At 61.3% G+C, this 56,178-nt stretch carries 52 protein-coding genes and 2 pseudogenes; 22 read left to right on the top strand and 32 right to left on the bottom strand.

The annotated features are described in order from the left end of the window. Positions 1-69: 69 nt before the first annotated feature. Positions 70-474 carry a low affinity iron permease family protein gene (locus ASC85_RS13655; protein ID WP_057449713.1) on the top strand — a complete coding sequence of 135 codons (405 nt, stop codon included), beginning with the start codon at positions 70-72 and terminating at the stop codon, positions 472-474. A gap of 89 nt (positions 475-563) precedes the next feature. Here the strand turns inward: ASC85_RS13655 and ASC85_RS13650 are convergent, their stop codons facing one another. After that, positions 564-1,067, bottom strand: coding sequence for a DUF4142 domain-containing protein (locus ASC85_RS13650; RefSeq protein WP_057449712.1), 504 nt, complete (start codon positions 1,065-1,067; stop codon positions 564-566). 325 nt (positions 1,068-1,392) lie between these two features. Next, positions 1,393-2,742, bottom strand: a complete 1,350-nt coding sequence (locus ASC85_RS13645) for a sensor domain-containing protein (RefSeq protein ID WP_057449711.1) — start codon at positions 2,740-2,742, stop codon at positions 1,393-1,395. Between the two features lie 250 nt (positions 2,743-2,992). Here ASC85_RS13645 and ASC85_RS13640 point away from each other — a divergent pair, with 250 nt between their 5' ends. Together ASC85_RS13640 and ASC85_RS13635 are read left to right on the top strand one after the other, a co-directional pair. Next, on the top strand, positions 2,993-3,232 hold the full coding sequence (locus tag ASC85_RS13640) for a CopG family ribbon-helix-helix protein (RefSeq protein ID WP_057449710.1): 240 nt from the start codon (positions 2,993-2,995) through the stop codon (positions 3,230-3,232). After that, positions 3,222-3,506, top strand: coding sequence for a type II toxin-antitoxin system RelE/ParE family toxin (locus tag ASC85_RS13635; RefSeq protein ID WP_057449709.1), 285 nt, complete (start codon positions 3,222-3,224; stop codon positions 3,504-3,506). The genes ASC85_RS13640 and ASC85_RS13635 overlap by 11 nt, the downstream gene beginning before the upstream one ends. A gap of 30 nt (positions 3,507-3,536) precedes the next feature. Here ASC85_RS13635 and fos read toward each other — a convergent pair whose 3' ends face one another. After that, on the bottom strand, positions 3,537-3,950 hold the full coding sequence (gene fos, locus ASC85_RS13630) for a fosfomycin resistance glutathione transferase (RefSeq protein ID WP_057449708.1): 414 nt from the start codon (positions 3,948-3,950) through the stop codon (positions 3,537-3,539). Between the two features lie 257 nt (positions 3,951-4,207). Here fos and ASC85_RS13625 point away from each other — a divergent pair, with 257 nt between their 5' ends. Both ASC85_RS13625 and ASC85_RS13620 read left to right on the top strand, forming a co-directional pair. Continuing rightward, a complete protein-coding gene (locus tag ASC85_RS13625) occupies positions 4,208-5,443 on the top strand; it encodes an aminotransferase class I/II-fold pyridoxal phosphate-dependent enzyme (protein WP_057449707.1) in 1,236 nt (411 codons plus the stop codon). Between the two features lie 13 nt (positions 5,444-5,456). Then, on the top strand, positions 5,457-6,620 hold the full coding sequence (locus tag ASC85_RS13620; RefSeq protein ID WP_057449706.1) for an MFS transporter: 1,164 nt from the start codon (positions 5,457-5,459) through the stop codon (positions 6,618-6,620). Here ASC85_RS13620 and yiaY read toward each other — a convergent pair. Further along, complete coding sequence (gene yiaY, locus ASC85_RS13615; protein ID WP_014336993.1) at positions 6,617-7,765, bottom strand: L-threonine dehydrogenase; 1,149 nt, start codon at positions 7,763-7,765, stop codon at positions 6,617-6,619. The genes ASC85_RS13620 and yiaY overlap by 4 nt on opposite strands. A gap of 140 nt (positions 7,766-7,905) precedes the next feature. Between yiaY and ASC85_RS13610 the strand changes: the two genes are divergently transcribed. Continuing rightward, positions 7,906-8,925, top strand: coding sequence for a DUF4917 family protein (locus ASC85_RS13610; RefSeq protein ID WP_057449705.1), 1,020 nt, complete (start codon positions 7,906-7,908; stop codon positions 8,923-8,925). Between the two features lie 151 nt (positions 8,926-9,076). Here ASC85_RS13610 and ASC85_RS13605 read toward each other — a convergent pair whose 3' ends face one another. The 6 genes from ASC85_RS13605 to ASC85_RS13580 all read right to left on the bottom strand — a co-directional run bounded on the left by ASC85_RS13605 (position 9,077) and on the right by ASC85_RS13580 (position 13,839). Beyond that, positions 9,077-9,421 (bottom strand): YegP family protein, encoded by a 345-nt coding sequence (locus ASC85_RS13605; RefSeq protein ID WP_057449704.1) that lies wholly within the window; start codon positions 9,419-9,421, stop codon positions 9,077-9,079. Between the two features lie 81 nt (positions 9,422-9,502). Then, the gene (locus ASC85_RS13600) at positions 9,503-10,084 is read right to left on the bottom strand and encodes a DJ-1/PfpI family protein (RefSeq protein ID WP_018607000.1); all 582 of its coding nucleotides are present in this window, start codon (positions 10,082-10,084) and stop codon (positions 9,503-9,505) included. A 235-nt stretch (positions 10,085-10,319) separates the two neighbouring features. Beyond that, positions 10,320-11,537 (bottom strand): class I SAM-dependent methyltransferase, encoded by a 1,218-nt coding sequence (locus ASC85_RS13595; RefSeq protein WP_057449703.1) that lies wholly within the window; start codon positions 11,535-11,537, stop codon positions 10,320-10,322. A 227-nt stretch (positions 11,538-11,764) separates the two neighbouring features. Next, positions 11,765-12,382: a TPM domain-containing protein gene (locus ASC85_RS13590; RefSeq protein WP_057449702.1), complete on the bottom strand. Its 618-nt coding sequence runs from the start codon at positions 12,380-12,382 to the stop codon at positions 11,765-11,767. 27 nt (positions 12,383-12,409) lie between these two features. Further along, positions 12,410-13,231, bottom strand: coding sequence for a TPM domain-containing protein (locus tag ASC85_RS13585; RefSeq protein WP_236712352.1), 822 nt, complete (start codon positions 13,229-13,231; stop codon positions 12,410-12,412). Continuing rightward, positions 13,231-13,839: a LemA family protein gene (locus tag ASC85_RS13580; RefSeq protein WP_003198691.1), complete on the bottom strand. Its 609-nt coding sequence runs from the start codon at positions 13,837-13,839 to the stop codon at positions 13,231-13,233. Before ASC85_RS13580 ends, ASC85_RS13585 begins: the two co-directional genes overlap by 1 nt. Before the next feature lie 251 nt (positions 13,840-14,090). On the opposite strand from ASC85_RS13580, the gene bglX reads away from it, so the two are divergent. Then, positions 14,091-16,382, top strand: a complete 2,292-nt coding sequence (bglX, locus tag ASC85_RS13575; RefSeq protein WP_057449701.1) for a beta-glucosidase BglX — start codon at positions 14,091-14,093, stop codon at positions 16,380-16,382. Positions 16,383-16,511: 129 nt separating this feature from the next. Here bglX and ASC85_RS13570 read toward each other — a convergent pair whose 3' ends face one another. The 5 genes from ASC85_RS13570 to ASC85_RS13550 form a co-directional block, all read right to left on the bottom strand. After that, positions 16,512-17,669, bottom strand: coding sequence for a phospholipase D-like domain-containing protein (locus ASC85_RS13570; protein ID WP_057449700.1), 1,158 nt, complete (start codon positions 17,667-17,669; stop codon positions 16,512-16,514). A gap of 1 nt (position 17,670) precedes the next feature. Further along, positions 17,671-18,261, bottom strand: coding sequence for a YceI family protein (locus tag ASC85_RS13565; protein WP_057449699.1), 591 nt, complete (start codon positions 18,259-18,261; stop codon positions 17,671-17,673). A gap of 222 nt (positions 18,262-18,483) precedes the next feature. Next, the gene (locus tag ASC85_RS13560) at positions 18,484-18,795 is read right to left on the bottom strand and encodes a hypothetical protein (protein WP_057449698.1); all 312 of its coding nucleotides are present in this window, start codon (positions 18,793-18,795) and stop codon (positions 18,484-18,486) included. Then, the gene (locus ASC85_RS13555; protein ID WP_057449697.1) at positions 18,792-19,886 is read right to left on the bottom strand and encodes a serine hydrolase domain-containing protein; all 1,095 of its coding nucleotides are present in this window, start codon (positions 19,884-19,886) and stop codon (positions 18,792-18,794) included. The genes ASC85_RS13560 and ASC85_RS13555 overlap by 4 nt, the downstream gene beginning before the upstream one ends. 542 nt (positions 19,887-20,428) lie before the next feature. After that, positions 20,429-21,313: a hypothetical protein gene (locus tag ASC85_RS13550; RefSeq protein WP_057449696.1), complete on the bottom strand. Its 885-nt coding sequence runs from the start codon at positions 21,311-21,313 to the stop codon at positions 20,429-20,431. Positions 21,314-21,457: 144 nt separating this feature from the next. Here ASC85_RS13550 and olsB point away from each other — a divergent pair, with 144 nt between their 5' ends. Further along, complete coding sequence (gene olsB / locus ASC85_RS13545) at positions 21,458-22,213, top strand: L-ornithine N(alpha)-acyltransferase (protein ID WP_003198679.1); 756 nt, start codon at positions 21,458-21,460, stop codon at positions 22,211-22,213. Continuing rightward, positions 22,213-23,007 carry a lysophospholipid acyltransferase family protein gene (locus ASC85_RS13540; protein ID WP_057449695.1) on the top strand — a complete coding sequence of 265 codons (795 nt, stop codon included), beginning with the start codon at positions 22,213-22,215 and terminating at the stop codon, positions 23,005-23,007. The genes olsB and ASC85_RS13540 overlap by 1 nt, the downstream gene beginning before the upstream one ends. A gap of 156 nt (positions 23,008-23,163) precedes the next feature. On the opposite strand, the gene ASC85_RS13535 is transcribed toward ASC85_RS13540, so the two are convergent. After that, positions 23,164-23,748: an acyl carrier protein phosphodiesterase gene (locus tag ASC85_RS13535; RefSeq protein ID WP_057449694.1), complete on the bottom strand. Its 585-nt coding sequence runs from the start codon at positions 23,746-23,748 to the stop codon at positions 23,164-23,166. Between the two features lie 157 nt (positions 23,749-23,905). Between ASC85_RS13535 and ASC85_RS13530 the strand changes: the two genes are divergently transcribed. The 4 genes from ASC85_RS13530 (at position 23,906) to ASC85_RS13515 (ending at position 27,284) form a co-directional block, all read left to right on the top strand. Then, the gene (locus ASC85_RS13530) at positions 23,906-24,208 is read left to right on the top strand and encodes an ArsR/SmtB family transcription factor (protein WP_057449693.1); all 303 of its coding nucleotides are present in this window, start codon (positions 23,906-23,908) and stop codon (positions 24,206-24,208) included. A gap of 18 nt (positions 24,209-24,226) precedes the next feature. After that, positions 24,227-25,393: an MFS transporter gene (locus tag ASC85_RS13525; protein WP_057449692.1), complete on the top strand. Its 1,167-nt coding sequence runs from the start codon at positions 24,227-24,229 to the stop codon at positions 25,391-25,393. A 33-nt stretch (positions 25,394-25,426) separates the two neighbouring features. Then, positions 25,427-26,476: an alkene reductase gene (locus ASC85_RS13520; RefSeq protein ID WP_057449691.1), complete on the top strand. Its 1,050-nt coding sequence runs from the start codon at positions 25,427-25,429 to the stop codon at positions 26,474-26,476. 181 nt (positions 26,477-26,657) lie between these two features. Continuing rightward, on the top strand, positions 26,658-27,284 hold the full coding sequence (locus ASC85_RS13515) for a hypothetical protein (RefSeq protein ID WP_057449690.1): 627 nt from the start codon (positions 26,658-26,660) through the stop codon (positions 27,282-27,284). A gap of 212 nt (positions 27,285-27,496) precedes the next feature. Here ASC85_RS13515 and ASC85_RS13510 read toward each other — a convergent pair whose 3' ends face one another. Further along, positions 27,497-28,129 (bottom strand): TetR family transcriptional regulator, encoded by a 633-nt coding sequence (locus ASC85_RS13510; RefSeq protein ID WP_057449689.1) that lies wholly within the window; start codon positions 28,127-28,129, stop codon positions 27,497-27,499. A 275-nt stretch (positions 28,130-28,404) separates the two neighbouring features. Between ASC85_RS13510 and ASC85_RS13505 the strand changes: the two genes are divergently transcribed. Genes ASC85_RS13505 through adeC form a run of 3 tightly spaced genes read left to right on the top strand, consistent with a single transcriptional unit; the run spans position 28,405 to position 34,184 of the window. Then, positions 28,405-29,562, top strand: coding sequence for an efflux RND transporter periplasmic adaptor subunit (locus ASC85_RS13505; protein WP_057449688.1), 1,158 nt, complete (start codon positions 28,405-28,407; stop codon positions 29,560-29,562). 3 nt (positions 29,563-29,565) lie between these two features. Beyond that, positions 29,566-32,730, top strand: coding sequence for an efflux RND transporter permease subunit EmhB (emhB, locus tag ASC85_RS13500; protein WP_057449687.1), 3,165 nt, complete (start codon positions 29,566-29,568; stop codon positions 32,728-32,730). Continuing rightward, the gene (gene adeC / locus ASC85_RS13495) at positions 32,727-34,184 is read left to right on the top strand and encodes an AdeC/AdeK/OprM family multidrug efflux complex outer membrane factor (RefSeq protein ID WP_057449686.1); all 1,458 of its coding nucleotides are present in this window, start codon (positions 32,727-32,729) and stop codon (positions 34,182-34,184) included. Before emhB ends, adeC begins: the two co-directional genes overlap by 4 nt. A gap of 211 nt (positions 34,185-34,395) precedes the next feature. Here the strand turns inward: adeC and ASC85_RS13490 are convergent, their stop codons facing one another. Continuing rightward, a complete protein-coding gene (locus tag ASC85_RS13490) occupies positions 34,396-34,746 on the bottom strand; it encodes a DUF6124 family protein (protein WP_057449685.1) in 351 nt (116 codons plus the stop codon). A 942-nt stretch (positions 34,747-35,688) separates the two neighbouring features. On the opposite strand from ASC85_RS13490, the pseudogene ASC85_RS33070 reads away from it, so the two are divergent. The 3 genes and pseudogenes from ASC85_RS33070 to ASC85_RS33060 all read left to right on the top strand — a co-directional run. Beyond that, positions 35,689-36,573, top strand: a pseudogene (locus ASC85_RS33070) (OprD family outer membrane porin); the annotation flags it as partial. A 1-nt stretch (position 36,574) separates the two neighbouring features. Then, positions 36,575-36,852: pseudogene (locus tag ASC85_RS33065) on the top strand (OprD family outer membrane porin); the annotation flags it as partial. A 1-nt stretch (position 36,853) separates the two neighbouring features. After that, a partial coding sequence (locus ASC85_RS33060) for an OprD family outer membrane porin (RefSeq protein ID WP_156395641.1) occupies positions 36,854-37,118 on the top strand: 265 nt, incomplete at its 5' end. 224 nt (positions 37,119-37,342) lie between these two features. Here ASC85_RS33060 and pcaC read toward each other — a convergent pair. The 11 genes from pcaC to pcaR form a co-directional block, all read right to left on the bottom strand. Beyond that, positions 37,343-37,735, bottom strand: a complete 393-nt coding sequence (pcaC, locus tag ASC85_RS13480; protein WP_014336968.1) for a 4-carboxymuconolactone decarboxylase — start codon at positions 37,733-37,735, stop codon at positions 37,343-37,345. A gap of 10 nt (positions 37,736-37,745) precedes the next feature. Next, entirely contained in the window at positions 37,746-38,546 is an 801-nt protein-coding gene (gene pcaD / locus ASC85_RS13475) for a 3-oxoadipate enol-lactonase (RefSeq protein ID WP_057449684.1), read from the bottom strand. A gap of 12 nt (positions 38,547-38,558) precedes the next feature. Beyond that, positions 38,559-39,923, bottom strand: a complete 1,365-nt coding sequence (locus tag ASC85_RS13470) for a 3-carboxy-cis,cis-muconate cycloisomerase (protein ID WP_057449683.1) — start codon at positions 39,921-39,923, stop codon at positions 38,559-38,561. Positions 39,924-40,136: 213 nt separating this feature from the next. Then, positions 40,137-41,432, bottom strand: a complete 1,296-nt coding sequence (locus tag ASC85_RS13465; protein WP_057449682.1) for an MFS family transporter — start codon at positions 41,430-41,432, stop codon at positions 40,137-40,139. A gap of 195 nt (positions 41,433-41,627) precedes the next feature. Continuing rightward, entirely contained in the window at positions 41,628-42,194 is a 567-nt protein-coding gene (pcaG, locus tag ASC85_RS13460; RefSeq protein ID WP_057449681.1) for a protocatechuate 3,4-dioxygenase subunit alpha, read from the bottom strand. A 1-nt stretch (position 42,195) separates the two neighbouring features. Beyond that, complete coding sequence (gene pcaH / locus ASC85_RS13455; RefSeq protein ID WP_003198643.1) at positions 42,196-42,900, bottom strand: protocatechuate 3,4-dioxygenase subunit beta; 705 nt, start codon at positions 42,898-42,900, stop codon at positions 42,196-42,198. Positions 42,901-42,937: 37 nt separating this feature from the next. Then, positions 42,938-44,143 carry a 3-oxoadipyl-CoA thiolase gene (gene pcaF / locus ASC85_RS13450; RefSeq protein WP_172681394.1) on the bottom strand — a complete coding sequence of 402 codons (1,206 nt, stop codon included), beginning with the start codon at positions 44,141-44,143 and terminating at the stop codon, positions 42,938-42,940. After that, positions 44,140-44,919, bottom strand: coding sequence for a CoA-transferase subunit beta (locus ASC85_RS13445; protein ID WP_014336962.1), 780 nt, complete (start codon positions 44,917-44,919; stop codon positions 44,140-44,142). The genes pcaF and ASC85_RS13445 overlap by 4 nt, the downstream gene beginning before the upstream one ends. Continuing rightward, complete coding sequence (locus ASC85_RS13440) at positions 44,916-45,776, bottom strand: CoA transferase subunit A (RefSeq protein ID WP_057449680.1); 861 nt, start codon at positions 45,774-45,776, stop codon at positions 44,916-44,918. Before ASC85_RS13440 ends, ASC85_RS13445 begins: the two co-directional genes overlap by 4 nt. Before the next feature lie 235 nt (positions 45,777-46,011). Continuing rightward, on the bottom strand, positions 46,012-47,358 hold the full coding sequence (locus ASC85_RS13435; protein ID WP_003198637.1) for an MFS transporter: 1,347 nt from the start codon (positions 47,356-47,358) through the stop codon (positions 46,012-46,014). A gap of 140 nt (positions 47,359-47,498) precedes the next feature. Then, complete coding sequence (pcaR, locus tag ASC85_RS13430; protein WP_014336961.1) at positions 47,499-48,341, bottom strand: pca regulon transcriptional regulator PcaR; 843 nt, start codon at positions 48,339-48,341, stop codon at positions 47,499-47,501. 579 nt (positions 48,342-48,920) lie between these two features. Between pcaR and ASC85_RS13425 the strand changes: the two genes are divergently transcribed. Together ASC85_RS13425 and ASC85_RS13420 are read left to right on the top strand one after the other, a co-directional pair. Further along, positions 48,921-49,121 carry a hypothetical protein gene (locus tag ASC85_RS13425; RefSeq protein WP_003184509.1) on the top strand — a complete coding sequence of 67 codons (201 nt, stop codon included), beginning with the start codon at positions 48,921-48,923 and terminating at the stop codon, positions 49,119-49,121. A gap of 365 nt (positions 49,122-49,486) precedes the next feature. After that, positions 49,487-50,962, top strand: a complete 1,476-nt coding sequence (locus tag ASC85_RS13420) for an inorganic phosphate transporter (protein WP_057449679.1) — start codon at positions 49,487-49,489, stop codon at positions 50,960-50,962. Positions 50,963-51,125: 163 nt separating this feature from the next. On the opposite strand, the gene ccoM is transcribed toward ASC85_RS13420, so the two are convergent. From ccoM to ASC85_RS13410, 3 genes are all read right to left on the bottom strand, one after another. Beyond that, a complete protein-coding gene (gene ccoM / locus ASC85_RS33515; RefSeq protein ID WP_014336959.1) occupies positions 51,126-51,242 on the bottom strand; it encodes a cytochrome c oxidase subunit CcoM in 117 nt (38 codons plus the stop codon). A gap of 144 nt (positions 51,243-51,386) precedes the next feature. Further along, positions 51,387-51,548 carry a hypothetical protein gene (locus tag ASC85_RS32605; RefSeq protein ID WP_003184513.1) on the bottom strand — a complete coding sequence of 54 codons (162 nt, stop codon included), beginning with the start codon at positions 51,546-51,548 and terminating at the stop codon, positions 51,387-51,389. A gap of 94 nt (positions 51,549-51,642) precedes the next feature. Then, positions 51,643-51,984, bottom strand: coding sequence for a hypothetical protein (locus ASC85_RS13410; protein ID WP_057449678.1), 342 nt, complete (start codon positions 51,982-51,984; stop codon positions 51,643-51,645). A gap of 229 nt (positions 51,985-52,213) precedes the next feature. Here ASC85_RS13410 and rapA point away from each other — a divergent pair, with 229 nt between their 5' ends. After that, on the top strand, positions 52,214-55,060 hold the full coding sequence (gene rapA / locus ASC85_RS13405; protein WP_057449677.1) for an RNA polymerase-associated protein RapA: 2,847 nt from the start codon (positions 52,214-52,216) through the stop codon (positions 55,058-55,060). Positions 55,061-56,178 lie beyond the last annotated feature (1,118 nt).

Raw genomic sequence — 56,178 nt, 5'->3', positions numbered from 1 at the left:
GATGTAAGCAGAATTTTCGCCGTTTCATTGCTGTCACACCAGACAGGTGCATCCATAAGGAACACAGCAATGACCTTCGCAAAAATCGCTCAAAAACTGGCCCTTTGGGCGGGGAGCCCCAAGACGTTTCTGGGGGCCATCGTGTTGTTGGCGCTCTGGGCCCTCAGCGGACCTCTTTTCGACTTCAATGACACATGGCAACTGATCATCAATACATCAACGACGATCATTACCTTCCTGATGGTGTTCCTGATTCAAAACACGCAAAACCGCGATACCGACATCTTGCACCTCAAGGTCGATGAGTTATTGCGAGCGACCAAGGAGGCACAGAATGCAATGCTCGGCCTTGAATCGCTGGACCTCAAGCAACTGGAGGCGCTGAGAAAGCATTACCAGGCCATGGGCCAGGGCGAAGCCAAGAGTCTTGAAGGGCTGGAAGAAAAGAACAAAGTAGACCTGAACCAGTGCTGACGCAGACGCGCTGGAAGGTTCTCCTTTTGGTGGGCAAAAATCAGCCGGGACGCGAACGTCCCGGCCCTGAATACAAAAGACGCAGCGGATCAGCGGCTGGCTTGCAGCGCCCTGGCCATTTCGAGATGGGTCTGCAGTTTAGGCAGGGTTTCATCGGCGAAGGCCTTGATCTCCGGCACTTCGGTGGTCTGGGCCTCCTGCTGGATCTGCGCGATGGCCTCCTCGGTGGCTTTGACCTGGGTGGCGGCATACGCAGCCTCGAACGACTCACCTTCCTTGACCTGCGGCATCAGGGCCTTGGCCTTGTCCGCCACCTCCTCCCGGGGGGCGACAGGCAAGTCGAGCTTCTTGGCGATCTTCGCCAGGTGTTGATTGGCCGTGGTGCGGTCGTTGATGACCATGATGGTGTAGTCCTTGACCTCCCTGGATTCGGCTTTCCCGTGGGCCATGCGACTTGTCTCGATGTCGGCCATGCCTTTGGCGGAAGCATCGTTGATGAATTCGGCAGGCGATTGGGCCCAGGCACTGTTGGCGCCCAGGCCCATCAACACGACAACACTGATGGTGCGAAAAAAGCTGGCCATACGGCTCATGGTCGCGCCCTCCTCTGATGAAAGTTCTGGTGGTTTATCCACCGTTGAATCAGAACCAGCCATGAATACAGCGAAACGTGCGACCCGGCTTTCGACGGTTTCTATCCACGGTCGTGATGCTGGTTCTCCCACTTCTGCGACCCGCTTCGGACACCTTCGTTCGATCGTGAGCAATGTTTGCCGGATAAATACCGCTTGAACCGGGCATGATCCAGCCCTCCCCATTCGTGAATGCAGGGCACGCAGAGCCCTTCTTGTATTCGAATTGGATATGGGCTGAAGGTTTGAGAAAGGTGCTTGTGCCACGACGAACGGTGGCGCGCTATCAGATGCCGAACGCCCTGTGATTCTGGCGCTTGGCCGCATACATCGCCTCGTCGGCGTGGCGGAACAGGGCGACATCTTCGGTGCCATGGTCGGGGAAACAGGCCATGCCGATGCTCGGTTCGATGCTCAGGCAGTGCCCGTCCAGACGCAGTGGCTGGGCCAGCGCATGGCGAATTTTCTCCCGCACACTGTGGGCATCCCCCAAAGCCTGGATGCTGTGCAGCAAGACCACGAACTCGTCCCCGCCAATACGTGCCACGGTGTCGGTGTCGCGGATACAGCCCTTGAGACGATTGGCCACCGCTTGCAGCAGCATGTCGCCCACCCCGTGGCCATAGGTGTCGTTGACCTGCTTGAAACGGTCCAGGTCGATGTACAGCAAGGCCATGCGCCCGGACGCAGCACGAGCGGTTGCCAAGGCGCACTTGAACCGCTCCCGGAGTAATTCGCGGTTGGGCACCTGGGTCAATTGATCGTACTGAGCCATGTGCTGCAACCGGGCGTGCAATTGCTTGCGCTCGATGGCGATGGTGAGTTGCGCGCATACGTATTGCAGCAACTCCTTGTCCTGCTCGGTGTAGCGCACGTTGTGCGGCGCGCTCTTGACGATCAGCGCGCCAATCGTGCCGCTCTGCGAGTTCAGCGGCACGCCCAGCCAACACGGCGCATCCGGCCGCGCCACAAGGTCGTCGAACCCCGGCGGCAAATCGTTGCAACCGGGCGTTAGCAGGATTGGCTGGCCGCTGCGCATCACTTCGGCGCACAAACGCCCGGTGACCGTGCCCGGCAATTCGGGCTGCCCCTCACGGTCGTCGACGTGATAGGGGAAGTTAAGTTGCGAGCATTGTTCGTCATACAGCGCCACCGAGAAATTCAGCGCCGGCAGCCACTCGCCAATAATCAGGTGGATGCGCTTGAACAGCGCCAGCAGGTCCGCCGCGGCATGGGCCGCCTCGGAAATCGCATACAACGCCGCCTGCCGGGACTCGGCCTGCTTGCGTTCGGTGATGTCCCGGGCCACGGCAATGCGCAGTTGGTCCGCCGGCGACCAGCGCGCCGACCACAGGATGTGCACCACCCGACCGTCCTTGCGCAGGTAACGGTTCTCGAAATTGAGCTTGGGCTCGCCGTCCATGATCTCCCGAGCCGCCTCGAGGGTCCGCTGGCGATCGGCAGGGTGCACCAGGTCGATCATCGGCTGGCCGATCAGTTCCTGCGGGGTGTAGCCAAAAATCTGTTCGCAGGCAGCACTGACAAACACGAAACGCCCTTGGCCGTCGACGGCACACACGGCGTCCAGCAAAAGGTCGATGTAGCTGGCCAGCGGCGCGGAACTTCGAGTGTCCATGGGGCTGGAGGTCATCCGGATAATGCAACGGTGAGCGAAGCGGGTGATCGTCAGTTCGTGACGCCGATACAACGAGCGAGACCGACGCGCCCCATCAATACCGATGAGGATAGCGCAGGGGATCAGACTGTAGAGGATGAGCCTCGATATCAGGGCGAACATTCACACAAACGATGGAGACCGACGGGACTGGCAACACTTCAAGGACGATGTAGTATGTTGTATTACAAACCACTACATCGAGATCATCATGTCCGTCATGTCATTGCGCTTGCCCGATGAAGTCGCCGAAACCCTGGCGATATTGGCCAAGGCTACCGGGCGCAGCAAATCATTCCTGGCCGTCGATGCGCTACGCGAATACCTGGCCCGTGAAGCCTGGCAGATCAAGGAAATCCAAGAAGCCTTGCATGAGGCAGATGCAGGTGACTTCGCTAGTCCCGAGGATGTCAACGCGATTGCCGAAAAATGGATGAACAATGCAGGTTGAGTGGCTGCGTACTGCCCTCAAGAATCTGGACGACGAAGCCGCTTACATTGCGCTGGACAATCCAAAAGCAGCAGCGCACTTCGTCAAGGCAATCCTCATGAGCGTCGAGCAACTTGCCCAATTCCCGGCGTCCGGTCGTGAAGGCCGCCTGGCTGGCACCCGTGAATGGGTTGTCCCCGACCGTCCGTACCTGATTCCCTATCGCGTTCGCCACGGGCGCGTGCAAATCCTGCGACTGTTCCATACGCGACGATTGCCGCCCAACGCCTGGTAGGTGCAGCCACTCGCTTCAACGCAACCCCCGTCACTCCGTAAAAAACGCCATACCGGCATACGGTGCCTGACGGCAGGCCTTCAACCGCGACTCCAGGTCGCCCACGTGGACTTCGAGCTTGTGCCCGTCCGGGTCGAGAAAGTAGAACGAATCACCCTCGCTGCGATTGTCGCGCCACGATGACACCTGGGCCGCGTTCAGCCGCGCCACCAACACCGGAAAATCCTCGGCAGCGATGCTGAAAGCGTAATGGGTGTAGTCCGCCACCGGATCGAGCCTGCGCAACGGGTCGAAAGCCAGGCACAACCACAAACCCGGCAGCGACAAATAGGCCCCGCGGTCCCACTTGGCTTCGAGCCGCAGCTGCAATAGCTCGCCATAAAAAACCACACTGCGATCCAGGTCGGTGACGGCAAGGGTCAGATGATTGAGGCCTGAGAGCATCAGCAAGCAACCTTCAGAAAAGAGTGATAACCCAGCGGGCTTGGGGCGAACCCAGGGTACTTCCAAGCTCCGACATCGCCGACGGATTCCCCGTCCAAGGCCCTAGGCAAAGTCCTACACAGAACTCTCCAGTGACACTCAAACACGCCGGAAACAGCCGATTCAAAGCCCTGCACAACAATCTGTAAAGTCTGGAAACACACCGCTATCGAAACACCCCACGGACAGCACCACTCATCAAGGAATGTAATCGCACCATGAACCAGACTGCTCAAGCGCCCCATCACTTCACACACTACCGCAAGGTGATTTCCCTCGCAGACCAGAACTGGCAGGGCACCGAAGCCGGAAAAATCTCAGGGCTGAATGTCGAGGTCAAGACACCCAATATGCTGGTCGACCAATACGGTCGCACCTTCCATCACTTCTGTACCACGTCCTACCTGGGCCTGGACTATCACCCCGCGTTGCTGGACGGCGCCATGACTGCCCTGTGGGAAACCGGAACCCTGCGGGTCGCCAACTCAAGGAACCGCTGCAAGCTGGCGATCCTGGACCAGTACGAAACCCAATTGTCGGAGCTGTTCGGTGCCAGTTGCCTCAGTGCCCTGTCGTGCAGCGCGGCAAGCGCCGGTATCCTGCCGCTGCTGGCCAGCGGCGCGTTCACCAACCAGTGTTCGCCGGTCATGGTGTTCGACAAACACGCCCATTACTCGATGAACCACAGCAAGGCCGCCTGCGCCGATGAAACCCAGGTCGTCACCTGCCCGCACAACGACATGGATTTCATCGAAGACCTGTGCAAACGCCAGCGCTGCGTGGCATACGTGGCCGACAGCGCGTACAGCATGGGCGGATTGGCGGACCTGGACAGCCTGATGTACCTCAAGCAACGCTATGGCCTGTTTCTCTATCTGGACGACTCCCACGCGCTGTCTGCGGTCGGGGAGTCCGGCGCAGGCCTGGTCCGTTCGCGCGTCCCTGCCGTGGATGAACGCACCCTGATCGTAGCTTCGCTGGCCAAGTCATTCGGCGCCAGTGGCGGGCTGGTCATGTTTGGCAGCGAACGGCACAAGGCGCTGGTGCAGCGTTACGGTGGGCCGAGCAATTGGTCCCAGAGCCTGAACGCAGCGGCCATCGGCGCCGGCATGGCGTCGATCCGCCTGCACCGCAGTCGAGAATTCAGCGCCCTGCAGGAGCGTTTGCAAGCTAATATCCGCTTCTTCGACAGCCTCGTGCGCACTGAACAGCACGGCAACCCCATGGCGATCCGCATGGTGCCCTGCGGTGAAGCGGCCCTGGCCAACAGCCTGGCCGTCGAACTGGCCGAACTGGGGTATTTCACTTCAGCGGTCTTTTTCCCCGTGGTGCCGCAAGGCAAGGCCGCCATTCGCATTACCCTGCGCGCCGACATGGAGCCGAACGTGATTCGCTCGTTTTGCGAAAAGATCACCGAACTGCTACTGACCCACGGGCGTGACATTCGCCCTTGAGACAGGACGTTCGATGAAGAACCGCACAACCCTGATCGTCACCTGCACCACCGTTTTCCTGGCCCAACTGGGCATGAGCATCTACTTGCCGGCCCTGCCCGATATCGCCCGGGACCTGGGCGCCGATGCGTCCCGGGTTTCCTGGGGCTTGTCGGTGTACCTGATCGGCATGGCGCTGCCGATGTTGCTGTGGGGCAGCCTGAGCCAGCGGCTGGGGCGCAAGCCGGTCTTGCTGGCGGCCTTGGGGTTGTACGGTTTGGCCAACCTGGCCCTGCCGCTGGGCACAACCGTGGAGGCGTTCCTGACGCTCAGGTTGATCCAGGGCATCGGCGCCAGCGGTATCTCGGTGATGGCGCGGGTCTTGATTCGGGACAGTTTCAGCGGCGATCTGTTGGCCAAGGCGCTGTCCTGGATATCGATCGCCTTTGTGATTGCCCTCGGTATCGGCCAGTACCTGGGCTCGCTGATCCAGGCCGCTTTCGGCTGGGAGGCGATTTTCCAGGGCTTGGGCGCCGTCAGCCTGGCGATGGCAGCGGCGGTGTCCCGGGCCGGGTTCCCGGTGCTGGTGCAAGCCGGCAACGGGCAATCGGCGTGGAGCATCTACGGGCAGATCCTGCGTCGACGCGCGTTCCTGCTGCCGGCCTTGGCGGGTGGGCTGGGTTACGGTGTCATCGTCGCCTTCAACACCGCCGCGCCGCTGATCCTGCAGGAGAGCTTCCACTGGTCGCCCATTGAATACGGCCTGCTGGGCTGGCCGGTCAGTGCCGCGTACTTGCTTGGGGCGCTGGTGGTGAACGCTTTTGTACTGCGTACCGGCCAACGACGAATGATGGGCTGGGGCATCGCCCTGGTGCTGGGCGGGAGCATGACCATGCTGGCAGGCAGCCTCACCCTGAGCAGCATCGCGCTGCTCTTCTGGCTGCCGTATTGCTTCGCGGTGTTTGGCCAGTCGTTGATCTACCCCATCAGCCTGTCCCTGGCCAACGAAGGCTCACCGGTGGCCGGCGCTTATGCCATGGCGTTGAGCGGGTTCCTGCACCAACTGATGGCCTCGGTGATCGGTGCCATGGCCAGCCTGTTGTTGAGCCAACAGGCCTGGCCGCTGGCGGCGTTGTGCGCGCTGTTGGGGGCGGCGGCGATGCTCTGTGTGAGGTTCGCGCCGCCCCGGGTCGCTTAGAACGCGCTGCGGAAAATCTCTTCGATCTGCCGCTGGTCCGCCGCCCTTGGATTGGTCAGGCCGCAGGCGTCTTTCAAGGCGTTGGCGGCCAGCACCGGTACGTCATTGAGGCGTACGCCCAAATCACGCAAACCGGCCGGAATGTCCACATCAAGGGCCAGTTTACGGATCGCCGCAATGGCGTCGCGAGCCCCCTCTTCCGGGCTGAAGCCGCGCGTATCAGCGCCCATGGCATGGGCCACGTCGGTCAGGCGAACGGCGCACACCGAAGCGTTGAAGCTCTGCACATGAGGCAACAGCACCGCGTTGCACACACCATGAGGCAGGTCGTAGAAGCCACCCAGCTGATGCGCCATCGCGTGTACGAAACCCAACGATGCATTGTTGAACGCCATCCCCGCGAGAAACTGCGCGTAGGCCATGTTCTCCCGCGCGGTCAGGTCATTGCCGTCACGCACGGCCAGGCGCAGGTTGTTGCTGATCAGGGTGATGGCCTTCAGGGCGCAGGCATCGGTGATGGGGTTGGCGGCGGTGGAGACATAAGCCTCGATCGCGTGGGTCAGTGCATCCATGCCGGTGGCGGCCGTCAGGCCCTTGGGCATCGCCACCATCAGCGCCGGGTCGTTCACCGACATCAATGGGGTGACGTTGCGATCGACAATCGCCATTTTCACGTGGCGTGTCTCGTCGGTGATGATGCAAAAACGGGTCATTTCGCTGGCGGTGCCCGCCGTGGTGTTGATGGCGATCAGCGGCAACTGCGGCTTGCTCGAACGGTCGACGCCTTCATAGTCGCGAATCTGCCCGCCGTTGGTGGCGCACAGGGCGATGCCCTTGGCGCAGTCGTGGGGCGAACCACCGCCCAGCGACACGACGAAATCACACTGGCTCTCCTTCAGCAGCCCCAGCCCGAGCTCGACATTGGCAATGCTCGGATTGGGCTTGGCACCGTCGAAAATCACCGAGTCGATGTCCTGTATCGCCAACAACTCGGCCACCTTGGTGGCGACGCCGGCCTTGGCCAGCCCCGCGTCGGTGACGATCAGGGCTTTGCGAAAGCCGTAGTTGCGGATAGCGGTCATCGCTTCATCGAGGCAGCCCAGCCCCATGATGTTCACGGCGGGAATGAAAAAAGTGCTGCTCATGGGGTCACGCTCCTGGTTGAGGCCGGATCGGCAGGGCCTACAGAATGACCGAGTAGTCATGACGCATCTTGATCTGGCTCAAGACTGGGTCGTGATAAAGTCGCGCCCTGCCTTTGCCACGTTTTGAGATGATCCTTGCGATGACCGATTTCCAGGAATACGACACCCGGCTCGAAGACTGGGAGACCTTGCGCGCCGACACCGCTTTCAGCGGCCTGTTGGTGGGCAATGGGGCCAGCCGCGCAGTGTGGGATGATTTCGGCTATGACTCGCTGTTCGAAAATGCCCGCACCGTCGAGGAAAAACCCCTGAGCCCGTCGGAGCTGAGCGTGTTCGACGCGATGCAGACACGCAGTTTCGAACAGGTGCTCGCTGCGCTGAAAACCACCAGTCGGGTCAACAAGGCCCTGGCCGTCAGCTCCGCCGCGCCGCGCAATCGCTATTACGCGATCAAGGAAGCGCTGATCAACACCGTGCACGCCGTGCACATCCCGTGGCGCCTGGTGCAACCCTCGACCCTGGCAACGCTCAACCAGGAGCTGAGCCGCTACCGCACGGTGTTCACCAGCAACTACGACCTGCTCAACTACTGGGCGATCCAGCAGGCGCCCGAGAGCATCAGCGACCTGTTCTTCGGCGATGACCACAGTTTCGACCTGAGCCAGGCAAGCACGGACAAACCGCGCCTGCTGTACCTGCACGGCGGCCTGCACCTGGTACGCAACCAGGACGGCACCGCTCGCAAGCTCACCTCCACCGAAGGCACCTTGCTGGGCAGTTTCGCCATCAACAACACGATCAAGACCCTCGACGACGTACCGTTGTTCGTCAATGAAGGCCCAAGCCAGGACAAGCTCAAGACCATCCGCAGCAGCGATTACCTGTCGTTCTGCTACGACCAGTTGCTGCAACACGGCGACAACCTGTGCCTGTTCGGCCATGCCCTGGGCGAGCAGGACAACCACATTGTGCAAGCCTTGCGCCTGGCCGCACCGAAAACCGTGGCGATTTCGATCTATCCTCGTAGCCAGGCGTTCATCCAGCATCAGAAGCGGCATTACGCCAAGGTGTTCCAGGGGCTGGAGGTGCAGTTGCGCTTTTTCGATGCGAAGAGCCATCCGCTGGGCGATCCGAAGTTGTCGGTGCCGGTGGAGGTTTAAAACACGTGTGGAGAGGGGATCCATGTGTGGGAGCAAAGCTTGCTCGCGATGAACGATGACTCGGTTAGCCTGCACAACCGCAGTGCCTGCATCGCGAGCAAGCTTTGCTCCCACGGATCCCCTCGCCACAGTTCTCCTTATTATCGTTCTGTCAGAGCGCAGCCACGGTCTTGTCCTTGATGACCGTCGTCGGTCCGTTGGCCTTGACGCTGGCAATGCCTTTGTCCCGGGCCGCGTCCGATGAATAAGCTTCACTGCTGCCAATCACTTCATGGTTGGCAGCCTTGAGGTTGAAGTACGGATGGCCGTCCTTGGTGTTCTTGAGTTCATAGCGCTCGGCCAACGGACTGTTTTTCTGCACCGAAGCAATGCCACCATCGACACCGCTGCGGGTGGTGTACAGCTCACTGGTCAAGATTGTCTCGGCGTTGGCCGCCTTGAGCACAAACCGAAACTGGCCACTGCTGCTTTTGCTGATTTCGTACCATCCGGACATGATTTTTCTCCTGGCAATGAAGACATGCCCCGAGAGTAAAGACCCGCTGCGCTTGCCTTGCCAGTCCGCTGTGCGGCGTTATCACAAGGTGATGGCCGTGCCCAGCAGCGTCAGGAAACCCGCCAGCCAGTTCGGATGCGCAGGCCAGGCCGGTGCCGTTGCGAGGTTGCCCTGGACATGGCCCTGGGTCACGGGAATGTCGATATAGGTCCCGCCCGCCAGTCGGACTTCCGGAGCGCACGCCGGGTAGGCGCTGCATTCACGCCCTTCGAGAATGCCCGCCGCCGCCAGCAATTGCGCACCGTGGCACACCGCCGCAATCGGCTTGCCCGCCAGATCGAAATCGCGCACCAGTTGCAGGACGGTTTCATTCAGGCGCAGGTATTCCGGTGCTCGCCCACCCGGCACCAGCAGCGCGTCGTAGTCGGCGGCCTGGACGTTGGCGAAGTCATGGTTGAGGGCAAACAAGTGCCCCGGTTTTTCACTGTAGGTCTGGTCGCCTTCGAAATCGTGGATCGCCGTGCGCACCGTCTGCCCAGCGGTTTTGTCCGGGCACACGGCGTGCACGGTGTGACCGACCATCTGCAGGGCCTGGAACGGCACCATGACTTCATAATCTTCGACGTAATCGCCGACCAGCATGAGGATTTTCTTGACGGGCATGGGGTGGGCTCCTTTGGGGATGCGTGAGTGGTTAACGCATTAAAGGTAGTCCGGAGTGTTGGCAGGCGAGCGATAACCGCTCATTACCTGACGGGATGCACCTCTGCCCCTTGTGGGAGCGAGTCCTGTGGGAGCAAAGCTTGCTCGCGATGAACGATGACGCGGTTCTAGCAATTGAACCGTGTCGCCCTTATCGCGAGCAAGCTTTGCTCCCACAGGGTTCGGTATAGCTACTTCAGGCGAGGTAACCATCAGCCCGCAGCAGCGTTTCGAGGCAGTGCTCGGTGATGTGGTAGAAGGCCTTGAGTTCCTGGATCTTGGCCAGCAGCTCGGCGGGGTCCACCGGTTCGGCGCGTTTGACGGCCAGGATCATCTTGTTCTTGTTGGTGTGGTCCAGGGAGATGAACTCGAAGACCTTGGTCTCGTAGCCGCAGGCTTCCAGGAACAGTGCCCGCAAACTGTCGGTGACCATTTCCGCCTGCTGGCCCAGGTGCAGGCCGTATTGCAGCATCGGCTTGAGCAAGGCCGGGCTCTGGATCTGCAAGCGGATCTGCTTGTGGCAGCACGGCGAGCACATGATGATCGAGGCGCCCGAGCGAATGCCCATGTGGATGGCGTAGTCGGTGGCGATGTCGCAGGCGTGCAAGGCGATCATCACATCCACCGCGCTCGGCGCCACGCTGCGCACGTCACCGTGCTGGAAGCTCAGGCCCGGGTGTTCCAGGCGCGCGGCGGCTTCGTTGCATAGCTTGACCATGTCTTCGCGCAGCTCGACACCGGTCACCACGCCTTCGGCCTGCAAGGTGTTGCGCAGGTAATCGTGGATGGCGAACGTCAGGTAGCCTTTGCCCGAACCGAAATCCGAGACCCGCACCGGTTTGTCCAGGGCCAGCGGCGAAGACGTCAGCGCATGGCTGAAGACCTCGATGAACTTGTTGATCTGCTTCCACTTGCGCGACATCGCCGGAATCAGCTCGTGCTTGTGGTTGGTTACGCCCAGGTCGGCCAAAAAGGGCCGGCTCAGGTCGAGGAAGCGATTTTTCTCACGGTTGTGCTCGGCAGATGGCACTTCCCGCAGTTGCTGGGGCTTGCTCTTGAACAGCGAGCTCTTGCCCTTTTTGCTGTACTCCAGCTGCGCCTCGTCGGTGACCGCCAGCAAATGCGCGTTCTTGAACGATGCCGGCAACAGCGCAGCAATGGTTTCCACCCCTTCGGCCAGCGGGAAATTCTTGGTGATGTCGCGGGTCTTGTAGCGGTAGACAAAGGACAGGCACGGCTGGTCCTTGACCGTCAGCTGCTTGATGATCAGCCGCTGTAGGTCCGCTTCGTCACCCACGTACTTGGCCAGCACCAGTTTGATGAAAGCGTTTTGTTCAAGGCTGCTGCGCAGCAGCTCGATGAACTGGGCGTGGTGATCCGGCGCGGGACGGACGGGCGTTGCGGTGGCAGACATGGACAAGCGGCCTCGGGGCGGGGCGAATCGGGAATGGCGGTATTTTAGGGGGGATGGGCAGCGAGGGCACGGAAAAGTTCGTGTGGCGAGCAGTAGCCTCTGTGGGAGCAAGGCTTGCCCGCGATGAATACGCCGCGATAGTGCAGGCTCACCGCGTTATCGTTCATCGCGAGCAAGCTTTGCTCCCACAGGCTTTGCTCCCACAGGCTTGTGCCGACAGGGAATTTTCAGCCCAGCACCACCAACCGATTTGGCAGTTCATTGCGCTCGTGGGTCACCGGCACGTGCTCCTTGAGCAATTCGCCGCAAGCTTCGATGCAGGTCACGAAACCCTGCAGGGTCTGCCCCTGGCGAACCTGCTGGGTGAACGCTGCGACGATGGCATCCCAGCATTTGTTGTCCAGGCGCTTGGAAATACCTTCATCGACCAGGATTTCCACGTACCGCTCAGCCTCGCAGACAAAGATCAGCATCCCCGTGCTGCCCACGGTGTGGTGCAGGTTCTGCTCGAGGAATTGCCGGCGCGCCAGGTTGGAGGCCCGCCAGTGACGCACGGAACGGGGGATCAGGTGCGTGGTGATCCTGGGGATGCGAAACACCAGGCACAGCACAATGAAACTGACCCACTGCACCAGCAACAGGCTGTGCATCGTCAGCCAGCCGGAGAGGTAATGGACCACGCCGGGCACCACCAGGGCCAGCAGGCTGGCCCACAGCAGCGGGATATAGGCGTAGTCGTCGGCGCGGGCGGCCAGCACCGTGACCAGCTCGGCGTCGGTATGCCGCTCGACCCGGGCGATGGCCTCGGCGACCTTGCGTTGTTCGTGTTCAGTCAGTAATGCCATGTTAAAAGTGCCTGCTCATTATTATTGTCACCAGCCGCCCGACGAACCGCCGCCCCCGAAACTGCCACCGCCACCACTGAAGCCCCCACCGCCTCCGCCGCCGAAGCCTCCACCGGAACCGCCCGAACGGCTGGAGCCACCGCCTCCGGCCGGCAGGATACCGAGCATCTGGCAGACCAATATCGTCAAAATAAACAGTATCACCAGGAAGACGAACAGCCCGGGATGGCGCTCGACGAAATCACTCGGCTCTTGCTGCTCGTCCGTACTGTATGCCGGCGCCGGCTCGTCCAACGGGCTGCCGCCCAGCACCACCAGCATCGCCGCGACACCATCGCTGATGCCTTTGTTGAAGTTGCCGGTCTTGAAGGCCGGGGTGATCACCTGGTTGATGATCACCGAACTCTGCGCGTCGGTCAGGCGATCCTCCAGGCCGTAGCCCACCTCGATGCGCAGTTTACGGTCATCCCGGGCGACGATCAGCAGCGCGCCGTTGTTTTTATCCTTCTGCCCGATGCCCCAATGGCGCCCCAATTGATAGCCGAAGTCTTCGATGCTGCTGCCTTGCAGGTCCGCCAGCGTGACCACCACTACCTGTTCGCCGGTGGCCTGTTCATGGGCCTTTAGCTGCGCTTCCAGTTGTGCGCGCACCGACGGTTCGAGCATCTGGGCGGCGTCCACCACCCGCCCGGTCAATGCCGGAAACTTCAGCTCGGCCTGGGCCGTGATGGCAAACACCCAGAGCAACAGCGTAAACAGCTTCAAGCTTCGAGCGGCAAGCCTCAAGCCCCAAGCGGTACGCGTTGCCTGGGCTTGAAGCTTGCCACTTGGAACTTGAAGCTGCTTCATCAGAACTTCACTTCAGGGGCTTTTTCGGCATTGGGGCTGGTGGCCTCGAAGGTTTCGCGGATCGGCAGGTCGCTGTACATCACGCTGTGCCACAGGCGCCCCGGGAACGTGCGGATCTCGGTGTTGTACTTCTGCACAGCCAGGATGAAGTCGCGGCGGGCCACGGCGATGCGGTTCTCGGTGCCTTCGAGCTGCGATTGCAACGCCAGGAAGTTCTGGTTGGCCTTGAGGTCCGGGTAACGCTCGGACACCACCATCAGCCGGCTCAACGCGCCGGTCAGCTGGTCCTGGGCCTGCTGGAACTGCTTGAGTTTTTCCGGGTTGTCCAGGGTACTGGCGTCGACCTGGATCGACGTCGCCTTGGCCCGCGCTTCAATCACCGCGGTCAGGGTTTCCTGCTCGTGCTGGGCGTAGCCCTTGACGGTTTCCACCAGGTTGGGAATCAGGTCGGCGCGGCGCTGGTATTGGTTCTGCACCTGGCCCCAGGCGGCCTTGGCCTGTTCGTCCAGGGTCGGGATGTTATTGATGCCGCAACCGGCCAGCAACGTGGTGAGCAGCATCAGGGCCAGCATCGGCAAGCTGCGAAGGTGGTTCAGTCGTGGATTCATCGGGTGGAGCTCTCCGTTGCATGACATTGGAAAAACACGGCCACCTATCTCACCGGCGCCTGGGGCATAATCTGCCGCCGCACTGGATTGAAACGGGTCGATGGGCTAAAAGATGCGCAGTGCGAAACTAAGTTCAGCCCAATGGGTTCGAAAGTGTGCTGCATTTAACTGAACAACAATAGCCGCTCCTCACATTTTGGCTGACCGGCGTGTCCTGATCACCGCCCTTTAGGCTTGCGAGAAAATTATTCATGAAGAAGCTGTGTTTGCTGGGTCTGTTTGTCAGTCTGGCCAGTCACTCCGTATTTGCCGACAACCTGCCAGCCCCCATGGAGAACAAGGACGCCTTCATCAGCAACCTGATGAAGCAGATGACCCTCGAAGAGAAGATCGGCCAATTGCGCCTGATCAGCATCGGCCCGGAAATGCCCCGGGAGATGATTCGCAAGGAAATCGCCGCCGGCAACATCGGGGGCACGTTCAACTCCATCACGCGGGATGAAAACCGTCCGATGCAGGACGCGGCCATGCGCAGCCGGTTGAAGATCCCGATGTTCTTCGCCTACGACGTGATCCACGGCCACCGCACGATTTTCCCGATTCCCCTGGCCCTGGCCTCGAGCTGGGATATGGACGCGATCTACCACTCCGGCCGCATCGCGGCCAAGGAAGCGGCCGCTGACAGCCTGGACATCACCTTCGCGCCTATGGTCGACATTTCCCGCGACCCGCGCTGGGGCCGCACCTCCGAAGGTTTCGGCGAGGACACCTACCTGGTGTCGCGTATCGCCGGGGTGATGGTCAAGGCGTTCCAGGGCAACGGCGCCAACGCGGCCGACAGTATCATGGCCAGCGTCAAGCACTTCGCCCTGTACGGCGCGGTGGAAGGCGGCCGGGACTACAACACTGTGGACATGAGTCCGCTGAAAATGTACCAGGACTACCTGCCACCCTACCGCGCCGCCATCGACGCGGGTGCCGGTGGGGTGATGGTCGCGCTGAACTCCATCAACGGCGTGCCGGCCACCGCCAACACCTGGCTGATGAACGATCTGCTGCGCAAGGAATGGGGCTTCAAGGGCCTGGCGGTCAGTGACCACGGCGCCATTTTCGAACTGATCAAGCACGGCGTCGCCAAGGACGGTCGCGAAGCGGCGAAACTGGCGATCAAGGCCGGCATCGACATGAGCATGAACGACTCGCTCTATGGCAAGGAACTGCCAGGGTTGCTCAAGGCCGGTGAAATCGAGCAGAGCGACATCGACAACGCGGTGCGCGAAGTGCTCGCGGCGAAATATGACATGGGCCTGTTCAAGGATCCGTACCTGCGCATCGGCAAGGCCGAGGACGACCCGGCCGACACCTACGCCGAAAGCCGCATGCACCGCTCCGACGCCCGTGACGTGGCGCGCCGCAGCCTGGTCCTGCTGGAAAACCGCAACCAGACCCTGCCCCTGAAGAAGACGGCGAAGATCGCCCTGGTCGGCCCGTTGGCCAAGGCTCCTATCGACATGATGGGCAGTTGGGCCGCGGCCGGGCGTCCAGCACAATCGGTTACCCTGTTCGACGGCATGACCCGCGCCCTGGGCGCTGACTCGAAGCTGATCTACGCCCGTGGCGCCAACATCACCGGCGACAAGAAGGTGCTCGACTACCTGAACTTCCTCAACTTCGATGCCCCGGAAGTGGTAGACGACCCGCGTCCGGCCCAGGTGCTGATCGACGAAGCGGTAAAAGCCGCCAAGGATGCCGATGTGGTGGTGGCCGCCGTAGGCGAGTCCCGTGGCATGTCCCATGAATCGTCGAGCCGCACCGACCTGAACATCCCGGCCAGCCAACGCGAACTGATCAAGGCCTTGAAGGCCACCGGCAAGCCGCTGGTGCTGGTGCTGATGAATGGCCGTCCGCTGGCGTTGCTGGACGAGAAACAGCAGGCCGATGCGATCCTGGAAACCTGGTTCAGCGGCACCGAAGGCGGCAACGCCATCGCTGATGTGCTGTTCGGTGACTACAACCCGTCGGGCAAGCTGCCAATCACCTTCCCACGCTCGGTGGGGCAGATTCCGACCTACTACAACCACCTGAGCATCGGCCGGCCATTCACGCCGGGCAAGCCGGGCAACTACACCTCGCAGTATTTCGATGACACCACCGGCCCGCTCTATCCGTTCGGTTACGGCTTGAGCTACACCGAGTTCAGCCTGTCGGACATGGCCCTGTCGTCGACCACGCTGAACAAGACCGGCAAGCTCGATGCCAGCGTGACATTGGAAAACACCGGCAAGCGTGACGGCGAAACCGTGGTGCAGCTGTACATCCAGGATGTGACCGGCTCGATCATTCGCCCGGTGAAGGAACTGAAGAACTTCCGCAAGGTGATGCTCAAGGCCGGCGAGAAGAAAGTCATCCACTTCACCATCACCGAGGACGACCTGAAGTTCTTCAATGCCCAACTCAAGTACGCGGCGGAACCGGGCAAGTTCAACGTGCAGATCGGCCTGGATTCCCAGGACGTGAAGCAGCAGAGTTTTGAGTTGCTCTGATCCAATAACACTGCAATAACCTTGTGGGAGCGAGCCTGCTCGCGATGAGGGCCTATCAGTCACTGCATCATCGACTGTCAGGCCGCCATCGCGAGCAGGCTCGCTCCCACATTGCTACTCAGTGAGCGCTTAACCGCGTCGATCCAGCAAGTTCACCACCACCCGATCCACCAACCCCCACACCCGCTGCTTGAAGCGCTTCCACAATGGCCGGCGCTGCCAGGCGTCGAGGCTGACCTGCAGGCTCTGGGTGAAGTCCTGTTCGAAACTGGCCGCCACTGCACTGCTGAGCCGGGAATCCAAGGCTTCAAGGTTGGCTTCCAGGTTGAAGCGCAGGTTCCAGTGATCGAAGTTGCAGGAGCCGATGCTGACCCAGTCGTCCACCAGCACCATCTTCAGGTGCAGGAAACACGGCTGGTATTCGAAAATCTGCACGCCGGCCTTGAGCAATCGCGGGTAGTAACGGTGCCCGGCGTAGCGCACGGACGGGTGATCGGTGCGCGGGCCGGTCAGCAGCAAGCGCACGTCGATGCCGCGGGCGGCGGCCTTGCGCAAGGAACGGCGCACGTTCCAGGTCGGCAAAAAATACGGCGTCGCCATCCAGATGCGTTTCTGGCCGCTGTTCAATGCCCGCGACAGCGATTGCAGGATGTCGCGATGCTGGCGGGCGTCGGCATACGCCACCCGGCCCATGCCCTCGCCCACTGGCGGTACGCGCGGCAGGCGCGGCAAGCCGAAGTTGGACGCTGGTTTCCAGGCTCGCCGATGGCGGTTGGCGAGCCACTGGCGGTCGAACAGCAACTGCCAGTCAAGCACCAGCGGGCCGACGATTTCCACCATCACTTCGTGCCACTCACTGCGGTCGTCGAGGGGGTTCCAGAATTCATCGGTCACCCCGGTGCCGCCGACCACGGCCAGGCGTTGGTCCACCAACAGCAGCTTGCGGTGATCCCGGTAAAGATTGCGCACCCAGCGGCGCCAGCTCAGGCGATTGTAGAAACGCAACTCCACCCCAGCCTCGGTCAGACGCTTGCGCAGGGCCAGGGTAAACGCCAGGCTGCCGTAGTCATCGAACAGACACCGCACGCGAACGCCACGCTCGGCGGCCTGCACCAGCGCCTGGACCATCGCCTCGGCGCAAGAGCCCGCCTCCACCAGGTACAACTCCAGATCGACCTGTTCCTGGGCACGGGCGATTTCCACCAGCATGCGCGGAAAGAACTGCGGGCCATCGATCAACAGCTCGAAGCGATTGCCTTCTCGCCAGGGAAAAACCGCGCCACTCATGTCAGCGCGCCGTGAAAATCAGCACCGCATTCACCGGCACCGAGAGGCTGATGGCCGACAACCCGGCCAGGTTTCGCAGCTTTTCCAGCCCCGGCGCCAGATCGAAATCCGCCGCGTTGAGCACCACCGGCTCCAGGGTCACCACTTGGAAGCGGCGTTCGTCCAGGCGCGTCGCCAGCAGTTCGACGTTGTATTCGTGCTGCTTGCCGTGCAGGTTCACCGTCAGCGGCAGGCGCAATTCCAACTGCGCACCGTTGGCCAGGTCCTGGATCGGCGCCAGGTCGATCTTGGCGGTGACGGTGGCTTCGGCAAATTGCTTGATCTCGAACAGCTCGGTCCGCATGCGCTCATCGCGCAGCGGAATGCCACTGTTGATGGATTCCAGCTCCACTTCCAGGCGCGCCAAGCCCTCGGGTTGGACTTGACCGTGCAGCACCAGGAAACGCTGGACCTCGGAGACATTGCCGTTTTTGCTGCTGATAAACGACAGCCGCGACGACTCGCCGTCCAGGTACCAGTCGGCCTGGGCCGGCAGCGCAGCGCAGGCCAGCAGCAAGCTGGCGGCAGCGTGAGGGAAAAACCGCTTGAACATACACACTCGGGGGGCAGATAAACCTGTGGCGAACCTTAACCGGGCCGAGGGCGCTTGCAAACTGTCTGTTTCAATAACGGCCAGGAAGACACAGAACCTGTGGTCAAGGGACTCATTTGTGGGAGCAAGGCTTGCCCGCGATGGCGTTCTCGGAATCGCCATCGCGGGCAAGCCTTGCTCCCACACTAGGATCGGCGTCAGGCCTTGTTGCCAAAGGTTGGGTCAGGGTTCCAACCGACACCCCTGCCGCTCCCCCAACCATTGCGCGCTGTTGCTACGCCCCAACCCGCTGACGGTGATGCGCTTCGCTTCAGCGGTCTCGAGAAAGTCGCTGATGGGCACCGACTGCTTCACATAGCCACGGCAGTAGTCCGCCGATTGTTCCATCACATAGCGGCACGAGCAGTATTCCTTGGCGGTGTAGGCACTGATGATGTCGGGGAAGGCCCGCAATGCCACCCGCTCCAGCCAGACCCAACTGAACAGGGCGATGAGCAGCACCGACAACAGGGTGAGCAACACTTTGCGCTTCATGGCTGCACCGTCCCGGCGAACGCCGCCATGGCGCGCTTGAGCAGTTCGTTATGGCGATAGCTGCCGTCGCGGTCGTCGCCGTAACGCACGATCACCAACCTGGCGCTGGGGATGACGTACAGCGCCTGGCCCCAATGGCCCAGCGCGGCAAAGGTATCCGGCGGCGCATCGGGCCAAGGCTGGATTGCCGGATCGGCGGCGCGGTTGAGCCACCAATGCCCGCCGGGCACGGCTTCGTCCTGGCCGGCCTGGAAGTGGGCAAAAGGCTGGCGATTGAACGCGACCCACGCCATGGGTACCAGTTGCCGTTCGCCCCAGCGGCCGTCCCGTTGCATCAACAACCCGACACGCGCCAGGTCCCGTGCGGTGAGGTAGGCATAGGACGATCCCACGAAGGTGCCGCTGGCGTCGGTTTCCCAGGTGGCGTGGCGGATGCCCAGGGGTTTGAACAAGGCCGTCCAGGGGTAGTCGGGGTAGCGCGCCGGGCCGACGATGGTTTTCAAGGCCGCCGCCAGTAAGTTGCTGTCACCGCTGGAATAACGGAACGCCTGCCCCGGCGGACTGGCGCTTTCATGCTGCGCAGTGAACGCCGCCATGTCACGACGCCCACGGGTATAAAGCATCGCCACCACTGAAGAGTTGAGCGGCGCGTATTCGTAGTCTTCCTGCCAGTCCAGGCCTGAGGCCCAGTGGAAAAGATCGGCCAGGGTCAGGCTCGGGTGCCGGCTCAGTGGCGGGTAGTACTTGGCGGCCGGGTCTTGCAGACCAAACAGTTTTTCACCGTAGGCCACGCCGAACACCGTCGCCAGCAGGCTTTTGCTGATGGACCAGGTCAGGTGCGGGGTCTGGGCGCTGGTCGGCCCGGCATAGCGTTCGTAGACCAGCCGACCGTCCTGGATCACCAGCAGCGCATCGGTGCGGATGCCCTCGCGGCTCGCATCGTCCCGGGGTGGGAAGGCGTATTGCTCCAAGGCTTCGATGGCCGGCCCGCTCGGGGTCGGGCCACTTGGCCATTGCTCGCCGGGCCAGTCTTCGGCGTGGGCGCTCAGGTTGAGCAACAGCAGCGGGATCAGGAACCAGCCTTTGGACATGCTTGGGGCTCGCAGGATTGAACCTTCAGAGCCTATTCAGACTTGATGACAGTTTCGAGGCTTGTGTCGACAGTACCGACGCCATCGCGGGCAAGCCTTGCTCCCACAGGTGCAATGCCAAATGACAGTCTGCTGTAGACCTGTGGGAGCAAGGCTTGCACCACAGGCTCAGTGCCAAATGACAGTCTGCTGTAGACCTGTGGGAGCAAGGCTTGCACCACAGGCTCAGTGCCAAATGACAGTCTGCTGTAGACCTGTGGGAGCAGGCTGCACCACAGGTTCAGTGCCAAATGACAGTCTGCTATAGACCTGTGGGAGCAGGCTTGCACCACAGGCTCAGTGCCAAATGACAGTCTGCTRTAGACCTGTGGGAGCAGGCTTGCACCACAGGCTCAGTGCCAAATGACAGTCTGCTGTAGACCTGCAGTGCCAAATGACAGTCTGCTGTAGACCTGTGGGAGCAGGCTTGCACCACAGGCTCAGTGCCAAATGACAGTCTGCTGTAGACCTGTGGGAGCAAGGCTTGCCCGCGATGAGGCCCTTCAACCCAATGAAGCTCCCAACGCCTTGGCCAGCCGCTTGGCCCGTGCCCCCGCCGCAATTTGCATCACACCTTTGTCCCGCGTCCACATCTCGCGCCACGCCGCAGGCCCGGCGGCCAGGGCAACGTTGAGTTCGCCGTCGAGCCCCTGGAACTGAGCGAACAACCCGCCCAGCAGCACATGCCCGACCGCACTGGAAGGGTTATGCCGACTCACCTCCGCGCAACCGGCGAGCAACGCCAGCAGGCGCAATTGCAACGCCTGGGGCCAGGCAGATTCCTGCCCGACGCCATACAACCAGGCAGTCATCGCGCTGAGCACATAAAGGTCTTCCAGGGTGCGGAACGGTTTGACGTAGGCGTCCCAACCGTCGCCTGCCAGCAACTCGCACAACGCGCCGTCGAGCAGGACGCGGCCATGGCTGATGTCCGGCATCAGGGCAATGGCGGGCAGTTTTTCCAGGGTGACGCCGGGCTCACCCGCATAGGCCACTGCCAGGTTCAGCCGTGGCGTTTCACCGGGTGCTTCGCAGCGAGCGGCAATCAGCAGCCACTCGGCGGCGTCGCCGGCGGTAACGAAATCCTTGCGTCCGCTCAGGCGCAAGTCGTCGAGGCGGGTTTGCATGTCCGCCGGGCGCAGGCTGCGCTGCTCGGTGGCACACAAGGCGCCGAGGCTCTGCGGCGCACTGGGCCAAAGCACCCGCAGCGCCGCCTGATACCCCACCAGGAACGCCAGCCCCGGTGTCGCCATCAACCGCGCCCCGGTTACGGCCAGTTCGAACGGCGTCACCGGCCCCAAGCGTTGCAACAACGCTGAATATCCTTCGGCCAGGTCTGGATGGGCGGGCAGGCGTTCGCCGCGTTCAATCAGGGTGTGCCAGGGCATAAGAGGCTCCTTGAGGGCTGTCACATAAGCATCACCAAAGCTTCATGGGGATGACACCGGGGCTACATAGCCTGACTTTGCACAACATGGCTGCATAAAGAAAGTCGACAGGCTGCAACTGAACAGCCCGCACGGAGATTCGCTATGACCCAGATCGCCCGCATCAGCGACACCGGCAATGAACGCCGCCTGCAAGCCGAACGCCTGATCGGCGCCCAAGCCTTGCAAGAAGCACAGGCCCTGCGTTTCAACGTCTTCAGCGGCGAATTCAACGCCAAGCTCAAGGGCGCGGAAATGGGTCTGGACATGGATGACTATGATGTTCACTGCGCCCACATCGGCGTACGCGACCTGAACACCGGCCGCCTCGTGGCGACCACTCGCCTGCTCGACCACCAGGCCGCCAGCAGCCTGGGCCGGTTCTACAGCGAAGAAGAATTCAGCCTCCATGGCCTGGTCCATCTCAAGGGCCCGATCCTGGAAATCGGCCGTACCTGCGTCGACCCGGCCTACCGCAACGGTGGCACCATCGCCGTGCTCTGGGGCGAACTGGCCGAAGTCCTGAACGAAGGCGGCTACAGCTACCTGATGGGCTGCGCGAGCATTCCGATGCAGGACGGCGGTATCCAGGCCCAGGCGATCATGCAGCGCCTGCGCGAACGCTACCTGTGCACCGAACACCTGCAAGCCGTACCGAAAAAACCCTTGCCGACCCTGGACGTGCCGTCCAACGTCATCGCCGAGATGCCACCACTGCTCAAGGCCTACATGCGCCTGGGCGCGAAGATTTGCGGCGAACCTTGCTGGGACGAGGATTTCCAGGTGGCCGACGTGTTCATCCTGCTCAAGCGCGACGAGCTCTGCCCGCGCTACGCCCGCCACTTCAAGGCGGCGGTCTGATGAGCCGGCTGCGGGTGTACGCGCGAATCGCGCGAGTCTTGCTGGTGGTGGCGCTGGGCCTGAGCATGGCCAGCGTGTTCGGCCTGTTTGAACGTGCAGGAATCGCCAACTCGATGGTCCGCCGCCAGCGCTGGTCGCGGTTCTTCATGGCACGGCTGAGCCGTGCCCTGCCCTTTTCAGTCACCGTCCACGGTCAACTGCCGCAACGGCCAATGCTGTGGGTCAGCAACCATGTGTCCTGGACCGACATCCCGTTGCTGGGCATGCTCACGCCGCTGTCGTTCCTGTCCAAGGCCGAAGTGCGCACCTGGCCGGTGGCCGGATGGCTGGCAGCCAAGGCCGGCAGCCTGTTTATCCGGCGCGGTTCGGGTGACAGCCAATTGATCCGCAAGCAAATGAGCCGCCACCTGGAACAGGCCCATCCGCTGTTGATGTTCCCGGAAGGCACCACCACCGATGGCCGCACCCTGCGCACCTTCCACGGTCGCTTGTTGTCGGCTGCCATCGATGCCGATGTCGCGCTGCAACCGGTGGCGATCCGTTACCTGCGCAACGGTGAACCGGATTCACTGGCGCCGTTCATTGGCGATGATGATTTGCTCTCGCATCTGATGCGTTTGTTTGCCAATGATCGGGGTGAGGTGGAAATCCATCTGCTGAAACCGATTGCCTGCCACGGCCAGGAACGCGCGGCACTGGCCTTCCAGGCGCAGCAGGCGGTGCACATGGCGTTGTTCGGGGCGCTTCCAGAGAAACAGCAAGCGCCGATGCGACCTGCTGCGATTGCGGCCTGATCGGTCCCAGCGCCCCCCTGTGGAGATCCCTTGTGGGAGCGAGCCTGCTCGCGATAGCAGTTTGTCAGTCAGCTGGTTCTTGACTGCCAGGCCCTCATCGCGAGCAGGCTCGCTCCCACATTTAATCTTCAGCGACCAGAAAATCCAGCTCCAACATCACTCCTGCCGTGCAATCTGGCTCAGCGCAAAATCCTGAAGCTGTGGGTAGAACAACCGAAAATCTTCGCTCAACGGCTCATAGAGCCTGATCAACTCCGGCATCGCCTCAGCCAGCTCCTCGGGCCGGGACAGGCGCCGGGAGATTCCCCGCAACACCTGCCCAAGCACCTCGAACTCTTGATAAGACCCCAGCCAATCATCCGCCGCCATATGCGGTGCGATGTGCGCCAGGCGCCCCGGCAGCTGCGGTTCGGTGCCGAGTACCTGGTACACCCGGGAAGTGAATTCCAGCAGCGGCCCTTCACCGTACAACGTCCAGTCCCGGGCCAGGCAGTGGTCGAAAAACACGTCGAGCACGATCCCGGCATAGCGCCGTCGCACGGTGGAAAAGCGCGACAGGGCAATGTCCACCAAGGGATGGCGGTCGGTGTACATGTCAATGCGTCGATGCAGGGCAATCGCCGCTTCGATCCGTGGGTCGTAGAGCCCTTGCAGCGGGCCCTTGACGAAATCGCCGTAGAGGCTGCCGAGTAGTTGTTCCCGGCCAGGGCCGCCGAGGTGCAGGTGCGCGAGATAGTTCATGGTCCGCAGCTTAGCACCACCGCGCCAATATCGTTATAACCCGATATAGCGATTTGCTCGGCATTCAGATCAAATCCATATTTGCATATCGCGAAATAACGATTTAAGGTTCGCTCCATCGCGATATAGCGTTTTATCAACCCCGAGCTTGCCACCCATGACCCTCGACCTCGACGAAATAATAAAAGCCCTGGCGCACCCAGTACGGCGAGACATCCTCAACTGGCTCAAAGACCCCAAGGCCCAGTTCCCGGAACAGTTGCACAACCACGAATTCGGCATTTGCGCCGGACAGATCGACCAGCGTTGCGGCCTGTCGCAATCCACGGTGTCTGCGCACTTGGCGGTGTTGCAACGGGCGGGGCTGATCACCAGCCAAAAGGTCGGTCAATGGCACTTCTTCAAACGCAACGAGGAAGTGATCCAGCAGTTCCTCAAGCAAATGAGCCAAGAGCTCTGACCTGACAAGGACCTCATCATGCCCCTCTCACTCCTGATCCTGGCCCTGAGCGCCTTCGCCATCGGCACCACCGAGTTCGTCATCATGGGCCTGCTGCCCGACGTGGCGGCCGACCTGGGCGTGTCGATTCCTGGCGCCGGCTGGCTGGTGACCGGTTACGCCCTGGGCGTGGCCATCGGTGCGCCGTTCATGGCCCTGGCCACCGCGCGACTGCCGCGCAAGGCCGCCCTGGTGGTGTTGATGGGGATTTTCATCGTCGGCAACCTGCTCTGCGCCATCGCCAGTGACTACAACGTGCTGATGTTCGCCCGGGTCGTCACGGCCCTGTGCCACGGCGCGTTCTTCGGTATCGGTTCGGTGGTAGCCGCCGGCCTGGTGGCGCCCAACAAGCGCGCTTCGGCCGTGGCCTTGATGTTCACCGGTCTGACCCTGGCCAACGTGCTCGGCGTACCGCTGGGCACCGCACTGGGCCAGGAAGCCGGCTGGCGCTCGACCTTCTGGGCGGTGACCGTCATTGGCGTAATTGCGCTGATCGGCCTGATCCGCTTCCTGCCGGCCAAGCGCGATGAAGAAACGCTCGATATGCGCTCGGAGCTGGTGGCGCTCAAGGGGGCCGGCCTGTGGCTGTCCCTGAGCATGACCGCGCTGTTCTCCGCCTCGGTGTTCACCCTGTTTACCTATGTCGCCCCGCTGTTGGGTGAAGTGACCGGCGTATCGCCCCGTGGCGTGACCTGGACCCTGGTGCTGATCGGCCTGGGCCTGACCCTGGGCAACATCATCGGCGGCAAGCTGGCGGACAAGAGCCTGGCGAACACGCTGATGGGCGTCTTCCTCACCATGGCCGTGGTGTCCACCGTATTGAGTTGGACCAGCGTGGCGCTGATCCCCAGCGAAATCACCCTGTTCCTCTGGGCCACCGCCTGCTTCGCCGCCGTGCCGGCCCTGCAAGTCAACGTGGTGACCTTCGGCAAAGATGCGCCCAACCTGGTGTCCACCCTGAACATCGGCGCCTTCAACATCGGCAACGCCCTGGGCGCCTGGGTCGGCGGCAGTGTCATCGACCATGGCCTGGGCCTGACCTCCGTGCCCCTGGCCGCCGGCGCGCTGGCCGTGCTGGCGCTGCTGGTCACCCTGATCACTTTCCGCCAGGGCGGCAATGCCGACCTGGCGCCGGCAACTCACTGACTTTTAACCCTTCCACTTTCGAGGTTGTATTTCATGGCGACTATTTTCGACCCCATCAAACTCGGCGACATCGAGTTGAAGAACCGCATCATCATGGCCCCGCTCACCCGCTGCCGCGCCGACGCAGGTCGCGTGCCCAACGCGCTGATGGCCGAGTACTACGTGCAACGCGCCTCCGCCGGCCTGATCCTCAGCGAAGCAACCTCGGTCACGCCGATGGGCGTGGGCTATCCGGACACCCCGGGCATCTGGTCCAACGACCAGGTGCGCGGCTGGTCCAACGTCACCAAGGCGATCCACGGCGCTGGCGGCAAGATCTTCCTGCAACTGTGGCACGTGGGCCGGATCTCCCACCCGTCGTACCTGAACGGCGAAACCCCAGTGGCGCCCAGCGCGATCCAACCCAAAGGCCACGTGAGCCTGGTGCGTCCGCTGGCCGACTACCCGACCCCACGCGCACTGGAAACCGCTGAAATCGCCGACATCGTCGACGCCTACCGCGTCGGTGCCGAGAATGCCAAGGCTGCCGGTTTCGATGGCGTGGAAATCCACGGCGCCAACGGCTACCTGCTCGACCAGTTCCTGCAAAGCAGCACCAACCAGCGTACCGACAGCTACGGCGGCTCCCTGGAAAACCGTGCCCGCCTGCTGTTGGAAGTGACCGACGCGGCCATTGAAGTCTGGGGTGCCGGCCGGGTTGGCGTGCACCTGGCACCACGCGCCGACTCCCATGACATGGGTGACGAGAACCGCCTGGAAACCTTCAGCTACGTGGCTCGCGAGCTGGGCAAGCGTGGCATCGCCTTCATATGCTCCCGCGAGAAAGAAGGCGATGACAGCATCGGCCCGCAACTCAAGCAGGCTTTCGGCGGCCCGTATATCGCCAATGAACGCTTCACCAAGGACAGCGCCAATGCCTGGCTGGCCGAGGGCAAGGCCGATGCCGTGGCCTTCGGAGTGCCGTTCATTGCCAACCCGGACCTGCCGGCACGCTTGAAAGCTGATGCACCACTGAACGAAGCGCATCCGGAAACGTTCTATGGCAAGGGGCCGGTGGGGTACATCGATTACCCTGTGCTCTAATTAATAGCCGCTAAAAAGCCCTGCCTCGAAAGAGCCAGGGCTTTTTATTTACCTTTAAATATCCGGTCAAACTTCCCAACTTTCTAAAAACCGTTCAACTCATCATATTATCGCCAACAACAAAACAAACCGAGCTGTCGCAGCACAGCCACTAACAACCAATATTGAAAAGGAATTCAAAGTGAACAACCTCACTGAAAATACGCAACCAGTCAGCAGCAGTATTTACGAAAACCTACTCTCCCAATTCAACTACGCGCCATTGACGATCCTGTACGAATACATCAAGTCGCTCGACACGCAAGACTATACCCAGATGCTCAAGGCCTTGATGGAAAAGGCCAGGCAGAACGACGATGTCAACAGGCAGCTTCAAGCCTGGGAACAGGAAAGCGTGCGCCCAAACCGCAGCCGTTTTCTGGTGAAGTTAATCAACCATACCGACCAGGCCCTTGAAGTTGGCGAAAACGATCTCAGCTTGAATGCCGACGAGCAAGCGTTCATGAATATTCTGCCCTGGGATATCCAAGCCTTGAAGTTCGACTTCTTTTATTCCAGACCCCTGGGCAGTCGCAGCAAGGATATATTCAAGCGCTTTATTATATTTGGCGATCAGGCTCTCGGCTTTCGCTTCGACTTCGGTTTACGCGTCAATACTTCTTTCGGTGTTATTTCACCAACGCTGACACCCGTGCGGACAAACAAGGTGGCCTCTATCGGCACAACCCCCATCAAATGCGTGACCCGGATCATTCATTCGTCCAATGAGGAACCGTATGGTTTTACCGTGGAGATCACACTGAGCTGAACAGGCGACCCCGTCAGATCGGTGTGACGGGGCATCTGCCTACCGCTTCAGACGCCCTTGCCTGAGCGGAATTTTTATCCGTTTTGACAGGCGCGAAACAAATTTCCTACAAAATTCGCCGCCGATTGCCTATCAACCGCGCCAGTGTCGGTTTATAAAAGCATCCTTACGCGGATGTATTGACACAAACCGACGCAATTACGCATTTTGTTTCATTTGCGCAGGCTGGGGCTCAAGTGCAGCATGTCCAGCCCGATCTCCACCCAGCGCTCGGCCTCAGCCGCCAGGGCGAAGCTGTCGGGGGCCAAGAGCCATTGGTACAAGATGCCGTCGATGTAGGCATGAATGGCAACTGCCGCCCTTTCGGGCTCCAGATCATCCGGCAACTGGCCGCGTTTCATCGCATTGCGCAACGACAGGGCGATGCGCACATTGCAGTCGAGGCTGACTTCGCGTCGCTGCTGGCGCAAATCGCACATTTCATCGGTGAATTCACACTTATGGAACAGAATCTCATTAATGCGCCGGGTTTTCGGGTCCAGGGCTACCTGCTGGAACAACCGGACCAGCAGCTTGCGAATACAGCCCAGCGGATCAAGCTCCTCTTCACTCTCACTGGCACGGGCCAACTCATCGAGCGGCTCGTGCAGGGTATCGAGCATGGCCTGGAGCAAGTCCGCCTTGTTGCTGAAATGCCAATAGATGGCGCCACGCGTCACTCCAGCCAGTGTCGCGATATCGGCCAGGGTCGTACGCGCCACGCCTCGCTCGAAAAACGCCTTTTCGGCGGCTTCAAGTATCTGGCTGCGAGTCTCCAGGGCTTCCTCTTTGGTACGACGGACCATGGCAGTAAACACCTCAATCAGGATGCGTCAGCAACGCGTCAGCAATGCGTAAGAATCAGCGGAACAAAATATGAGGCGACGTCTCTTGGAACGCGTCCCCGATCTACGCTGGCCTTTGTCAGGCTTTTGTAAATCCGGATATTACGCAATTTGGCTGTTTACAAACAACCGTGTACGTAAGTATATTTCTTAGCATCCTACTAATTGAAATAGTGCGCCTTTTACCTTTCCACCTTTCGAGTGCGCCAGTTGCGCGCCTGGACCCGAGGATTTCCATGCAATTCAAGCCAGCTGTTACTGCCCTGGTTACTGCCATCGCCCTGGCATCGCTGCTCAGCGGATGCAAAAAGGAAGAGGCTGCACCTGCTCCTCCGCCTCCTCAGGTCGGCGTCGTAACCCTCAAGACCCAGCCCTTCACCCTGACGTCGGAGCTTCCGGGGCGCACCAGCGCATTCCGCGTCGCGGAAGTACGGCCACAGGTCAACGGCATCATTCTCAAGCGCCTGTTCAAGGAAGGCGCAGACGTCAAGGCCGGCCAGCAGCTGTATCAGATCGACCCGGCCGTCTATGAAGCGACCCTCAAGAGCGCCGAAGCCAACCTGCGTTCCACCAAGTCGATTGCCGACCGCTACAAGCAACTGGTGGACGAACAGGCGGTCAGCCGTCAGGAATACGACACCGCCGTGGCCAACCGCCTGACGTCGGAAGCCAATCTGCAGACTGCCCAGATCAATGTGCGCTACACCAGGGTCTACGCGCCGATCTCCGGCCGTATCGGGCGTTCCTCGGTGACCGAGGGCGCACTGGTGAGCAATGGTCAGGCCGACGCCCTGGCAACTATCCAGCAACTGGACCCGATCTACGTCGACGTGACACAGAGTTCGGTCGAGCTGCTGCAGTTGCGCCGTGAGCTGGAAAGCGGCCGTCTGCAAAAGGCCGGCGATAACGCCGCCATGGTCAAGCTGACCCTGGAAGATGGCAGCCTGTACCCGCACGAGGGCAAGCTGGAATTTTCCGAAGTGTCGGTTGACCAGACCACCGGTTCGGTGACCTTGCGCGCCGTGTTCCCCAACCCTGACCACACCCTGCTGCCGGGCATGTTCGTCCATGCACAACTGCAGGCCGGCGTGAACAGCGCGGCGATCCTCGCCCCGCAGCAAGGCGTGACCCGCGACCTCAAAGGCATGCCGACTGCCCTGGTGGTAGGCCCGGACAACAAGGTCGAGTTGCGTCAGCTCAAGGCCAGTCGCACCGTCGGCAGCCAGTGGCTGATCGAAGACGGGCTCAAGGCCGGCGACCGCCTGATCACCGAAGGGTTGCAATACGTACGGCCCGGGGTGGAAGTCAAAGCCACCGAAGCCACCAATGTCGATGCCAAGAACCCGGCCCCCGCTCAGGCAGCTGATAAAGCAGCCGGCGGCAAAGGGGAGTAAACCATGTCGAAATTTTTTATCGACCGTCCGATTTTCGCCTGGGTAATTGCCCTGGTGATCATGCTGGTCGGGGCTCTATCGATCCTCAAATTGCCGATCAACCAGTACCCGAGTATCGCGCCACCGGCCATTGCGATCCAGGTGACCTACCCGGGTGCGTCCGCACAAACCGTGCAGGACACCGTGGTGCAGGTCATCGAGCAGCAACTCAACGGCATCGACAACCTGCGTTATGTGTCCTCGGAAAGTAACTCCGACGGCAGCATGACCATCACCGCGACCTTCGAACAGGGCACCAGCTCCGATACGGCGCAGGTCCAGGTCCAGAACAAGCTGAACCTGGCCACCCCACTGCTGCCGCAAGAAGTGCAGCAGCAGGGTATCCGCGTGACCAAGGCCGTGAAGAACTTCCTGATGGTGATCGGCGTAGTGTCGCGCGACGGCAGCATGACCAAGGACGACTTGGCCAACTACATCGTGTCCAACCTGCAGGACCCTATCTCGCGTACCGCCGGTGTCGGTGACTTCCAGGTCTTCGGTGCCCAGTACGCGATGCGGATCTGGCTCGACCCGGCCAAGCTGAACAATTTCAACCTGACTCCGGTGGACGTCAAAAACGCCATTGCCGCGCAAAACGTCCAGATCTCGTCCGGCCAACTCGGCGGCTTGCCTGCCCTGCCCGGCCAGCAACTGAACGCCACCATCATCGGCAAGACTCGTTTGCAGACCGCCGAGCAGTTCAAGGCGATTCTGCTCAAGGTCAACCCGGACGGCTCGCAAGTGCGCGTCGGCGATGTTGCCGAAGTGGGTCTGGGTGGTGAGAACTACAGCGTCAGCGCCCAGTTCAACGGCGCCCCGGCGTCGGGTCTGGCGGTAAAGCTGGCCAACGGTGCCAACGCCCTCGACACGGCCAAGGCCCTGCGCAAGACCATCGACGACCTCAAGCCGTTCTTCCCGCAAGGCGTGGAAGTGGTGTTCCCGTACGACACCACGCCGGTGGTGAGCGAGTCGATCAAGGGTGTGGTTGAAACCCTGGTCGAAGCGGTGGTGCTGGTGTTCCTGGTGATGTTCCTGTTCCTGCAGAATTTCCGCGCGACCATCATCACCACGATGACGGTGCCGGTGGTACTGCTGGGTACTTTCGGGATCCTCGCGGCGGCCGGCTTCAGCATCAACACCCTGACCATGTTCGGCATGGTGCTGGCCATCGGCTTGCTGGTGGACGACGCCATCGTCGTGGTGGAAAACGTCGAGCGGGTGATGAGCGAAGAAGGCCTGTCGCCCAAGGAAGCCACCAAGAAATCCATGGGCCAGATCCAGGGCGCCCTGGTAGGTATCGCCCTGGTGCTTTCGGCGGTACTGCTGCCGATGGCGTTCTTCAGTGGCTCCACGGGGGTGATCTACAAGCAGTTCTCCATCACCATCGTCTCGGCCATGGCCTTGTCGGTCATGGTGGCCTTGATCTTCACCCCGGCCCTCTGCGCCACCATGCTCAAGGCGATCCCCAAGGGTGAGCACGGCACGCCGAAACGCGGTTTCTTCGGCTGGTTCAACCGCAACTTCGACCGTGGCGTGCGCAGCTACGAGCGTGGTGTGGGCAATATGCTCAAGCACAAGGCTCCGTACCTGCTGGCCTACGTGCTCATCGTGGTTGGCATGATCTGGCTGTTCACCCGCATCCCGACGGCGTTCCTGCCGGAAGAAGACCAGGGCGTACTGTTTGCCCAGGTACAAACGCCGGCGGGCTCCAGTGCCGAGCGTACCCAGGTGGTGGTGGACAAGATGCGCGAGTTCCTCTTGCGCCCCAGCAAGGACGGCGGTGAAGGCGATGCCGTGGCCTCGGTATTTACCGTGACCGGCTTCAACTTCGCCGGTCGTGGCCAGAGCTCCGGCATGGCATTCATCATGCTCAAGCCATGGGAAGAGCGTAACGCCGACAACAGCGTGTTCAAGCTTGCCGCCCGCGCCCAACAGCACTTCTTCACGTTCCGTGATGCCATGGTGTTCGCCTTCGCTCCGCCAGCGGTATTGGAGCTGGGTAACGCCACCGGTTTCGACGTGTTCCTGCAGGACCGTGCCGGTATTGGCCACGATAAGCTGATGCAAGCCCGTAACCAGTTCCTGGGAATGGCATCCCAAAGCAAGATCCTGTCCCAGGTGCGTCCAAACGGCCTGAACGACGAGCCGCAATACCAACTGGAAATCGATGACGAGAAGGCCAGCGCGCTGGGCATCACCTTGTCGGACATCAACAACACCCTGTCGATTGCCCTGGGCAGTAGCTACGTGAACGACTTCATCGACCGTGGTCGGGTGAAAAAGGTGTATGTACAGGGTCAACCCGGCGCTCGCATGAGCCCCGAAGACCTGCAGAAGTGGTACGTGCGCAACAGCGCCGGGACCATGGTGCCGTTCACGGCGTTCGCCAAGGGCGAGTGGGTCTATGGCTCGCCGAAACTGGCCCGATACAACGGCGTGGAAGCGATGGAAATACTTGGCGCCCCCGCCCCGGGTTACTCCACTGGCGAAGCCATGGCCGAAGTCGAAGCCATCGCCAAGAAGCTGCCGGCCGGTGTTGGTATTTCCTGGACGGGCCTGTCCTATGAGGAACGTCTATCGGGCTCCCAGGCGCCAGCGTTGTACGCCTTGTCGCTGCTGATGGTGTTCCTGTGCCTGGCAGCGCTGTATGAGAGCTGGTCGATTCCGATCGCGGTCATGCTCGTGGTCCCCTTGGGGATCATCGGTGCCCTGATGGCGACCAGCCTGCGCGGCCTGTCCAACGACGTGTACTTCCAGGTGGGCTTGTTGACAACCATCGGTTTGGCGGCGAAAAACGCCATTCTGATCGTCGAGTTTGCCAAGGAACTTCATGAGCAGGGCCGCACGCTGATGGAAGCCGCGATCGAAGCCTGCAGGATGCGTCTGCGGCCAATCATCATGACGTCCCTGGCATTCGTCCTCGGGGTAGTCCCGCTGGCCATCTCCACCGGTGCCGGCTCGGGCAGCCAGCACGCCATCGGTACCGGCGTGATTGGCGGTATGCTCACCGCTACCATCCTGGCAATCTTCTGGGTGCCATTGTTCTTCGTGACGGTGTCGTCAATGGGTCGTCGCAAACCTATCGACCAAGACGACACTCCTGAAACTTCTAAAGAGGCTGGCCAATGAGCAAGTCGCTACTCTCCCTGACCATCGCTGCCGTCGTGCTCAGCGGTTGCTCGCTGATCCCCGACTATCAGCGGCCCGAAGCACCGGTCGCGGCGCAATACCCGCAAGGGCCGGCCTACGAGGCGGCCAATGCGCCCGGCCAGGCCGCCGCCGAGCAAGGCTGGAAGCAATTTTTCCATGACCCGGCGTTGCAACAGCTGATCCAGGTCGCCTTGGAAAACAACCGCGACCTGCGTGTCGCGGCGCTGAACATCGATGCCTATGCCGCGCAATACCGCATCCAGCGCGCGGACCTGTTCCCGGCGGTCTCGGCCACCGGCTCCGGCAGCCGCCAGCGGGTACCGGCACGGGCTTCGCAAAGCGGTGAAGCGGCCATCAGCAGTTCGTACTCGGCGACCTTGGGCATCAGCGCCTATGAACTGGACCTGTTCGGTCGGGTTCGCAGCCTGAGCGAGCAAGCGCTGCAAAGCTACTTCGCCACCGAAGAAGCCCGTCGCAGCACCCAGATCAGCCTGGTGGCCAGCGTCGCCAATGCCTACCTGACCTGGCAAGCCGACAAGGAACTGCTCAAGCTGACCCAGGAAACCCTCGGGGCCTACGAGCAAAGCTTCAAGCTGACCTCGCGCAGCGCCGAAGTCGGCGTGGCCTCGGCCCTGGACCTGAGCCAGGCGCGCACCGCCGTGGAAAACGCCCGTGTGCAACTGGCCCGCTACACCCGCCAGGTCGCACAGGACGAAAACAGCCTGACCCTGCTGCTGGGCACCGGCCTGCCGGCCAACCTGAGCTCGCAACCGTTGAGCGATGACCTGCTCAGCGAAGTGCCGGCCGGGCTGCCGTCGGACCTGCTGCAACGTCGTCCGGACATCCTCCAGGCCGAACGCAACCTGCTGGCCGCCAACGCCAACATCGGCGCCGCGCGGGCCGCGTTCTTCCCGAGCATCAGCCTGACGGCCAACGCCGGCACCCTGAGCCCGGACCTGTCCGGCCTGTTCAAGGGTGGTTCGGGCACCTGGACCTTCGCGCCGCAAATCAACCTGCCGATCTTCAACGCCGGCAGTCTGCGTGCGAGCCTGGACTACGCCAAGATCCAGAAAGACATCAACGTCGCGCAGTACGAGAAGTCGATTCAGACAGCGTTCCAGGAAGTCTCCGACGGCCTGGCCGCGCGTCAGACCTACAACGAACAGTTGCAGGCCCAGACCGACTTCGTCGCCGCCAACCAGGATTACTACCGCCTGGCCGAGCGTCGCTACCGCATCGGCGTCGACAGCAACCTGACCTTCCTCGACGCCCAACGCCAGTTGTTCAGCGCGCAACAGTCGCTGATCACTGACCGTCTTGCGCAACTGACCAGCGAGGTCAATTTGTACAAGGCACTGGGCGGTGGTTGGAATGCCGAGACGGGCAAGAACGAACCGGTGAAAGAAGAAGCGCCGAAGATGAAGCTGTTCTGATTGATGTTTGAACGTTGAACATGAAGCCCACCGAAAGGTGGGCTTTTTGTTTGTGTGCGCTTTAACGCTGGCCTATGTGGGAGCAAGGCTTGCGCGCGATGAAGGCGATGCGGTCTTTCAGGAACCGAGGCGCCTGTTTCGCGAGCAAGCTTTGCTCCCACAGCCCAGCGGGGCGATGCGACGTTTCACTAAATCCCCTCGCCACACTTGGTCAACGCGGGTCGACGATATCCAGCGCTCGATTGGCCAACAACTCACTCAAGTCAATCATCTGCGCCACGCCGAGCGCGACATGCCGCCACGAGCCTTCCAGATCGAACGCCAGGTCGTTGACCATGGCACTGGCCGAGGCCAGGGTTTCTCTGAGATTTGCTAGCAGGCATTCGGTGTCGAGGGTATCGATGACGGTGAAAACTTGAGTTGAGGTTTTTGGCTTGGGATCAGGGTGGGTGCCCAGATGGTAATCGAGTGCTCGGTCTGCGGCCTCTTGGAGCTTTTCTGGATCGGGGTCGTTGTAGGGGAAGGTAGACTCTGATGGCGAAGAAGGGTGATGTTTTTTCATAGCGGCGCTCCTGCATCAATTGGAGCCCGAGACATTGAGTCCGGGCGCTGGCGCCTAACGAATTCGGCGGGCTTGCAGTCCCGGTCGCTGAATGACAGCGACACGAACAAGCTAGAGATACCGCTTCCGAGCAGCAACCTTAAAACTTCGTCGGAAAATTCGCTGCGTCTGTCAGACCGGCCACAAATCCTGTGGGAGCAAGCCTGCTCGCGAAGAGGCCGGCAAATTCAACATCTCCACCGACTGTGATACCGCCATCGCGAGCAAGCTCGCTCCCATACTTGGATTGAAGTACAGCCGCCAGAGCTAGGTCGGTTGTCAGGCCGCTTTCGCGAGCAGGCTCGCTCCCACAGTTGGGTCGAAGTACAGCTGCCAGAACCCGGTCGACTGTTAGGCCGCCATGTACGACCGGAAGAATCAGGTCGGCTGTCAGGCCGCCTCGCGAGCAAGCTTTGCTCCCACAGATCTGACAGGTGTACGACCAAGAGAGCCAGGTCGGCCGAGCCCTAGCGAGGCACCGAGTGGTGGGGCAGGAGCGTTTTGCTTACTTTTGACTGGGCCGGCTTCCGGGCTCTTCAAAAGTGAGCCGCCGTCAGGGCGGAACCCTAAGCCGCCGTTACCGCAGCAATGGATATGTACTCAGCCAAGACTGACAGGCCGCCATCGCGAGCAAGCTCCCACAGTGGAATGCGTCCATCCAATCAGTTTTTTGCCGTTCGATAATCGCCCAAAACCCACAATCGGCAATTGAACCGATCCCGGGCGGCCCTTCACCATCGCTCGCACAAAACCAATAACAACAGGTTCGACGCCATGCCCCTACGCCCCGCCTCACCCGGCTGATCCCCGATCGCCCTGATGACCCTGGCTCCACCCTTAGCGCCTGCACCTCAAACGTGCGGCAACAACTTGCTTCGTCCACAAAAAATAGAGACAACGCCCATGAAGCCCACACAGCACCTTCTCCCCAGCCTCATTGCCGTCGCCCTGACCAGCACCGCCCTGCCCGTTCTGGCCGCGGAGTCGGGGTTTGTCGAGGATGCCAAGGTCAACCTCAACCTGCGCAACTTCTACATCAACCGCAACTTCACCAACTCGAACAATGACCCAGAGTTTCATCCTCGACGCCAAGTCCGGCTTCACCCAGGGCACGGTCGGTTTCGGCGTGGACGTGCTGGGCATGTACTCGGTCAAGCTCGACGGTGGCCGTGGCACGGCCGGTACGCAATTGCTGCCAGTGCACGATGACGGTCGTCCAGCCGATGACTTCGGTCGCCTGGGCGTCGCCCTCAAGGCCAAGGTGTCGAAGACCGAATTGAAAGTAGGTGAGTGGATGCCGGTACTGCCGATCCTGCGTTCCGACGACGGTCGCTCCCTGCCGCAAACCTTCCGCGGCGGCCAGGTGACTTCCACCGAAATCAGCGGCCTGACCCTCTACGGCGGTCAGTTCCGCGCCAACAGCCCGCGCAACGACGCGAGCATGGAAGACATGTCGATGAACGGCCGCGGCGCGTTCACCTCCGACCGTTTCAACTTCGGTGGCGGTGAATACGCCTTCAACGAAAAACGCACCCAGGTCGGCGTGTGGTACGCAGAACTGTCCGACATCTACCAGCAGCAATATTTCAACCTGACCCACAGCCAGCCCATTGGCRACTGGACCCTGGGCGCCAACCTCGGCTACTTCACCGGAAAGGAAGACGGCAGCGCGTTGGCCGGCGACCTGGATAACAAAACCGCATTCGCCATGCTCTCGGCCAAATACGGCGGCAACACTTTCTACGTCGGCCTGCAGAAAGTCGGCGGCGATGATGCCTGGATGCGCGTNAACAAAACCGCATTCGCCATGCTCTCGGCCAAATACGGCGGCAACACTTTCTACGTCGGCCTGCAGAAAGTCGGCGGCGATGATGCCTGGATGCGCGTCAACGGCACCAGCGGCGGCACCCTGGCCAACGACAGCTACAACTCCAGTTATGACAATGCCAAGGAAAAATCCTGGCAAGTGCGCCACGACTTCAACTTCGCCGCCGTCGGCGTGCCGGGCCTGACCCTGATGAACCGCTACATCAGCGGTGACAACGTGCACACCGCCACGGTCGACGANGCGCCACGACTTCAACTTCGCCGCCGTCGGCGTGCCGGGCCTGACCCTGATGAACCGCTACATCAGCGGTGACAACGTGCACACCGCCACGGTCGACGACGGTAAGGAATGGGGCCGCGAAAGTGAGCTGGCTTATACCGTGCAAAGCGGCGCGCTGAAGAGCCTCAATGTGAAGTGGCGTAACTCGACGATGCGTCGGGATTACAGCACCAATGAGTTCGATGAGAACCGGTTGATTGTCAGCTACCCGATCAGCCTGCTGTAAAAGCCAGACAAGGAGGAGGCTGTACCACCGTCATCGCGAGCAGGCTCGCTCCCACAGGGGGGTCACTGCCGAGCACAAAATCTGTGCTCACTGAAAATCCCATGTGGGAGCAAAGCTTGCTCGCGATAGCGGTGGGTCTGTGGCATTTCTGGTGAGTGTCGCATTGCATCGCGAGCAAGCTTTGCTCCCACAGTATTGACTCCCACAGGGATTGGCGGTGGTTCTCAAGCCCGCGATTCGACGCCCAGTTCATCCCAGACGGATTCGGCCAGGTGGAAGGTCGCGTTGGCCGCCGGGATGCCGCAGTAGATGGCGCTCTGCATGATCACTTCCTTGATCTCGCTGCGGCTCACGCCGTTGTTGGCGGCGGCGCGCAGGTGCAGCTTGAGTTCTTCGTTGCGGTTCATGCCGATCAGCATGGCAATGGTGATCAAGCTGCGGGTATGGCGCGGCAGGCCCGGGCGGGTCCAGATATCACCCCAGGCATGGCGGGTGATCATCTCCTGGAATTCGCTGTTGAACTCGGTCAGGGCATTGAGGCTGCGATCGACGTGGGCGTCACCCAGCACTGCGCGGCGCACTTGCATGCCTTCGTCGTAACGTTGTTTCTCGTCCACAAAAAACTCCTCAGGCACGGCCAGAATCAAGCAGGAAATCCAATACCCGCGCGCTGAACGCGGCGCCGGCCTGGACGTTGGACAGGTGCGCGGCGTAGAACTCGGCGTACTCGGCCCCACGGACCCGCTCCTGGATAAAGTGCCCACCCGACGGCGGCGTCACCGCGTCTTCAGTGCCGGCGATCACCAGCAGCGGTACGCGAATCGACGACAACTGCTCGCGGAAATCGGCATCACGCACCGCCGCACAGTTGGCCGCATAGCCCTGGGGCGAAGTGGCGGCGAGCATGTCGGTGATTTTTTTTGCCGTCGCAGGCTGGGCCTCGGCAAAGTCGGGGGTAAACCAACGGGCAATCGAGGCATCACGCAACGCCACCATCGCCGCCTTGCCGTCACGCAGCACGGTTTCGATGCGCGGGTTCCACACCGACGGATCACCAATCTTGGCCGCGGTGTTGCACACCACCAGTTTGTGCAGGCGCTCGCTGGCGTTGATCCCCAGCCACTGGCCTATCAACCCGCCCATGGACAAGCCACAGAAATGCACCTTGTCGAGGTTCAACTGATCAAGCATCGCCAGCACATCGCGGCCCAGTTGTTCGATGCTGTACGGCCCTTCGGTGACCAGCGACTGGCCATGGCCGCGCGTGTCGAAGCGCAACACGCGAAAGTGTTCGCTGAAGGCCGCGACCTGCGCGTCCCACATGTGCAGGTCAGTGCCCAAGGAATTGGAGAGCACCAACACAGGGGCGTCTTGCGGCCCATCAAAACGATAGTTCAGATCGCCCTCGGCGAGTTTGACGAATCCCACAACAATCTCCTTTCAGGCGTTCAAGACAAGGTGTTCGGCCACGGCCCGGGCGACCCAGGTCTGGGCTTGTCCGAGGTAGTGCGCCGGGTCGAGCAGATGATCAAGCTCGGTCGCGGATAGCTGCGCAGTGACCTGGGGTTCATCCCCCAGCACATCACGCAAATGCCGTTGCTCGGCCACGGCGCGCTTGCAGCATTGCTCCAGCAGATGGTGCGCCGTGTCGCGCCCTACACGCTGGGCCAGGACGATGCTCACCGCTTCGGCCAGCACCAATCCCTGGGTCAGATCCAGGTTGCGGGCCATGCGCGCCGCGTCCACTTCCAGCCCTTCGGCCAGCAGACGCGCCTGTTGCAGGGCACCGGATACCAGGCAGCAGATCTCCGGCAGGGTTTCCCATTCGGCGTGCCACAGGCCCAGGCTGCGCTCGTGTTCCTGGGGCATGGCGCTGAACAGCGTCGACAACAAGCCAGGCACTCGCGTCGCCGCGCCGATCAGCACTGCCGCGCCCACCGGGTTGCGTTTGTGCGGCATGGTCGACGAACCGCCCTTGCCCGGCGCCGACGGCTCGAACGCTTCGCCGGCCTCGGTCTGCATCAACAGGCTGATGTCGCGGCCCAGTTTGCCCAGGCTGCCGGCGATCAAACCCAGCACCGCGCCGAACTCCACCAGGCGATCGCGCTGGGTGTGCCACGGTTGTTCCGGCAGGTTCAGTTGCAACTCGGCGGCCAGGGCTTCGGCGACAGGCAGCGCCTGCTCACCCAACGCGGCGAGCGTTCCGGAGGCGCCGCCGAATTGCAGTACCAGCAAGCGCGGCTTGAGTTCTTTCAAACGTTGGCGGCTGCGGGTGATCGCCCCCAGCCAACCGGCGATTTTCATGCCCAGGGTCACCGGTGTCGCGTGTTGCAGCCAAGTGCGCCCGGCCAGCGGCGTGGCGGCGTAGCGTTCGGCTTGTCGGGCCAGGGTGACGGCCAACTGCGCCAGCTCTGTCTCGATCAAGCCCAACGCCTGGCGCAGTTGCAGCACCAGTCCGCTGTCCATCACGTCCTGGCTGGTCGCCCCCAAGTGCACATAGCGCTCGGCCTCGGCGCTCTCGGTAGCGATGCGCTTGCCCAACGCCTTGACCAACGGGATCGCGGAATTGCCGGCACTGGCAATCGCTTCGCTCAATGCCGAAAAATCGTACAGCTGGGCACGGCAGGCTTTCTCGATCGGCGCCACCGCATGCTGGGGGATCAATCCTACCCCCGCCTCGGCCCGGGCCAGCGCGGCCTCGACATCCAGCATGGCCTGGACCCGCCCTGCATCACAGAACACCTCGCGCATGTCGCGGGCCGTGAAGTAGGCATCGAACAGCTGATTGCCCGGTCGTTCGCTCATAAACAGTCCTTCGGAAAATGAATGCCTTTGCGGCCAGAGATAACTCCTGCTGGCTTTTACCCCGTAGGAGCTGTGTAGGAGCTGTCGAGTGCAACGAGGCTGCGATCTTTCCCCAGACACTTGAATCTCAAGTGAAAGATCAAAAGATCGCAGGCTTCGCCAGCTCCTACAGAACCCAGCAGCAGTCTCTGGCCACAATGAATCAAACAAGCCTTAAAGGTCATGGTGCAAATACGCCGGCTGCTTGGGCAGGCGCAGGCTGAACAGGAACGCCACCACCATCATCACCGTGACATACCAGTAAAAGGCGTTCTCCATGCCCTGGGCCTTCAGGCTCAAGGCAACGTACTCCGCCGAGCCGCCAAAAATCGCATTGGCCACCGCGTAAGCCAACCCTACTCCCAGCGCCCGCACTTCAGGTGGAAACATTTCCGCTTTCACCAGGCCACTGATGGAGGTGTAGAAACTGACAATCGCCAGCGCCAACGTAATCAGGACAAACGCCAGGAACGGGCTGCTGATGCTTTTGAGGGTCAGCAGGATCGGCACCGTGCACAACGCCCCCAGAGCTCCGAACCAGAGCATGGAATTACGCCGGCCGATCTTGTCCGCCAACATGCCGAACAACGGCTGCATGCACATATACAGGAACAGCGCACCGGTCATGATGTAGCTGGCGGTCTTGGCGTGCAGGCCGGCAGTGTTCACCAGGTATTTCTGCATGTAGGTGGTGAAGGTGTAGAAAATCAGCGAACCACCGGCGGTGTAGCCCAGCACGGTGATGAACGCGGCCTTGTGATCGCGAAACAGCGCCGCGATGCTGCCGGCGTCCTTGTTCTCGCGCATTTCCTTGCTGCTGGTTTCCTTCAGGGAGCGTCGCAGGAACAGGGAAATCAACGCAGCCACGGCGCCCACCACGAATGGAATCCGCCAGCCATAGGCACGCAGCTCATCTTCGCTGAGGAACTGTTGCAGGACCACCACCAGCGACACCGCCAGCAGTTGCCCGCCGATCAGCGTCACGTACTGGAACGAGGCGAAAAAGCCACGTTGGCCCTTGAGGGCGACTTCGCTCATGTAGGTGGCGGTGGTGCCGTATTCGCCCCCCACCGACAGGCCCTGCAGCAAGCGCGCGAACAACAGCAACAGCGGCGCCCAGACGCCGATGTCCTTGTAAGTGGGCAAGCAGGCGATGAGCAACGAGCCGAAGCACATCATCAGCACCGAGATCATCATCGAGTTCTTGCGCCCGTGACGGTCCGCCACCCGGCCGAAAATCCAACCGCCGATAGGCCGCATCAGGAACCCGGCGGCGAACACACCGGCCGTGTTGACCAGTTGCACCGTAGGGTTGTCCGAGGGGAAGAACGCCGGCGCGAAATAAATCGCACAGAACGCATAGACGTAGAAGTCGAACCATTCGACCAGATTGCCGGATGAGGCACCGACGATGGCGAAGATGCGCTTGCTGCGTTCTTCACCGGTGTAGTGGCTGATTGGGATGGCCATGGGTTACTCACTTGTTGGGGACTGACGAAGTCTAGACACACTTAGTAACAGTCCCGTTCCACAGTATTGCATTGCCTGGACTGACGCTATCGCGGGCAAGCCTTGCTCCCACAGAGGTTGTTGCCATTGCCCATCGCATGTCGTGTACCCCTGTGGGAGCAAGGCTTGCCCGCGATGGCGCCAGTGTTGACTCACTCAGTAATCGAAGAACACCGTCTCGGCATCCGTGCCCTGCAGGATCACGTTCCATTGATACACACCCGACGCATCGGGCTTGCTCACGATCGTGGCGCGACGTTCTTCGGGCACGCAGGCCAGCAGCGGGTCGGTTTCGTTGGCCTGTTCGCCGTCGAAGTAGATGCGCGTCAGCAAATGCTTGACCAGCCCGCGAGCGAACACCAGCACCACCAGGTGCGGTGCCTGGGTCGTACCGTTCAACCCTGGCACAGTGCCCGGCTTGATGGTGGTGAACCGGAAGCGCCCTTCGACATCCACCGGCACCCGGCCGAAACCTTCGAAGTGCGGGTCCAGGGGTTTGTCCTGGTCGTCTTCCGGGTGGGCGTATTTACCGGCGGCGTTGGCCTGCCAGACTTCCAGCATCGCGTCGTTGACGAACTGGCCATTGCCGTCGACCACCTGCCCGGTGATCGCCACGCGCTGACCGAGGGTTTGTGTGACGGTCAGGTCTTCACGGTTCAGCCAGGTCAGGCCGATGTGGTAGTAAGGGCCAACGGTGTGGGACGTGGTGGCGGTGAGCGTCATCTTATTTCTCCATCGGCGTGGCATCGCGGCCGCGCAAGACGATGTCCCAGCGGTAACCGAGGGCGTAGTGAGGGACGGTTTTTTCCAGGTCGAAACTGGCGATCAAGCGTTCCTTGGCGCGGGTGTCCGGCACGCAGTTGTAGATCGGGTCGTATTCCAGCAACGGATCGCCCGGAAAATACATCTGCGTCACCAGGCGCGTCAGAATGCTCGGCCCGAACAGTGAGAAATGGATGTGCGCCGGGCGCCAGGCGTTGTGGTGGTTGCCCCACGGATAGGCGCCAGGCTTGATGGTCTGGAACTGATACCAGCCATCGGCGTCGGTGACGGTGCGACCGGTGCCGGTAAAATTCGGGTCCAGCGGCGCGTCATGGTTATCGCGGTCATGGTTGTAGCGACCGGCGGCGTTGGCCTGCCAGATCTCCACCAGGATGCCCGGCACTGGCTGGCCGTGCTCATCCAGCACGCGCCCGTGAATGATGATCCGCTCCCCCAGCGGCTCGCCGGCATGCTGGGCGGTCAGGTCGTGGTCCTTCTCTTGCACGCGATCGGCACCGACAGTCGGGCCGGTAATTTCCGACAGCGAATGAGGCAGGAACACCAATGGCTTGGACGGCGAGCGCAGGTTGGTGGACTGGTACGGTGGGTGCAGATACTCCGGCTGGGTGCCCGCTTGGGGGCGACGATAACCAGGCTTGTCAGTCATGCAGCGTTCCTCGGATTCTTATTAGTAGAACGACGCGTCAGACGCGTTCGATCGCCAGCGCCAGCCCTTGGCCGACGCCGACGCACATGGTCGCCAAGCCTTTCTTGCCACCGGTCTTTTCCAAGTGGTGCAGCGCCGTCATCACCAAGCGCGCCCCGCTCATGCCCAGTGGATGGCCGAGGGCGATGGCGCCGCCGTTCGGGTTGACCTGCGGCGCATCGTCCGCCAACCCCAAATCGCGCAGCACCGCCAGGCCCTGGCTGGCAAACGCTTCATTGAGCTCGATCACATCGAAGTCCGCGACCGCCAGGCCCAGGCGCTCAATGAGCTTGCGCACCGCCGGCACCGGCCCGACGCCCATCACCCGTGGCGCGACGCCAGCACTGGCCATGCCCAGCACTTTGCCGCGCGGCGTCAGGCCGTGCTTTTTAACCGCTTCGGCCGACGCCAGGATCAGTGCAGCCGCGCCATCGTTGACACCCGAGGCGTTGCCGGCAGTGACGGTCTTGTCGGGGCCATTGACCGGTTTGAGTTTGCTCAAGGTTTCCAGCGTGGTATCGGCGCGAGGATGCTCATCCTGCTCGACCACCGTCTCACCTTTTTTATGGGTGATGCGCACCGGAACGATTTCTTCGGCAAAAAAACCTGCCGCCTGGGCCGCTGCCGTGCGCTGTTGGCTGCGCAAGGCGAAAGCATCCTGGTCGGCGCGGGACACGGCGTAGTCATCCGCCACGTTATCAGCGGTCTGCGGCATCGCATCCACACCGTACTGGGCTTTCATCAATGGGTTGATGAAACGCCAGCCGATGGTGGTGTCTTCCAGCTTCATGTTGCGGGAAAACGCCGCGTCGGCCTTGCCCATTACGAATGGCGCACGGGACATCGACTCCACGCCGCCAGCGATGGCCAGTTCCATCTCACCGCTGGCGATGGCGCGAAACGCCGTGCCGATGGCGTCCATGCCCGAGGCGCAGAGGCGGTTGAGGGTCACGCCGGGAATGCTTTCCGGCAGGCCCGCCAACAGCAGCGCCATGCGCGCCACGTTGCGGTTGTCTTCGCCGGCCTGGTTGGCGCAGCCGAGAAACACTTCGTCCACCGCGCTCCAGTCCACCGATGGGTTGCGCTCCATCAGCGCCTTGATCGGCACGGCCGCCAGGTCATCGGCACGCACGGCGGACAAACCGCCGCCAAACCGACCGATGGGGGTTCGAATCGCATCACAGATATAAACGTCGCGCATCAGGCTTCTCCCGGTGCCTGGCCGTGGGCCGCCGCAGTACGAGCTTCCAGGTCGCGCAGTGCGCGCAGCTCCACTTCGGTCGGTTCGGCGGTGGTTTGCACCTGATCGGCGAAACGAATCGCCCACCCGGTGGCCGCAATGACTTGCTCGCGGGTCACGCCAGGGTGCAGCGCGGTGACCACGAACTCATGGGTGTCGGCTTCCGGTTCCATGATGCACAAGTCGGTGATGATACCGACGGGACCGGCGCCCGGCAGGCCCAGGCGTTTGCGCGAATCGCCGCCTTCACCGTGGCCGACCGAAGTAATGAAATCCAGCTTGTCGACAAACGAGCGCGCCGACTGCTTGAGGATGATCAACACGCTCTTGGCCGAACCGGCGATTTCCGGCGCGCCACCAGCACCCGGCAGGCGGACTTTCGGCTGATGGTAGTCGCCCACCACCGTGGTGTTGATGTTGCCGAAACGGTCGACCTGGGCTGCGCCGAGGAAACCGACGTCGATGCGTCCGCCTTGCAGCCAGTAGCGAAAAATCTCACCGGTCGGTACGACGGTATCAGCGGTTTCCGCCAGCTCACCGTCGCCGATGGACAGTGGCAGTACGCTGGGCTTGGCACCGATCGGGCCGGATTCGTAGATCAGCACGACGTCCGGCGACGATGTCAGCCGCGCCAGGTTGGCCGCTTTCGACGGCAGGCCGATGCCAACGAAGCACACGGCATTGTTCTTCAAGCGACGCGCCGCGGCGACGGTCATCATTTCGTTGGTGGAGTAAGTCATGGTTTCACCTGCGAAGCGGCTGCCAGTCTGGCCTGGAATTCACTGAAGTCTTTAGTGCCATGGATGTATTCGTTGATCCAGGCGGTGAAGGTCTCACGGTCCCGGGCGATCGGATCCCACGCCTGGTAGAAACGGTTGTCACGCTCGGTGTAGCCGTGGGCGTAGGACGGATGAGCGCCACCCGGCACAAGGCACACGGCGCTCAATGCCCAGGTCGGCAGCACGCAAGCGTTCATCGGTGCGTTCAGGTCGTCGACGATTTCTTCCACGGTGACGATGCAACGCTTGGCGGCCAGGGCGGCTTCTTTCTGCACGCCGAGAATGCCCCACAGCAGCACGTTGCCCTTGCGGTCGGCTTTCTGGGCGTGGATCACCGTGATGTCCGGGCGCACCGAAGGTACAGCGGCCAAAACTTCACCGGTGAAGGGACAGGTCACGCTCTTGATCAGTGGGTTGACCTTCGGCAGGTCGGAACCGGCGTAGGCTCGCAGCACCGCGAACGGCAGGCCGGAGGCACCAGCGACGTAGGCGTTGGCCAGGTCGGCATGGCTGTGTTCCTCGATCTCCAGCGGCTGTGGCCATTGTTTCTCCACCGCATCGCGCAAGCGGTGCAACGACCCGACGCCAGGGTTGCCACCCCAGGAGAAAATCAACTTGCGAGCACAACCGGCGCCGATCAACTGATCGTAGATCAGGTCAGGTGTCATGCGTACCAGGGTCAGATCTTTCTTTCCCTGACGAATGATTTCATGACCCGCCGCCGTAGGAATCAGGTGAGTGAAGCCTTCGAGCGCGACGGTATCGCCGTCGTTGACGAATTGCTTCACCGCGTCGTGCAGCGAAAGGATTTCAGCCATGGGGCAGGCTCCCGTTTTCCAGTAGACCGACATGAAGAAAAAGGCGCGAGGTTAAGCGCCGGAGTGACTGAAGATTAAGCCGGGGGAAAAAGCCAAACAATCCGATAATCGACTGAGCGTTCGTTTATCGAACAGATTGTTGTTTGGCTATCTATATTCGCCCAAGCACACAGAGCCCCCTGTGGGGAGCCTGCATGCCCTCAGATTTGTCTTCCACAGGGGTTATGTCGCGGGCTCAGGTCGCATCCGCATGGCTGACCATGCCCTTGATCACCACCGCCGTGGTCGCCAGGGCCGCCGGGATCACCAGGGCGGTCAGGACTTGTTCGAAGTTCCAGCCCAGGCCCAACAGGGTCGCGCCCATCCAGGCGCCGAGGATCGCGCCGAAACGACCGATGCCCAGCATCCACGAGACACCGGTGGCCCGGCCCTGGGTCGGGTAGAAACGCGCGGCCAGGGAAGGCATCGCCGATTGCGCGCCGTTGACGCACATGCCGGCCACCAGCACCAGGGTGGCGAGCAAGGTGATGTTGCCCAGGCTCTGCCCCACTGCGTAGGCAAACAGCCCGGCCATCAAGTAGAAAATGCCGATGACCTTGTGCGGATTGAACCGGTCCATCGCCCAACCCACCCCGACGGCGCTCAGCACGCCGCCGAATTGGAACAGCGCACCGATAAACGCCGCCTGCTCCATGCTCGCGCCGCTGTCGCGCATCAGGGTCGGCAGCCAACTGGTCAACAGGTAGACGATCACCAGGCCCATGAAATAGGTCAGCCACAGCAGCAAGGTGCCAGCGCTGTAGGTGCCGGAGAAGATCACCGCCAGCACATTGCGGGCTTTCACGGTTTTCTGTTCCGGCACACTGAAACTCGCCGCTTGGGCCACCGTGTTCGGTTCGATCGGTGCCAGGGTCTTGCGCACCTTGTCGGTGCCACGATTGCGCACCACCAGGTAACGCGCCGACTCTGGCAGCCAGAACAGCAACACGACCGCCAGGATCAACGGCAGGATCCCGCCAATCAGCAGCAGGCTGTGCCAACCGAACGCCGGTATCAGCTTGGCGGAGATGAACCCGCCGCCGGCCATGCCCAGGTTGAAGCCGCAGAACATGCTGGTCACCAACAGGGATTTCTTGCGTTCCGGGGTGTATTCCGAGAGCAAAGTGGTGGCGTTCGGCATCCCGGCGCCCAAACCCAGGCCGGTCAGGAAACGCAGTACCAGCAATTGATCGACGTTGGTGCTGTAGGCCGACGCCAGGCTGAACGCGCCGAACAACAGGACCGCGCCCACCAGCACGACTTTTCGTCCGAAGCGATCAGCCAGCGGCCCTGAGCCCAATGCGCCAAACACCATGCCGATCAGCGCGGCGCTCATCACCGGGCCAAGGCTGGCGCGATCGATGCCCCAGTCCTGGGACAGCGCCGGGGCGATGAAGCCCATGGCCGCTGTATCGAGGCCGTCGAGGAAAACAATCAGGAAACAGAGAATCACCACCCGCCACTGGTAGCGCGAAATGGGTTGGGCATTGATGAAGGACTGCACGTCGAGGCAGTTGCCTACGGAGGTCTGGGGCTGGTTCATTTTATTTTTATTCCACGCGATAAACGCAGGCGAACGATCAGGGACCGGCGAAACCCGCCGGATGACGCTGCGCGACATTAATGAGGGCAGGCAAATACCGTCAATTCATCGCCGCCGACTGTGTGCGTTTATCGAACAGCTTAAGTGAACAGCTGCGCGCTCAGATCGCGACTAGCCCCCAGCAGGCCTGGCAGGAAGCGCTGTTCCAGCTCATTGCGGCTGACCCGTCCGGCATGGGTACTGACGTTGAGTGCCGCCACCACCTGGCCGGAAGCGTCATAGACCGGCACGGCAATCGAACGCAGGCCCTGTTCCAGTTCCTGGTCGACGATGCACCAGCCTTGCTGCCGTACCTGTTCCAGGCATTCGAGCAATGCCTCGGGGGTATGCAAGGTGCGGCTGGTCTTGGCTTGCAGGTCGGCGTGGTCGAGGTAGTCGCGCAACGAAGCATCATCCAGGGCCGCCAGGAGAATCCTGCCCATCGAAGTGCAATAGGCTGGCAGACGCCCGCCGACCGACAGATCGACCGAAATCAGGCGCTGGGTGGTGGCTGACCGGGCGATATAGAGGATGTCGTCGCCTTCGAGCGTGGCCATGTTGCAGGCTTCGTGCAGTTGCTCGCTCATGCGGTCCAGGTACGGCTGGGCAGAAACGGCCAGGGGCGTCGAGGACAGATAGGCGTGCCCCAGGGTCAGCACTTTGGGCAGCAGCGAATAAGTGCGTCCGTCCGTGGTGGCGTAGCCAAGCTTGATCAAGGTATGCAGGCAACGTCTGACGGCGGCGCGAGGGATTTCCGTACGATGGCTGATCTGGGCGATGGTCAGGTGCCGCTTGCGCTCCTGGAAGGCCTGGACCACGGCCAATCCGCGGGCCAGGGACGTCATGAAATCAGGATCGCCGGTCAGGGCCTGGATCCGCTTGGCCGGCGACGCGACAATCGGCGGCGCGACTGAAGTGAAAGCATTGCGCAATTGGTCGTTCATGTCTGGTCCTTCCCCGGGAATGACGGCTATTACAAGCGGCTGCCCGACGGACAGACAAGGGTCGGACCGTCAACAGCGTTCGATTATCGAACCAGCAACCGATTATCGCAATCCTACCCGGTATCATGAGTTCGCCAGCCGTCGAACGTTCGATAACAAGTTGAGCGAGAGTGACAAGCGATTTGACGTGAAAGCGCGGGCGATATTGAACTTGTCGCCTTGAACGGCATCAGGATATCGGCACTAGCAAGCATCTTCTGAAACCTGATTGACACAAGTTTGCACATACAAACATCGATTCACACAACAACCGGCCCCTTTAAATATTTCCCGATAGTGTTATTCAGCTGGACCGCTATAATGCAACTCAGCGACGGTACGGCCAATCGACCGCTCCCGTACGCAGGCACCTTGGTTAATACCCTGGCGCCCGAAGCACCTTTAGGGTCGCTTCCCCTGTATTGGCAACAACACGAAGCCCTGATGCTACGTCAGCTGTCAGCTCTGGTGCCGTGGCCGTCTGCATGCCTACATGCAGTGCGTATCACCAGATTCAATTTCAATTAATTAGGTACAACTGTGACGAAAGACGAACTGCGCGCGGAACTTGAGCGCCAGGAACAACGTTACAAGGAAGTTTACGGCGGGGAAGTCACCACCTACGCCGCGCAGCCTGAACCGGAACGCAAACCCTGGCGTAAGCGCGCCACCGTTCAGGACCAGGCCTTCACCCAGGAACTCCAGAAAATGGAAAAAGAACTCAAGGCCGAAGAGCAGTGACGCTCTGGGCCTGACGTTCTTGTGAAGAGGTCTCCGGCCGCCACCCAGGCCGGAAACCACAGCGCACGCCCGCCATGAGCGGGCCGCCATCCACTCCCGTCCGACGACCGGGAAGGTTCATGGCCGACCCTCTTTTCAGATATTTCATACAACCGCTCGAAGTGCTCTACAGCGGGCGGCGATCAGGTTCCGGGACGCTTTGCGCCCCTGAATCAAAGGGTTACGTGCCCCACGGGAAACCTCGCGCCAGAGGCATTCCTACAAATTATTTCGTTGAAGAATGTTGCCGATGAGCAGGCAATGCATCGATTGCCATGGTTTTCTGGCATAATCGCGCCCCCTTATGACCGGGTCAGAAAACCTTCATGATCGATTTATTCAGCGGACTGGATGCTTGGGTGCTTGTGAGCCTCTTGCTCGCCCTGGCTTTTGTCCTCGCCTTCGAGTTCATCAACGGCTTTCATGACACCGCTAACGCGGTTGCCACTGTTATCTACACCAAAGCCATGCCGCCTCATCTGGCGGTGTTCTTTTCCGGTGTGTTCAATTTCCTCGGCGTGCTGCTGGGCGGTGTGGGGGTGGCGTACGCCATCGTTCACTTGCTGCCCGTAGAGCTGCTGATCAATGTGAACACCGGACACGGGCTGGCCATGGTGTTTTCGCTGCTCGCAGCGGCCATTACCTGGAACCTGGGCACTTGGTACTTCGGTATCCCGGCGTCCAGTTCCCACACCTTGATCGGCTCGATCCTCGGCGTGGGCCTGGCCAACGCGTTGATCAACGATATCCCGTTGGCCGACGGGGTGAACTGGCAGAAGGCGATCGATATCGGCGCCTCCCTGGTGTTCTCGCCCATGGCAGGCTTCCTGATCGCCGCCCTGGTGCTGATCGGCCTGAAATGGTGGCGCCCGCTGTCGAAGATGCACAAGACACCGGAACAACGCCGCCAGATCGACGACAAGAAGCACCCGCCGTTCTGGAACCGCCTGGTGCTGGTGATCTCGGCCATGGCTGTCAGCTTTGTCCACGGCTCCAACGATGGTCAGAAAGGTATCGGCCTGATCATGCTGGTGCTGATCGGTATCGTGCCGGCACAGTTTGTACTGGACCTGGGCAGCACCACCTACCAGATCGAGCGGACCCGTGACGCGACCCTGCACCTGAGCCAGTTCTACCAACGCAACAACGAGTCCCTGGGTGAATACCTGGCGCTGGGCAAAAGCGTGAAAGGCGATCTGCCGGAGAAATTCCGCTGCAACCCGCAGCAGACCGAGCCGACCATCAATGCCCTGCTCGACACGCTCAAAGGCGTGGCCGACTACCACTCGCTGCCGTCGGAACGACGCATCGAGGTTCGTCGCTACCTGCTCTGCCTGGACGACACGGCGAAGAAAGTCGGCAAGCTGCCAGGCCTGGCAGCCCGTGAGAAAGACGACCTGAACAAGCTGCGCAAGGACCTGACCGCCACCACCGAGTACGCCCCGTTCTGGGTGATCCTGGCGGTCGCCCTGGCGCTGGGCCTGGGCACCATGATCGGCTGGAAGCGTGTGGTACTGACCATCGGCGAGAAGATCGGCAAGCAAGGCATGACCTACGCCCAGGGCATGTCGGCGCAGATCACCACCGCGTGCATGATCGGCATGGCGAACATCTTCAGCCTACCGGTTTCCACCACCCACGTCCTGTCCTCGGGCGTAGCCGGCACCATGGTCGCGAACAAGAGCGGCCTGCAAGGTGGCACCGTGCGCAACATCCTGCTGGCCTGGGTGTTGACCCTGCCAGCCACGGTGGCGCTGTCGGCCGGGCTGTTCTGGCTGGCGTCCAAGGCCCTGGGCAGCTGATTCCAGCGGCTCAAAAAAGAAGGTGCGACCCTTGCGGCTCGCACCTTTTTTTATGCCCAACGCTCACACAGTTGTTTTGTGTCAAACAGGGAAAATTTGCCCAAAAAAAAGGGCGACCGAAGTCGCCCAAAATGCCTTGCGTGCTCGTTGCAGCCGGAAAGACCTACGGTTTTTTCCGCTTGTGTGCGTCTTTCCAGATGAATAATCCAAAGCCTGCGAAAAATACGACCATGAGGCCAACCGTCAGCACCCCGGCAAACACCACATTATCGAAAAACATGACTGGCCTCCTGGTCTTGCCCCTGTTGCGATGGGTTCAAGTTAACCAATCAGGCCTGGATGAAAATTGACCGGGGTCAATAACGCCCGCAACGGGGCGAAAAGGTGGGGAAATAACTGATCTGCATCAATGGATCGAGGGGGTTCAGCGCTTTTTCGGTTTGTTTTTCGGCTTTTTCTTGGGCTTGCCCAACGGCATGGCCTGCTCGAAAGCCTGGCGGACTTCATTGAGGCGTTTTTCGTTGAGGTCGTGAACGCGCTTGGCGCGCTCGGCACTGAGGTCGATCAGCTTGTCGTCTTGGCTCATGGCGTGTGGGCATCGTGCAGTGAATTGCGGATGCGCCCATGATGCGGGCTGTTGGCGGCGTTGACCAGCCTGCGTACGTCGGCAAACACCTGAATCAGATCTGGATATCGACCCACAAGCCCTGGCGCGACTCTTCGTCTATCAGCGGCACCACCGGCACGGTATTGTCGGCGTTGAGTTCGGTACCCGGTACGGCCAGGTGTTCTTCAGGATCGTCATTGGCCTCGCGGTGGCGCTTATCGCGCTCCTGCCGGCGACGCTGCTCCTCGCGCAACAGCAGCGCGGCCTCTTCCGGGTCGCGGTTTTGCAGGTCGATGGTGCTTTCGTTGGAGCTTGGCTGCACCGGGACCACGGGCGGTATGTCCGGTCGCTGGCGAACCGGATCCTGTTGAGCGGTGATGGGTACGGCGCTCAAAGGGAGCATGGGTGGCAACATAAAGGTCTCCTGTCTTCAGGTTGTCGGCTGGGAAAGTGGCAGCTTGAACCGCCGGTCTGAAACTTGTGACCCAGTTGGCATTGCAGCGATCCCCGGGGCCGAGCTTGTTTGATCGCTGGGCAAGCGTAAGTTCCATGCCGTCGCTAACTAATCAACGTACGTAAATCCTTTGGTCTGAGGGATCCTTCCGTTAAGATAACCGGCTTTTTCAAGGCGGGAGTCAGGCAGCATGGCGCAGCAGTATCAACCGGGGCAACGCTGGATCAGTGACAGCGAAGCCGAGCTGGGTTTAGGCACCGTTCTGGCACAGGACGGCCGCTTGTTGACCGTGCTCTATCCGGCCACTGGCGACACTCGCCAGTACGCGCTACGGAATGCGCCGCTCACCCGTGTACGGTTTTCGCCGGGCGATGTGATCACTCACTTCGAAGGCTGGAAAATGACCGTGCGCGAAGTCGATGACGTCGATGGGCTGCTGGTCTACCACGGCCTCAACGGGCAGAACGAAGTCGTCACCCTGCCCGAAACCCAACTGTCGAACTTTATCCAGTTCCGCCTGGCGAGCGACCGTCTGTTCGCCGGCCAGATCGACCCGTTGGCCTGGTTCTCCCTGCGCTACCACACCCTGGAACACACCAGCCGCCAGTTACAGTCTTCGCTTTGGGGCCTGGGCGGCGTCCGTGCCCAGCCAATCGCCCACCAATTGCACATTGCCCGTGAAGTGGCCGACCGCATTGCGCCGCGTGTGTTGCTGGCGGACGAAGTGGGCCTGGGCAAGACCATCGAGGCCGGCCTGGTCATCCACCGTCAACTGCTGTCCGGCCGCGCCAACCGCGTCCTGATCCTGGTGCCGGAAAACCTCCAGCACCAATGGCTGGTGGAAATGCGCCGGCGCTTCAACCTGCAAGTCGCGCTGTTCGACGAAGAACGCTTCATCGAAAGCGATGCCAGCAACCCGTTCGAAGACACTCAACTGGCCCTGGTGGCGCTGGAGTGGCTGGTGGACGACGAGAAGGCCCAGGACGCGCTGTTCGCCGCCGGCTGGGACCTGATGGTGGTCGACGAGGCTCATCACCTGGTGTGGCACGAAGATCAGGTCAGCCCGCAGTACGCGCTGGTCGAACAACTCGCCGAGACAATCCCGGGCGTGCTGCTGCTGACCGCAACCCCGGAACAACTAGGCCAGGACAGCCACTTTGCTCGCCTGCGCCTGTTGGACCCGAATCGCTTCCACGACCTCAAGGCCTTCCGCGCCGAAAGCGAAAACTATCGCCCGGTGGCCGAAGCCGTGCAGGAGTTGTTGGACAAAGGCCGTCTTTCGCCTGAGGCCCACAAAACCATCCAGGGCTTCCTGGGCAATGAAGGCGAAGCCTTGCTGACCGCGGTCAGTGATGGCGATGTCGAAGCCAGTGCCCGCCTGGTGCGTGAACTGCTGGACCGCCACGGCACCGGTCGCGTGCTGTTTCGCAACACCCGCGCCGCTGTGCAGGGCTTCCCCGAGCGCAAGCTGCACGCTTACCCGCTGCCGTGCCCGGACGAGTACCTCGAGTTGCCCCTGGGCGATCACCCCGAGCTGTACCCGGAAGTCAGCTTCCAGGCCCAGCCGGACGCCAGCGAAGAAGAGCGCTGGTGGCGCTTCGACCCGCGGGTCGAGTGGCTGATCGACACCCTGAAAATGCTCAAGCGCACCAAAGTACTGGTGATCTGTGCCCACGCCGAAACCGCCATGGACCTGGAAGACGCTTTGCGCGTGCGTTCCGGCATCCCGGCCACGGTGTTCCACGAGGGTATGAACATCCTGGAGCGCGACCGCGCGGCGGCCTATTTCGCCGACGAAGAGTTCGGTGCTCAGGTGCTGATCTGCTCGGAAATCGGCAGTGAGGGCCGCAACTTCCAGTTCGCCCATCACCTGGTGCTGTTCGATCTGCCAGCGCACCCGGACCTGCTCGAGCAACGTATCGGACGTCTGGACCGGATCGGCCAGAAACACACCATCGAACTCCACGCGCCGTACCTGGAAACCAGCCCGCAAGCGCGGCTGTTCCAGTGGTATCACGAAGCCCTGAATGCCTTCCTCAACACTTGCCCGACCGGCAACGCCTTGCAACACCAGTTCGGCCCACGCCTGCTGCCATTGCTGGAAGAAGCCGACGATGGCCAGTGGCAAGCGCTGATCGACGAGGCCCGTACTGAACGCGAGCGCCTGGAAGCCGAGCTGCACACCGGTCGCGACCGTTTGCTGGAGCTCAACTCCGGCGGCGCTGGTGAAGGCGATGCGCTGGTGGAAGCCATTCTCGAGCAGGACGACCAGTTCGCCCTGCCGATCTACATGGAAACCCTGTTCGACGCCTTTGGTATCGACAGCGAGGACCATTCGGAAAACGCGCTGATTCTCAAGCCGAGCGAAAAAATGCTCGACGCCAGCTTCCCGCTGGGCGACGACGAAGGCGTGACCATCACCTACGACCGCAACCAGGCGCTGTCTCGCGAAGACATGCAATTCATCACCTGGGAGCACCCGATGGTGCAAGGCGGCATGGACCTGGTGCTGTCCGGGTCCATGGGCAACACCGCCGTGGCGCTGATCAAGAACAAGGCCCTCAAGCCCGGCACCGTGTTGTTGGAGCTGCTCTACGTCAGTGAAGTAGTGGCCCCGCGCTCGCTGCAACTGGGCCGCTACCTGCCGCCGGCCGCCCTGCGCTGCCTGCTGGACGCCAACGGCAACGACCTGGCCGCCCGGGTTTCGTTCGAAACCTTGAACGACCAGCTCGAAAGCGTGCCCCGCGCCAGCGCCAACAAGTTCATCCAGGCCCAGCGCGACCAGCTCACGCCACGGATCAATGCCGGCGAAGAAAAGATCGCCCCGCGTCACGCCGAACGCGTGGCCGAGGCCCAACGTCGCCTGGCCGCCGATACCGACGAGGAACTGGCCCGCCTGACCGCCCTGCAAGCGGTCAACCCGACCGTGCGCGACAGCGAACTGGTAGCCCTGCGCCAACAGCGCGAGCAAGGGCTGGCGATGCTTGAGAAGGCGGCGTTGCGTTTGGAGGCGATTCGGGTGTTGGTGGCGGGCTGAGTTTGGCTGGGGGCCCGCTGTGGTGCTTTTATCGGGTGTATATCCGTTTCTTTGGTAACGGCGGCTTAGGGTTCCGCCCTGACGGCGGGTCACTTTCGAAAAGCGCGAAAGTAACCAAAGCGCTTCTGCCCCACCACTTGGCACCTCGCTTAGGCTCGGTGTGCCCTCACTCCGGCATTGCTCCGTGGGCCGCCGCGAAGGGCCATCCATGGCCCAGCGCGGCTATCCCGGCATCCATGCCGGGTTGCCCACTCCACAATGCCTGCGTTCGGCCAGCGTGGTTAACGGGGCGCTGAGATCAACGTCCACCGCGAGGCGGCCTAGTAGCCGACCTGGCTCTCCCGGTCGTACACCCATCAGATCTGTGTGAGCAAAGCTTGCTCGCGATGGGGCCAGTCAGCTCAACATCCATGTGACTGAACCACCGCCATCGCGAGCAAGCTCGCTCCCACATCCAATTTCAGCGAACACAAAATTTATATTCAACACAGAACCACTGTGGGAGCGAGCCTGCTCGCGAAGAGGCCAGCACATCCAACATTTTCATCGACTGGAGCACCGCCTTCGCGAGCAGGCTCGCTCCCACATGGATTTTCGGCAGCCACAAGATGCCCAGACGCCGCAGAACCCTGTGGGAGCGGGCTTGCTCGCGAAGGCGTCGGTACCATCCAACATCATTGCAAACTGATCCACCGCTTTCGCGAGCAAGCCCGCTCCCACAGGAAAAACGCGGTCTCACCAAGAACCAGGTCGGCTATCAGGCCGCCTCGGTTTTGTTTTTGATCTGGGGCGCCCCATTAACCACGCTGGCTGAACGAAGGTATTGCGCAGTGGGCATCCCGGCATGGATGCCGGGWTAGCCGCGCTGGGCCATGGATGGCCCTTCGCGGCGGCCCACGGAGCAATRCCTTCGTTCAGGCATGCCGAGCCTGAGCGAGGCACCGAGTGGTGGGGCAAAGCGCTTTTGGTTACTTTTGGCGCTCTTCCAAAAGTGACCCGCTGTAAGAGCCAGCCCTTTCAAGGTCTTTGATAAAATCCCACAAAACTCCAGTCAGGGTGACGAAAGCAATGTGGGCAGAAGTTCTAGCGCGGTTTGAGAAAAAAGCACCGGCCAGTGT

Source organism: Pseudomonas sp. Root401, assembly GCF_001425105.1.
Classification (GTDB): domain Bacteria; phylum Pseudomonadota; class Gammaproteobacteria; order Pseudomonadales; family Pseudomonadaceae; genus Aquipseudomonas; species Aquipseudomonas brassicacearum.
This window is presented reverse-complemented; position numbering and strand designations above follow the sequence as displayed.

What these genes read in the sequence shown, in the direction of transcription:
- ASC85_RS13655 (WP_057449713.1), top strand. Translation starts at nt 70, where the DNA reads ATGACCTTCGCAAAAATCGCTCAAAAACTGGCCCTTTGGGCGGGGAGC.
- ASC85_RS13650 (WP_057449712.1), bottom strand. Translation starts at nt 1,067, where the DNA reads ATGAGCCGTATGGCCAGCTTTTTTCGCACCATCAGTGTTGTCGTGTTG.
- ASC85_RS13645 (WP_057449711.1), bottom strand. Translation starts at nt 2,742, where the DNA reads ATGGACACTCGAAGTTCCGCGCCGCTGGCCAGCTACATCGACCTTTTG.
- ASC85_RS13640 (WP_057449710.1), top strand. Translation starts at nt 2,993, where the DNA reads ATGTCCGTCATGTCATTGCGCTTGCCCGATGAAGTCGCCGAAACCCTG.
- ASC85_RS13635 (WP_057449709.1), top strand. Translation starts at nt 3,222, where the DNA reads ATGCAGGTTGAGTGGCTGCGTACTGCCCTCAAGAATCTGGACGACGAA.
- fos (WP_057449708.1), bottom strand. Translation starts at nt 3,950, where the DNA reads ATGCTCTCAGGCCTCAATCATCTGACCCTTGCCGTCACCGACCTGGAT.
- ASC85_RS13625 (WP_057449707.1), top strand. Translation starts at nt 4,208, where the DNA reads ATGAACCAGACTGCTCAAGCGCCCCATCACTTCACACACTACCGCAAG.
- ASC85_RS13620 (WP_057449706.1), top strand. Translation starts at nt 5,457, where the DNA reads ATGAAGAACCGCACAACCCTGATCGTCACCTGCACCACCGTTTTCCTG.
- yiaY (WP_014336993.1), bottom strand. Translation starts at nt 7,765, where the DNA reads ATGAGCAGCACTTTTTTCATTCCCGCCGTGAACATCATGGGGCTGGGC.
- ASC85_RS13610 (WP_057449705.1), top strand. Translation starts at nt 7,906, where the DNA reads ATGACCGATTTCCAGGAATACGACACCCGGCTCGAAGACTGGGAGACC.
- ASC85_RS13605 (WP_057449704.1), bottom strand. Translation starts at nt 9,421, where the DNA reads ATGTCCGGATGGTACGAAATCAGCAAAAGCAGCAGTGGCCAGTTTCGG.
- ASC85_RS13600 (WP_018607000.1), bottom strand. Translation starts at nt 10,084, where the DNA reads ATGCCCGTCAAGAAAATCCTCATGCTGGTCGGCGATTACGTCGAAGAT.
- ASC85_RS13595 (WP_057449703.1), bottom strand. Translation starts at nt 11,537, where the DNA reads ATGTCTGCCACCGCAACGCCCGTCCGTCCCGCGCCGGATCACCACGCC.
- ASC85_RS13590 (WP_057449702.1), bottom strand. Translation starts at nt 12,382, where the DNA reads ATGGCATTACTGACTGAACACGAACAACGCAAGGTCGCCGAGGCCATC.
- ASC85_RS13585 (WP_236712352.1), bottom strand. Translation starts at nt 13,231, where the DNA reads ATGAAGCAGCTTCAAGTTCCAAGTGGCAAGCTTCAAGCCCAGGCAACG.
- ASC85_RS13580 (WP_003198691.1), bottom strand. Translation starts at nt 13,839, where the DNA reads ATGAATCCACGACTGAACCACCTTCGCAGCTTGCCGATGCTGGCCCTG.
- bglX (WP_057449701.1), top strand. Translation starts at nt 14,091, where the DNA reads ATGAAGAAGCTGTGTTTGCTGGGTCTGTTTGTCAGTCTGGCCAGTCAC.
- ASC85_RS13570 (WP_057449700.1), bottom strand. Translation starts at nt 17,669, where the DNA reads ATGAGTGGCGCGGTTTTTCCCTGGCGAGAAGGCAATCGCTTCGAGCTG.
- ASC85_RS13565 (WP_057449699.1), bottom strand. Translation starts at nt 18,261, where the DNA reads ATGTTCAAGCGGTTTTTCCCTCACGCTGCCGCCAGCTTGCTGCTGGCC.
- ASC85_RS13560 (WP_057449698.1), bottom strand. Translation starts at nt 18,795, where the DNA reads ATGAAGCGCAAAGTGTTGCTCACCCTGTTGTCGGTGCTGCTCATCGCC.
- ASC85_RS13555 (WP_057449697.1), bottom strand. Translation starts at nt 19,886, where the DNA reads ATGTCCAAAGGCTGGTTCCTGATCCCGCTGCTGTTGCTCAACCTGAGC.
- ASC85_RS13550 (WP_057449696.1), bottom strand. Translation starts at nt 21,313, where the DNA reads ATGCCCTGGCACACCCTGATTGAACGCGGCGAACGCCTGCCCGCCCAT.
- olsB (WP_003198679.1), top strand. Translation starts at nt 21,458, where the DNA reads ATGACCCAGATCGCCCGCATCAGCGACACCGGCAATGAACGCCGCCTG.
- ASC85_RS13540 (WP_057449695.1), top strand. Translation starts at nt 22,213, where the DNA reads ATGAGCCGGCTGCGGGTGTACGCGCGAATCGCGCGAGTCTTGCTGGTG.
- ASC85_RS13535 (WP_057449694.1), bottom strand. Translation starts at nt 23,748, where the DNA reads ATGAACTATCTCGCGCACCTGCACCTCGGCGGCCCTGGCCGGGAACAA.
- ASC85_RS13530 (WP_057449693.1), top strand. Translation starts at nt 23,906, where the DNA reads ATGACCCTCGACCTCGACGAAATAATAAAAGCCCTGGCGCACCCAGTA.
- ASC85_RS13525 (WP_057449692.1), top strand. Translation starts at nt 24,227, where the DNA reads ATGCCCCTCTCACTCCTGATCCTGGCCCTGAGCGCCTTCGCCATCGGC.
- ASC85_RS13520 (WP_057449691.1), top strand. Translation starts at nt 25,427, where the DNA reads ATGGCGACTATTTTCGACCCCATCAAACTCGGCGACATCGAGTTGAAG.
- ASC85_RS13510 (WP_057449689.1), bottom strand. Translation starts at nt 28,129, where the DNA reads ATGGTCCGTCGTACCAAAGAGGAAGCCCTGGAGACTCGCAGCCAGATA.
- ASC85_RS13505 (WP_057449688.1), top strand. Translation starts at nt 28,405, where the DNA reads ATGCAATTCAAGCCAGCTGTTACTGCCCTGGTTACTGCCATCGCCCTG.
- emhB (WP_057449687.1), top strand. Translation starts at nt 29,566, where the DNA reads ATGTCGAAATTTTTTATCGACCGTCCGATTTTCGCCTGGGTAATTGCC.
- adeC (WP_057449686.1), top strand. Translation starts at nt 32,727, where the DNA reads ATGAGCAAGTCGCTACTCTCCCTGACCATCGCTGCCGTCGTGCTCAGC.
- ASC85_RS13490 (WP_057449685.1), bottom strand. Translation starts at nt 34,746, where the DNA reads ATGAAAAAACATCACCCTTCTTCGCCATCAGAGTCTACCTTCCCCTAC.
- ASC85_RS13470 (WP_057449683.1), bottom strand. Translation starts at nt 39,923, where the DNA reads ATGAGCGAACGACCGGGCAATCAGCTGTTCGATGCCTACTTCACGGCC.
- ASC85_RS13465 (WP_057449682.1), bottom strand. Translation starts at nt 41,432, where the DNA reads ATGGCCATCCCAATCAGCCACTACACCGGTGAAGAACGCAGCAAGCGC.
- pcaG (WP_057449681.1), bottom strand. Translation starts at nt 42,194, where the DNA reads ATGACGCTCACCGCCACCACGTCCCACACCGTTGGCCCTTACTACCAC.
- pcaH (WP_003198643.1), bottom strand. Translation starts at nt 42,900, where the DNA reads ATGACTGACAAGCCTGGTTATCGTCGCCCCCAAGCGGGCACCCAGCCG.
- ASC85_RS13445 (WP_014336962.1), bottom strand. Translation starts at nt 44,919, where the DNA reads ATGACTTACTCCACCAACGAAATGATGACCGTCGCCGCGGCGCGTCGC.
- ASC85_RS13440 (WP_057449680.1), bottom strand. Translation starts at nt 45,776, where the DNA reads ATGGCTGAAATCCTTTCGCTGCACGACGCGGTGAAGCAATTCGTCAAC.
- ASC85_RS13435 (WP_003198637.1), bottom strand. Translation starts at nt 47,358, where the DNA reads ATGAACCAGCCCCAGACCTCCGTAGGCAACTGCCTCGACGTGCAGTCC.
- pcaR (WP_014336961.1), bottom strand. Translation starts at nt 48,341, where the DNA reads ATGAACGACCAATTGCGCAATGCTTTCACTTCAGTCGCGCCGCCGATT.
- ASC85_RS13420 (WP_057449679.1), top strand. Translation starts at nt 49,487, where the DNA reads ATGATCGATTTATTCAGCGGACTGGATGCTTGGGTGCTTGTGAGCCTC.
- ccoM (WP_014336959.1), bottom strand. Translation starts at nt 51,242, where the DNA reads ATGTTTTTCGATAATGTGGTGTTTGCCGGGGTGCTGACGGTTGGCCTC.
- ASC85_RS32605 (WP_003184513.1), bottom strand. Translation starts at nt 51,548, where the DNA reads ATGAGCCAAGACGACAAGCTGATCGACCTCAGTGCCGAGCGCGCCAAG.
- ASC85_RS13410 (WP_057449678.1), bottom strand. Translation starts at nt 51,984, where the DNA reads ATGTTGCCACCCATGCTCCCTTTGAGCGCCGTACCCATCACCGCTCAA.
- rapA (WP_057449677.1), top strand. Translation starts at nt 52,214, where the DNA reads ATGGCGCAGCAGTATCAACCGGGGCAACGCTGGATCAGTGACAGCGAA.